The following is a 47,567-nucleotide window of genomic DNA, read 5'->3' on the forward strand; positions in this document are numbered from 1 at the left end:
GTCCAGCGGGAGCAAGCTCCCTCGCCACAGGTTTAGTGTCAGCCCCCGTTAAACCGTGTGCAGGTACCAGTTGTACTCAAGGTCTGAAATGGAGTTCTCGAACTCGGCCAGCTCGCTTTCCTTGCACGCCACGAACACGTCGATGTACAGCGGGTCGATGTAGCGCGCCATGACTTCGCTGTCGTCCAGTTCGCGCAATGCATCGCGCAGGTTGTTCGGCAGGCTTTGCTCGTTCTGCTCGTAGCTATTGCCTTCCACCGGGGCGCCCGGTTCGATTTCGTTGGTCAAGCCGTGGTGAATGCCGGCCAGTACCGAGGCCATCAGCAGGTACGGGTTGGCATCGGCACCGGCGACACGATGCTCGATGCGCACGGCATCCGCCGAACCGGTGGGTACGCGCACCGCCACGGTACGGTTGTCGATGCCCCAGCTTGGCGAGTTCGGTACGTAGAACTGTGCGCCGAAACGACGGTAGGAGTTGACGTTCGGGCAGAGGAACGCCATCTGCGCGGGCAGGGTCTCGAGCACACCGCCGATCGCATGTCGCAGCGCGGCGTTCTGCTCGGGATCCTCGCTGGCGAAGATGTTGTTGCCTTGTTTGTCGAGAATCGAAATGTGCACGTGCAAACCGTTGCCCGCCTGACCCGGATATGGCTTGGCCATAAACGTGGTGTCCATCTCGTGGTCGTAGGCGATGTTCTTCACCAGACGCTTGAGCAGCACCGCGTAGTCGCAAGCCTTTATAGGGTCGGAGACGTGATGCAGGTTGACTTCGAACTGCGCCGGGGCGCTTTCCTTGACGATCGCGTCAGCCGGGATGCCCTGCTCTTTTGCACCTTCGAGGATGTCTTGCAGGCAGTCGACGTATTCGTCCAGATCGTCGATCAGGTACACCTGCGTCGAGTGCGGACGCTTGCCCGACACCGGCGAGCGTGGCGACTGCGGACGACCGTTCACGTTGTCCTGGTCGATCAGGTAGAACTCCAGTTCGAACGCGGCGCAAATGGTCAGGCCCATGTCATCGAACTTGCTCACCACCTGACGCAGCACTTCACGCGGGTCAGCAAAGAACGGCTGGCCTTCGAGTTCGTGCATGGTCATCAGCAACTGCGCGGTCGGACGCTTCTGCCAGGGTTCGATGCTGAGGGTATCGGGGATGGGATAGCAGATGCGATCCGAGTCGCCGATGTCCAGACCCAGGCCGGTGCTTTCCACCGTCGAGCCATTGATATCCAGAGCAAATAGAGAGGCCGGCAGGTTGATGCCTTTTTCGTAGACCTTGTGGAGACTGGTGCGCTCGATGCGCTTGCCGCGCACCACGCCGTTCATATCCGCAATCAGAAGGTCGACGTACAAAACCTCAGGATGTTGCTTAAGGAATGCGTTTGCTTCGTTGAGTTGAACGGCACGCAGAGGGACCGACATGATGCACCTATTAGCTGTTAATTATTATGTTCACTTCACTTGCGAGAGCCAGTCAACCCGAACGGCAAAGTGAAGTCAATAGCGAACACCTGGCCTTTCAGCCTTTATTTTCTGGCCATTTTTGGGCACCAGAGTGCCAGATCAGGCTTGCGCACCGCGTAGATCCTCAGCACCGGACGATCGGCGTTTAGAATTTTTTACATGAGAGTTGTTAATTAAAATCAACAAGGCTAAGCTCCGGAAAAGCTCGTTCAAGTGTGAAACTTCGAGGTGATAAAAATGGCATTCAAGCCATTGATCGGCGTTACTGCGTGCGTCAAACAGATTGGCCTGCACCCCTACCACGTCAGCGGCGACAAGTACTTGCGTGCTGTCAGCGTCGCGGCTTTGGGGCTGCCCGTGGTCATTCCTTCCTTAGGCGACCTGACCGAAACCGATGCGCTGCTCGCGCAGCTCGACGGTCTGTTGCTGACCGGCTCGCCGTCGAATGTGGAGCCCTTCCACTATCAAGGCCCGGCCAGCGCTCCCGGTACGGATCACGATCCGCAACGGGACGCCACCACCCTCCCCTTATTACGTGCAGCGATTGCCGCCGGTGTTCCGGTGCTCGGCATCTGCCGGGGCTTTCAGGAAATGAACGTGGCATTCGGCGGCAGCCTGCATCAGAAGGTGCACGAACTGCCCGGCATGCTCGATCACCGGGAAGCGGACAGTCCGGATTTGGCGGTGCAATACGCACCGGCCCATGCAGTGAATGTGCAACCGGGCGGCGTGTTCGAAGCACTGGACCTGCCGCAGGTATTCCAGGTCAATTCGATTCACAGCCAGGGCATCGACCGGCTCGCACCCGGCCTGCGCGCTGAGGCGATCGCGCCGGATGGTTTGATCGAGGCGATCTCCGTCGAGCACAGCAAGACCTTCGCCGTCGGCGTGCAGTGGCACCCGGAATGGCAGGTGCTTTCGAATCCCCCTTATTTGAGTATTTTCCAGGCGTTTGGCGAGGCGTGCCGGCAACGGGCGGCGCTGCGTAATACGCGCTGACTTCAAACATTACTAATCGATTGACTGCCCCCGTGAGCCTGGCGGGCGTGCCTTTGCGCGCCGGTGGCTCACGTAATAGATGAACCGCAATAACAACAAGCACGACCAGGCAGCCAGGACGGCGGTGCCGAATAAGCCCGAGCGGTAAGCGTTGAATTCAATGGCATCGCCCGGCCCGGGTTTGCAATCCACTCTTAAGTCAGGCCGTGTTGGCCCGACGACTGAAACCTGTTGGGAGTTTCATATGGCAAACGCCTCCAGCATCTACAGGAAGGCTCTTGATGGTCACCAGGCACCGAAAAAGGTGCTGGTGAAAGTCGACCGCGTCACCAAGAAATTCGACGAAACCACCGCCGTGGACGACGTGTCCCTGGAGATCCATCAAGGCGAAATCTTCGCCTTGCTCGGTGGTTCCGGCTCGGGCAAATCGACGCTGCTGCGCATGCTCGCCGGCTTCGAGCGCCCGACCGAAGGGCGGATTCTGCTCGACGGGGTCGACATCACTGACATGCCGCCCTACGAACGGCCGATCAACATGATGTTCCAGTCCTATGCGCTGTTCCCGCACATGACGGTGGCGCAGAACATCGCCTTTGGCCTCAAGCAGGACCGTTTGCCCGCCAGCGAAATCGACGCCCGTGTCGAAGAAATGCTGCGCCTGGTGCACATGACCCAATACGCCAAGCGCAAGCCGCATCAGTTGTCTGGCGGTCAGCGTCAGCGTGTGGCACTGGCGCGTTCGTTGGCCAAGCGACCGAAGCTGTTGTTGCTCGATGAACCGATGGGCGCACTGGATAAAAAGCTGCGTTCACAGATGCAACTGGAGCTGGTGGAAATCATCGAGCGCGTCGGCGTGACCTGCGTGATGGTGACCCACGATCAGGAAGAAGCCATGACCATGGCCGAGCGCATCGCGATCATGCACCTGGGCTGGATCGCCCAGATCGGCAGCCCGGTCGACATCTATGAAGCACCGGTCAGCCGCATGGTCTGCGAGTTCATCGGCAATGTGAACGCCTTCGACGGCACCGTTGTGGAAGATCTGGAAGGTCACGCGATCATCCACAGCCCGGACCTTGCGCAGAAGATTTACGTCGGCCACGGCGTGAGTACCTCGGTGCAGGACAAGTCGATCACCTACGCCATCCGCCCGGAAAAAATGCTGGTCAGCACCCTCAAGCCCGAGACCCGCTACAACTGGTCCGAAGGCAAGGTGCATGACATCGCCTACCTCGGTGGCCACTCGGTGTTTTATGTGGAGCTGCCCGGCGGCAAGATCGTCCAGTCGTTCATGGCCAACGCCGAACGCCGTGGCGCACGCCCGACCTGGGACGATCAGGTCTACGTGTGGTGGGAAGACGACAGCGGCGTGGTACTGCGCTCATGAGAACCTTCAATCAGCAGTTCCTGCGCCTGGTGCCCAGTGGCCGCAAAATGGTCATCGGCATTCCATTCCTGTGGCTGTGCCTGTTTTTCCTGCTGCCGTTCTTCCTGGTGATGAAGATCAGCTTCTCGGAAGCAGCCCTGGCTATTCCGCCCTACTCCGAGATTTACACCTTCGCCGAACAGAAATTCCAGCTGCTGCTGAACCTCGGCAACTACTCGCTGCTGACCGCAGATGAGTTGTACATCTCGGCTTACTTCGGCTCGTTGAAGGTCGCGTTTTTAAGCACGCTGATGTGCCTGGTGATCGGTTTCCCGATGGCTTATGCGATCACCAAGGCCAGCAAGGAAGCGCAAAACGTCTTGCTGCTGTTGATCATGATGCCGACCTGGACCGCGATCCTGATCCGCGTGTATGCGTGGATGGGCATCCTCAGCAACAACGGTTTGCTCAACGCGTTCCTGATGTGGACCGGCCTCACGTCGCAACCGATCGAGATCCTCAACACCAACACCGCCGTGTACATCGGGGTGGTTTACGCGTACCTGCCGTTCATGGTGCTGCCGCTGTACGCCAACCTGGTGAAGCACGATGGCAGCCTGCTGGAAGCCGCGTCGGACCTGGGTTCGAGCAACTTCAACAACTTCTGGAAAATCACGGTTCCGCTGGCCAAGAACGGGATCATCGCAGGCTGCATGCTGGTGTTCATTCCGGTGGTGGGTGAGTTCGTGATTCCGGAACTGTTGGGTGGCCCGGAAACCCTGATGATCGGCCGCGTGCTGTGGCAGGAGTTCTTCAACAACCGCGACTGGCCTGTGGCGTCCGCCCTGGCGGTGGTGATGCTGGCGATCCTGATTGTGCCGATTCTGCTGTTCAACCGTAGCCAGGCCAAAGAGATGGAGGGACGGGGATGAACCGTTTCGGATTTTCACGATTGATGCTGGTGCTCGGCCTGTCGTTTATCTACCTGCCGATGCTGATTCTGGTGATCTACTCGTTCAACGCCTCGAAACTGGTGACGGTATGGGGCGGCTGGTCGGTGAAGTGGTACGTCGGCCTGCTCGACAACACGCAACTGATGGGCTCGGTGGTGCGCTCGCTGGAAATCGCCTGCTACACCGCGATTGCGGCGGTGGCGCTCGGCACATTGGCGGCGTTCGTGCTGACCCGCGTCACCCGCTTCAAGGGCCGTACGCTGTTCGGCGGCCTGGTGACGGCGCCGCTGGTGATGCCGGAAGTGATCACCGGTCTATCTCTGTTGCTGCTGTTCGTGGCCATGGCGCAGATGATCGGCTGGCCGCAGGAACGCGGCATCGTCACCATCTGGATCGCTCACACCACATTCTGTGCAGCCTATGTGGCGGTGGTGGTGTCGGCGCGCTTGCGTGAGCTGGATTTGTCCATTGAAGAAGCCGCCATGGACCTCGGTGCACGGCCGCTCAAGGTGTTCTTCCTGATCACCATTCCGATGATCGCGCCGTCACTGGCGGCCGGCGGCATGATGTCGTTTGCCTTGTCGCTGGATGATTTGGTGCTGGCGAGCTTTGTGTCGGGTCCGGGTTCCACCACCCTGCCGATGGAAGTGTTCTCGGCGGTGCGTCTGGGCGTGAAGCCTGAGATCAATGCCGTGGCCAGCCTGATTCTGCTGGCGGTGTCGATCGTCACGTTCATGGTCTGGTATTTCAGCCGCAAGGCCGAAGCCACCCGCAAACGAGCGATTCAGGAAGCGATGGACCAGACGGCCAGCGAATCGTGGCAGCAACCGAAAAAGCAAATGGCGCAAGCGACAGCCTAACGCCACTGTTAAGTGAGCACTGACCTGTGGCGAGCGAGCTTGCTCGCGCTTGAGTGCGCAGCACTCACAAATAGGTATGGGTTGCCAGAATTTTGGGGCCGCTACGCAGCCCAGCGGGAGCAAGCTCCCTCGCCACAGGTAAGTCCGCTAGCCACAGGCTTTGTGTTCACCGCTTTTTTGTTTTATGTGATTTGAATAAAAAGAATGGAGTTGTACCGATGAAAATGTTTGGCAGGACTCTGCTGACACTGTCCTTATTGGGCGCAATGACCGCTGGCGCCCAGGCCAATGACAAGGTACTGCGCGTCTACAACTGGTCGGATTACATCGCCCCGGACACCGTCAAAAAGTTCGAAGACGAGACCGGCATCCGCGTGACCTACGATGTGTTCGACAGTAACGAAACCCTTGAGGCACGGCTGCTGGCGGGAAAATCGGGCTATGACATCGTGGTACCGTCCAACAGTTTCCTGGCCAAGCAGATCAAGGCTGGGGTCTATCAGGAACTCGACAAGTCAAAACTGCCGAACTGGAAAAACCTCAACCCGGTGCTGCTGAAAAATGCTTCGGCCAGCGACCCGGATAACAGCCACGCCTTCCCGTACATGTGGGGTTCGATCGGCATCGGCTACAACCCGGCCAAGGTCAAGGAAGTGCTCGGCACCAATGCGCCGGTGAATTCCTGGGACTTGCTGTTCAAACCGGAAAACGCCGCCAAGCTCAAAGCCTGTGGCATCAGCTTTCTTGATTCACCGACGGAAATGCTTCCGGCTGCCCTGCACTATCTGGGATATCCGGTGAACTCCCGGGACAAGGCGCAAATCGCTGAAGCCGAAGCGCTGTTCATGAAGATCCGGCCGTCGGTGGCCTACTTTCATTCGTCGAAATACATCTCCGACCTGGCCAACGGCAACATCTGCGTCGCCGTCGGTTACTCCGGCGACGTGCTGCAAGCCAAGGCCCGCGCCCAGGAAGCCGGCGACAAGGTCAAGATCGAGTACAGCATCCCGAAAGAAGGCGCCGGCAGTTTTTACGACATGGTCGCCATTCCCCGGGATGCCGCCAACGTCGACAACGCCTACCTGTTCATGAACTTCCTGATGCGCCCGGACATCATCGCCGAAGTCACCAACAGCATCGGCTACAGCAACGCCAACGCAGCGGCCACGCCGTTGGTGGATGAAGCGATTCGTGACGACCCGGGATCGTATCCGCCGCAAGCGGTGATGGCGACTTTGTATGCCATTCCTGACATGCCGATTGCCACCCAGCGGATCATGACCCGGGGCTGGACGCGGGTGAAGTTGGGCAAATAATCCACATCCGACTGATATCGCAAACCCGCTTCCTGACCGTTCCCACGCAGTGCTGAGAATGATCAATGAAACCCGCTTTTGTAGGAGCTGCCGAAGGCTGCGATCTTTTGATCTTGATCTTTTCGAGACCGCTGAAAATCAAGAGATCGCAGCCTTCGGCAGCTCCTACGGGGGACGAGTTCATTCGCGAAAGCGATCCTTTTCCGTTCACGCAGCGCCTTACCACCGCTGCACTCCTCTCTGATGAACGGCCTCACCTGGCTTCCTCGGTTAAGGTGAGTTTCGGGCGCCCTCGGGCGCCTTTTTTTGTGTTCGTTTAGGCAGAGACCAGTGGCCACTCGGCCAGCGCTATGTATCGGCCTTTATGGGACTCGAACAGGCTGAAGCGATCGGCGCGCAGGTAAAACTCGGGCGGCGTCGCGGATTCGGGGACCGGTGCCCGGTAGTCGCGCATCAAGGTCAAATGCGGGCGGAATTCCCGATGGGTGTCTTCAAAACCGAACGGCAGCATGGCCTGCTCCAGCGCATACACCAGGCGCAGCAACTCCGGTGCCGCCTGCGCGGGCGCCAGCAGCAACACCCCGGAGCGACGCCAGACGTCCAGCCGATCCAGCACCACCGTCAACGGCACGCCGGACGTGCGGATATTGGCGGCGGCCTTGCAGACACCCGCTATTTGCGCCATGCCCACCGTGCCGAGAAACAGCAGGGTCAGATGAAAGTTTTCCGCCGGCACCGGGCGCCCGACGTTGAGCCCCAGTGCGCTGCGCCATTGGGCGATGGCCCGGCGTTGTTCGGGGGCGCAGTTCAGGGCGAAAAACAGCCGTTTGAACGGCTCGCGGGTTTCATCGCTCATGTCGGGCACCTCAATGCTCGGGGACCCTCTGATTTTACAAAGGGATACCACGTCAGCAAGTGCATTTCTGGCACCTGTCGGTATGCGCGTTATAGTTGAAGCAACCGAATCGGCGGGAGGACGCCATGCGTCAGGTCATCAGCAAAGAGCCGTGGTGGGCCGTGCCACCGAAGCCCGGCCAGGATGAGTCCGAGCTGGAATGGGGCTGGCTGGTTCATTACAACGAAGGCGAGCCGCGCTTCGAGTTCATCAAGGAGCGGCCGTCGGACAGCGAAATTCGCAATCGTAAAAGCTGCAGGATCACCCCGACGCCGGAGTGATCCTGCCGCCTCTTCAGGCTTTGACGAGCATTTCGAAACCGCCAAAAATCGCCCGCTGGCCGTCGAACGGCATCGGATTGACGTCTGGTTGCATCCGCGGATCACTCATCAGTTTCGCCATACCGGCGTCACGGGTGGCCTTGTCCGGCCAGACGATCCAGGAAAACACCACGGTCTCGTCTTCCTTGAGTTTGACCGCCATGGGAAACGACGTCACTTTGCCATCAGGCACGTCGTCGCCCCAGCATTCAGCGAGGCTGAGCGCGCCGTTTTCCTTGAAAATTGCGGCGGCGGACTCCGCGTGTTTCTTGAACTTTTCGCGGTTGGCCTTGGGCACCGCTGCGACGAAGCCATCAACGTAAGCCATGATCATTCTCCTCGGGTTATGGGTTGATCTGCTGGGTAGTCGATCCAGCGTGGCTCCAATCGACAGTTCCCGCACCCAAGCCGACCGACGGTTCGACGGGATGAGCGACAGGTTGTGCAACAGGCTGGGCCAGGGGCTGGGCCAAGCCGCCTTCGATTTGCCCGGCCATGTACAGCGTTCCGGCCATGACACCGGTGGTAGGGTTTTGCACCAGCTTCAGCCACGCCTTGTCGAATGAGTCGCCCAGGCTGCTGCGGATCAGCGCCTCGCTATCGGGTCGGTCGTTGGCTTGAATAACCGCACGCACCCCCGCCACTCCCAGGGAAATCACCGCCCCGGCCAGTTTCCCCGCCGCTGCCGCCACGGCACCGGCCGCGCCTCGTGGGGCCATTTCGGCTTCCATCCGCTTACTTGCGCGTTTGGCCACCGGCGTCATGCCGGCGTCCGTCGAGGCAATACCCTTCTCGCCGCCTGCCGCGTGGATCTTGTCGATCAACGCCGCGTAGGCCGGCAACTTAGTCAGCGGTTCACTGTGCACCACCTGATACAGCGACGCGTCACGGGCGGGCGGCGGGCCCAGCGAAATCGCCGGAATTTTCTGGATACGGTCGTTGAGCTGCGCCATCGGCACGCCATGACGCTGGGAGATGACCTGAAGTTGCTGGCCGAGAGCTTGCACGTAAAACGCCGTCGCCTGCCCGAGGATCTCGTCGGGATCGATCTCCACCGCTACCGGGTCCAGCACTTTCTGGTGATATTGTTCCAACAGATAGGCCGCCAGGCGTTTGGCCGAGGCATCTTGTTCGCCCCCGGCGTTGATGGTGTACCAGCTGACCTTTAACGACAGCCATTCCTGGGTCCAGTAACTGCTGAACCACGGGATGAAGACTTCTTCGGTCTGTTCGTAAACCCGCGTGCGCCAATGTTCCATGGACCCGCGGGCGTATACCCTGGCCTGTTCGGTGGCCTGCTGCGAAGCCGCGACAATTTCCTGGTCCACCTGCTGCCAGGTGCTCTGGGAAACCACTACCGGCGCCACGGCTACCGGGGCACGTGCAGACGTGACGCATCCCGCCAGTACCATCAAAAAAGCGACGATCAGCGAACGCAGGTTCAAGATCGCGGTGTCCTACAGTCTGCGTCGAACGGAGCGTTCGACGCGTAAAAGCATGTTGATTTGAGTATAGATCGGGGCCGGGGGCCGTCCGTCAGGAAGCGTGGTTGCGCCCTGAAAAAAGCCTTCGCGAGCAGGCTCGCGAAGAGGCCCGCAAGACCACCGAAGAACGCCACCATCATCCACGTTGATACTCACCATCGCCGCGAATACCTTCCGCAAAAAAACCGCCTGGTGCAGCATCAACTCATTACCACGTAAACCCCGCATCGGAGGGGCCCATCATGATTTATCCCGTCAGCCTTGCGTTCAGCTTTCCGGTGTTCGGCAGCAACTACTATTCGCAACAGGTCGTCTCTCGCAAAGCCGTCGCGCTGGTGTTCGACAAGCAATTCGAAACCTTGCTGATGCCAGCGGCCACCCACCACTTCAGTAACGAAGTGGTCGGGCTCAACGATCAGTTCCGCTTTTTGAATGATGTGCTGGTTGAGCATCTGCTGGAGATCGAGATGACTCAGCGTTCGTCACGCTCGGCGCAAGCGTTCACCTTCTGACAGGCTGGGTGCAGCCTGTCATTCAGGCCGGCGCACAGCCCTCACCTTCCCGCTGTTGCCGCCGCCACAGAAAAACCGGTCGTGGCCATCGAACTCAAGCCCCGACACGCCGACGCCAGCCGGCATCTGGATGCTCTCCAAAACCTCGCCCGTGGCCGGATCGAGTCGTCGCAGCTCGCTCTCGTCACCTTCCCAGGTGCCGTGCCACAGATCGCCCTCGACCCAGGTCACCCCGGTGACGAAGCGGTTGGATTCGAGGGTGCGCAGCACCGCTCCGGTCTGGGGGTCGACCTGATGGATCTTGCGCTCGCGATACTCACCGACCCAGAGCGTGCCTTCGGCCCACGCCAGCCCGGAGTCACCACCGCCACCGGGCGCGGGGATGGTGGAGAGCACGCGGCCAGTCTGCGGGTCGATTTTCTGGATGCGATCCTCGGCGATCTGAAACAGGTGCTGGCCGTCGAAAGCGGTGCCCGCGTGGGCGGCGACATCGATCGATTTCAGGGTTTTGCCGCTGGCCGGGTCCAGGGCGTTGAGTTTGTCGCCGGAGGCAAACCAAACACGTTGACCGTCATGGGTGACGCCATGCACATGGTCGATGCCCGGAAAAGGCCCGTATTCGCGGATGATTTCAGCCGTTGAATGTTTCATCTCTTGCTCCTCGTTTACTGACTGCGTTCACTGGGTTTGTGAAGAGGATGCTAATCACTGGGCAGCAACGCCGTGAGTAACAATCCCGTCGCGAATCCGGGTACCGGCGGGAACATCCAGCGACGAGCCCGGCCATGACCGAACGACTGCACCTTGCCGGTCGCCGCCAGCGTGTCGAGGGCTCGTTGCACAGTGCGCTGACTGGCGCCGAGCGCCAACGCCAGGGCCGAACTCGACCACGACTCGCCGTCAGCGAGAAAGGCGAGCAGCGTCGCATGCTGCTCTTCGACAGGCCGCGCCAGCACCGCGACGTCAGGCGCAATGCGTGGCACCAGCGCAAACCCTCGCGGGGTCGCGACCACGTCGGCGATCAGGTGCAGCGCCCCGCGCAGCCGCCCGAGTTCGACGCGCAACCGTGCGCGATGGGACTCATCCACGTGCTTCATCCGAAAGGCTCGCGCAATCAGCGCTTCCCTCGGCACGTCGGCGGGCCACGCTTCGCCCAGCGCCCGGGCGAGCGCAAACAGCACCGGACGCCGGGCGAGCGAAACCGACGAGCCTGCGTCGCGCACGACGTACCGGCAGGCGTCCACCACCAGCGTGGGGGACGCCAATAACGTTTCAATCTCATCGAGTAGCAGCGGCCGTTCCTGCCCATCGATAATCAGCCGCGCCGCTGGTGTATCGAGGATATGCGAGGCGCTTTCGACCTCGGCGGTGAGTGCTGCAATGCCCGCGTGCTGCGCGGCATGCCCGGCCCGTTCAAGTGCCGCGCGCGCCGCTTTCGTTTGCAGACGACGCATCGCGATGCCCGCCAGAACCAGTTCGTAAGCGGCCCTCGACGCGGGCAGTAATGGCGTGGGATCGAGTTCGGCGAGACGTTGCTCGGCCTCGTCGAGATGCCCGATCAGCAGCAAGCGGCGAATCTCGAGATAGCGTGCATGGGCGGCGTTAACCCAATCGCCGTGTGCCTGAAGCGTCGCCCGCGCGGCATCGAGCGCCTTCACCGGCCAGTTCAGGTCACGCGAGGCGAGCGCGATTTCGGCCTCGGCGACGACACACCGCGCGCGGGCCAAAGCCTCCTTCGCACCGAACGCCCGCGCGGCGCTTCGCACTAGCGCCTTCGCTCGCACAAGGTCGCCCAGCTGCGCCATCGCGATGCCTCGAAGGGCGAGCGCGGGCGCATCGTCACGCAAGGCGATGCGGTTCAGCGCGCCGAGCGGATCACCCGCCGCGAGCGCACGCGCTGCTGCGGTGATCAGCGAATCCATGTGAACTGCGTCACTTGTGACCCCCACCGTCCGATGTCCGCTGATCAGTCTATCTCACGACTGCTCAGCCGCACGCCGGGATTGGGGGACGCTTTGCCATCGTTCAAGCCGTGCTGCCACATCCAGTCGAGGCACTGGCGCAAACGGCGTTCAGGGCTATGGTGGATGCAGGGATAAATCCAGCGTGGGACAGCGCGGCGAAGCTCATGCTTTCGTTGCAGATTGATGTGGCTGAAAGTGTTTAGTGGTCAGCAGCAGACCCAGAACGTCCCGAGGTATTTTGTCAGGAGAAAAACAAAAAAATGAGCACGACAAAAAGCAGCATTATTTCGGCAATAAAAATTATTGTCATATTCACCACCCTGATAAGCGGATCGTATGCAGTTGTCATCCCGGCATTTGCACCCACCTATAAGACCGACTACATCCTCATCATCGGAATCGCCACCTCTGCATTGCTTGGAGGTTATATCGGCTATCAGGCCCTGACAGACGAAATACCTCTCATCAAAATCGGTTTTGGTCTTTGCTATGCCACAGTCACAGCTATTTTTGTATTAGCACTTTCACTATTTATAATTTTAAACACTCGTGGAGCATGACCTGGAGCAATGTGCCATTTGTCAGGCGACCGCGTTTATTGAGGGCGACGAGATGGAGCGTGCATCATGAGCGATCCAGATGAAATCATTCGTAAATTTGCCTTACAGAGAATTGCGAATGTCTTCAACATTTCCGTGGACCTTCTTAACGAAGCAGCCGTATTTGGGGAAGACTTGAAAGCCACCCGCTCTACCGGTCTATTCAGAAGAAATGAATATGATGCAATTGAAGGCGATATTCTTGATGTATGTGACAGAGAGACATACAAGACCATAAGCTCTGGCAACCTGACCATTTACACGATCGGCGATTATTGTAATCACATGGTTCGTTGTTATAAGCACAATCCAAAAGATGTTATTGCGACATTGAAAATAACCTCGCTCAGCTAACTACGTTGGGCGACTGCCATGCCGTGGGGGCATCCGTCTGCTTGCCTTCCGAGTTTTCGAGCTGATTCACTAACGGCCCAACGATGAGGCTGTAAACTGGCCGCGCAAAAAAGGCGCTGTGTCATTGAATACCCCGGCGCCCCTTCACCCCCACAAACAAGAGATCCCCATGGCAAACCACGACATCACGTTCCTCCCCGATCCCGACGCGGAATCCATCTCCTCCGACGTTGCCGGTTTCGGCGGCCTGCTGGTCTCCACTCAAATTCCTACCCGCGCCGACGGCAGCCTGGAGCTGGGCGACATCACCCTGCAAAGCGAGTGCACTCTGCAGGCGCTCAAGGTCGCGCTGGAGAACGCCGGCAGTTCCATGGACCGGGTGCTGCATCTGACCATCTACCTCACCGACATGGCCGACCGCGCCGCGTTCAACGAGGTCTACCAGCGCTTCTTTGCCAAGCCCTGGCCGGTTCGCGCCGCCGTTGGCGTGGCCGCGTTGGCGGTCGAAGGCATGCGCGTGGAAGTCACCGCGATGGCGGCCAAGGGCTAAATCCGCGAACGTGCCCGGTGGGAGTGGCCATCGCCGGGCACGTTGGCGAGTGGATATCTGCGCGAAGCCGATTATGCTTCAAGAAACCCTGCAGCAATGCGAGGCCGTCAGCCTGTTTCCATTATTCGTGCAATTGGTAATCCGACGACATCAGCCCTAGGGCCTGGGTGCGGCAAAATTGATGAGGTACTCCGGCCTTCAACAAGAGCAAGACGGAGAAGACTCATGGCCGCGATTGACACTACAGCCACGGGCAGCACGCCCAACCGAGGGATCACCAAGGAGGAACGCAAGGTTATTTTCGCCTCGTCCCTGGGCACCGTGTTCGAGTGGTATGACTTCTATCTTTACGGCTCCCTCGCGGCGATCATCGCCAAGCACTTCTTCGCGGGCGTCAATGAAACAACCTCCTTCATCTTTGCGCTGCTCGCGTTCGCCGCGGGTTTCGCCGTGCGGCCCTTCGGCGCCATCGTGTTCGGCCGACTGGGCGACATGATCGGGCGCAAGCACACCTTTCTCATCACCATTGTGATCATGGGTGTCTCCACCGCCGTCGTGGGTTTTCTGCCCGGCTACGAGACCATCGGCGTGGCGGCGCCGGTCATCCTGATCAGCCTGCGCCTGATGCAAGGCCTGGCCCTGGGTGGTGAGTATGGTGGCGCGGCGACTTACGTGGCCGAGCATGCGCCCAAAGGCAAGCGTGGCTACTTCACTTCGTGGATCCAGACCACCGCGACCCTCGGCCTGTTTCTGTCGTTGCTGGTGATCCTCGCCTGCCGCACCCTCCTCGGCACCGAAGCCTTCGAGGCCTGGGGCTGGCGGATTCCCTTCCTGGTGTCGATCCTGCTGCTGATCGTCTCGGTCTACATTCGCTTGCAACTCGCCGAGTCGCCGGTGTTCAAGAAGATGAAAGAAGAAGGCAAGTCTTCCAAGGCACCGCTGACCGAATCCTTCGCCCGCTGGGACAACCTCAAGATTGTGATCATGGCTTTGCTCGGCGGCACGGCTGGCCAGGCCGTCGTCTGGTACACCGGGCAGTTCTACGCGCTGTTCTTCCTGCTGCAGACGCTGAAGATTGACCCGCAAACCGCCAATTTTTTGATTGCCGGCTCGCTGCTGATCGGCACGCCGTTCTTCATCCTGTTCGGCAGCCTGTCCGACCGCATCGGCCGCAAGGGCATCGTCATGGCCGGGTGCATCCTCGCAGCCGTGACCTACTTCCCGATCTTCCATGCGTTGACCGAGTTCGGTAACCCCGACGTGTTTGCCGCGCAGGCGAAGAATCCGGTCACGGTGGTCGCCGATCCCGGCCAGTGCTCGTTCCAGTTCGACCCGGTGGGCAAGGCCAAATTCACCAGTTCCTGTGACCTCGCCAAGACTGTGCTGGCGAAGAAGGCCATCCCCTACAAAAACGAGAAAGCCGCGCCTGGCGCCGTCGCGCAGGTGCGCATCGGTGACAAGGTGATCCCGAGTTTCGAGGGCACCGGCATACCGGCCGCTGACTTCAAGACCCACAATGATGCCTTCGTCGCCACCCTCGGCACCGCCCTCAAGGACGCCGGTTACCCCGAGAAGGCCGACCCGGCCAAGACCAACTACCCGATGGTGTTGCTGCTCCTGACCATCCTGGTGATCTACGTGACCATGGTCTACGGCCCGATCGCTGCCTGGCTGGTGGAGCTCTTCCCGGCGCGCATCCGCTACACCTCGATGTCGCTGCCCTACCACATCGGCAATGGCTGGTTCGGCGGCTTCCTGCCCACGGTGGCGTTCGCCATGGTCGCGGCCACGGGTGATATCTACTACGGGCTGTGGTACCCGATCGTGATCGCGGTGATGACGGCCATTCTTGGCACGTTCTTCCTGCCGGAAACCAAGGATCGGGAGATTCATCACACGTAAGCGCTCAGGGTTGAGCCGCGATAGATTTGCACCCCCACGCAGAAAAACGCCCCGTCAGTCCGTTCCTGACGGGGCGAATCACCACCGACACCGACGATGTTTAAGCTGCGCGTTTAAAGACACCCGGTGTTACTTCATCAAGGCTACAACGCCTTGCGCCGTTGCCTACGACTGCGCCAGAATCCGCCGGCTTGTGCGCTTTGGGCTCGGGTTTTATCGTTTCCCGGTCACTGAAAAACAGTGATCGGGTTTGGTAGCCCAGTATTTCCAGGCGCATAGCGCCGCCTTTTGCAGAGGTTTTTTTTTCATCTCTGCTTTATATGGTGGCCATGCGTAGGGCTCCTTCGGGCGCGCCGGGTTCCTGGACCGGTCTACCAACCTGTGCATGGCCGCCACCCTTCGTTTGGTAGCAAAGGGTGATGGCTCCTCAAATAGTTTTCCCAGGAGTTTCATCCATGTTCAAACCTACACCCAACCCACCGGTCATAGACCCGACATCCCCCTACGAATCCCCCGATTCAAAGAAATTCCACGAAGCCGCCGAGCGCGCCCTCGACCACTACCTCAACCCGGCCGCCCAGATCATGGCCTCCACCCACGAACCCGAGCCCATGTACCTCGCCAATCCGAAGTACAACACCGAATCCCTACTGGCCAACGCCAGCGAAACACTCGGCTCGGCCACCCTCATGCTCACCAATTTCGCAGCATTGCTGGAGACCTCACATCGCAAGACCCTGCTGGGCATTGCGCAAGTGGTCATGCTCGGTGAACTGGCGGTGAACCAGGCGCTGGATCACGTCGAACCGAAGGAGTAATCGCGGCCCGGCTGGCCCCAAAAGATCGCAGCCTTCGGCAGCTCCTACAGATGTACACGTGCCCTGTAGGAGCTGCCGAAGGCTGCGATCTTTTGATCCTCAGCTCCGAAAACTCCCACAGGTTTAACGCAAAAGTACCAGATCGTGATGGCTCACTTCACCCGCGCCATCCACTTCGATTCATCAACCTCCACTCCCGAAACTTGCGCCTAGCAACAGTAGGCTAAGCTTTCAACAGCTCATTGCTCACGATGCTCGCGTCTGCAGGTTTTGGTTTTTTCTGGAGAGCGTCTGCAACAGCTATTTCAGACAGGTCCAGATCATTCATGCAGGACTGACGCGATGACCGAGCCCCTTCTCAGTTTCGAAGCACTTAAACGCGCCGCTGCCGCCGGCGAGATCGATACCGTGCTGGTGTGCATGGTCGATATGCAGGGGCGATTGGTCGGCAAGCGTTTCCAGGTCGAATTTTTCATCGACAGCGGCCACGAAGAAACCCACTGCTGCAATTACCTGCTGGCCGACGACATCGACATGGAGCCGGTGCCGGGATACGCCGCTGCCAGTTGGAGCAAAGGCTATGGCGACTTTGTGCTCAAACCCGACATGTCCACCTTGCGGCGCGTGCCATGGCTGGAATGTACGGCGCTGGTGCTCTGCGATGTGCTCGATCATCACCACAGAAAAGACCTGCCCCACAGCCCGCGAGCGATCCTGAAAAAACAGGTCGAGCGCCTGCGCGAGCGTGGCTATACCGGCATGTTCGCCTCTGAGCTGGAGTTCTATCTGTTTGATGAGAGTTATCAGGCGATCCACGAGCGCAACTATCACCAACCGAAGACCGCCGGCCATTACATTGAGGATTACAACATCCTGCAGACCACCCGCGAAGAACCGGTGCTGCGGGCGATTCGCAAACACCTGCAGGCATCCGGTATTCCCGTGGAAAACTCCAAGGGCGAATGGGGGCCGGGCCAGGAAGAGATCAACATCCGTTATGCCGACGCCATGACCATGGCCGACCACCACGTCATCATCAAGCACGCCTGCAAAGAGATCGCGCAACTGCAAGGCAAGGCGATCACGTTCATGGCCAAGTGGCGCTATGACGCCGCCGGTTCCAGCAGCCACATCCATAATTCGTTGTGGGACAAGCATGCGAAAAAGCCGCTGTTCTTCGACCCCAAGGCCGAGTTCGGCATGTCGAAGCTGATGCGCTCGTGGGTGGCCGGGCAGCTCAAATACGCTAACGACATCACCTGTTTTCTGGCGCCCTACATCAATTCGTACAAGCGCTTTCAGGCCGGCACCTTCGCGCCGACGCGGGCGGTCTGGAGTCGGGACAATCGCACCGCCGGCTTTCGTTTGTGCGCCGAAGCCAGCAAATCCATCCGCATCGAATGCCGCATCGGTGGTGCCGACCTCAACCCCTATCTGGCCTTCGCTGCGTTGATCGCCGCGGGCCTGGCCGGGATCGACGAGAAGCTCGAACTCGCGGCGCCGTTCGAGGGCGATGCCTATGTCGATGAGCATTTGCCTGAAGTGTCGAAAACCCTGCGCGAGGCCTGCGCCGCACTCAAGGCGTCGAGCATGTTGCGCGAGGCGTTCGGCGATGAAGTGATCGACCACTACGTGCACACCGCCGACTGGGAACAGAAAGAGTACGACCGACGGATAACCGACTGGGAACTGCAGCGCGGCTTCGAGCGCTATTGAGCACGCCATGACTGAGACCGTTCAACTTATCTCCCCGGTCGATGGCCGGGTCTATGCCGAACGCCGCCGTGCCGATGCGGTACAGATCGAGCAAGCCCTGACGGCGGCCGAAACCGCCCAGGCGCAATGGAAGCGCCGACCACTGAGCGAGCGTGCCGCTTTTTGCAGCGCTGCCGTGGACGCGATGCTGGCGATGAAGGATGAGATCGTGCCGGAACTGGCCTGGCAGATGGGCCGCCCGATACGCTTCGGCGCTGGCGAACTGCGCGGTTTCGAAGAACGTGCCCGGCATATGATCGCCATTGCGCCTGAAGCGTTGGCAGCGGTAGAGCCCACGCCTGCCGCGGGTTTTCGGCGCTATATCAAACGCGAGCCGCTGGGTACGGTGCTGGTCGTCGCGCCGTGGAATTACCCCTACCTGACGGCGGTGAATACGATCATCCCGGCGCTGATGGCGGGCAACAGCGTGATCCTCAAACACGCCACGCAAACGCTGCTGGTCGGGGAGCGTTTCGCCGAAGCCTTTCGTCGCGCCCAGCTGCCCGAAGGGCTGTTCCATAACCTGCTGCTCAGTCATGTCTATGCGGCGGCGATCATTACCTCTGGACGGGTGCAGCAGGTAAACTTCACCGGTTCTGTCAGCGGCGGCGAGGCCATGGAACACGCAGCCGTTGGAGGCTTCCTCGGCGTGGGGCTGGAGCTTGGCGGCAAAGACCCGGCCTATGTCCGTGCAGACGCAAACCTTGAGCATGCGGTGGAAAACCTGGTGGACGGCAGCTTCTTCAACTCTGGGCAGAGCTGCTGCGCCGTCGAACGGATTTATGTCGATGAGAAAATCTACCCGGCCTTTGTCGAGCGCTTCGCTGCCCTGACCCGCCAATACGTGCTGGGCAACCCGCTGGACGAAGCCACCACCCTCGGGCCAATGGTCACACCGGGCGCCGCTGAGTTCGTTCGCAAGCAGATCGCCGATGCACTGGCACAAGGGGCCAGGGCGTTGATCGATCCAAAGGACTTTGCCGCCGACACGCCGGGCAGCGCCTACCTCGCGCCGCAGGTGTTGGTGGACGTCACCCATCAAATGGCGGTGATGCGCGAGGAAAGCTTCGGCCCGGTGGTGGGCATCATGCCGGTGGCCAGCGACGACGAAGCCATCGCCTTGATGAACGACAGCGAGTTCGGGCTCAGCGCCTCGATCTGGACGCAAGACCTGACCGCCGCCGAACGCATCGGCAACGAGATCGCCACCGGCACCGTGTTCATGAACCGCTGCGATTACCTGGACCCGGCCCTGGCCTGGACCGGGGTGAAGAACAGCGGGCGCGGCGTAACGCTGTCGCGCCTGGGCTATGAGCACCTGACCCGAGCCAAATCCTTCCACTTGCGCCACGAGATCTGAGCCATGAGCCTGACCGCGAACTGGAACTACCCCACGAGCATCCGCTTCGGTGTCGGCCGCATCGCCGAGCTGGCCGAGGTCTGTCGCAGCCAAGGTATCCAGCGACCGTTGCTGGTCACCGACAGCGGCCTGGCGCGTGCGCCGATCACCACGGCGGCGCTGGAATCCTTGCGCGCCGCCGGCCTCGGTGTCGCGCTGTTCTGCGACCTCAAACCCAATCCGGTTGAAGCTAACCTCGCGGGTGGGCTCGACGCCTGGCGCGACGGCAACCATGACGGCATGGTGGCGTTTGGCGGTGGCAGCGGCCTGGACATGGGCAAGCTCATCGCCTTCATGAGCGGCCAGACCCGACCGGTGTGGGATTTCGAAGACATCGGCGACTACTGGACACGCGCCGACGAAAGCAGCATCGCCCCGATCATCGCGGTGCCGACCACGGCGGGCACCGGTTCCGAGGTCGGCCGTGCGGCGGTGATCATCGACGAGCGCACGCACACCAAACGCATCATTTTCCATCCGAAGATGATGCCGAAGGTGGTCATCAGCGACCCCGCCCTTACCGTCGGCATGCCCGCCAAGGTCACCGCCGGCACCGGCATGGACGCGTTTTCCCATTGCCTGGAATCGTACTGCGCGCCCGGTTTTCATCCCATGGCCGAAGGCATCGCGGTGGAGGGCATGCGCCTGGTGGCCAATGCCCTGGTGCGGGCGGTACACACCCCTTCCGACCTCGACGCGCGCGCACAAATGCTCGCGGCTGCGGCGATGGGCGCCACCGCATTCCAGAAAGGCCTGGGAGGAATGCACGCGCTCTCGCATCCGGTGGGCGCCCTGTACGACACCCACCACGGCATGACCAATGCCACCTTCATGCCCTATGTGCTGAAGTTCAATCGCCCGGCCATCGAGGAACGCATCACCCGTCTGGCGGCGTATCTGCGCCTGCCCTCCCCGGGCTTCGACAGCTTTATGGCCTTCGTCCTCAAGCTGCGCAAGGACATCGGCGTGCCGCATACGCTGGTGGAGCTGGGGGTGGATGATCAGCAGGCCGACCTGATCGCCGACATGGCGATTGTCGACCCCTGCGCCGGCGGTAATCCGCTGCCATTGACACGCAATGGCGCGGCAGAAATTTTCGAAGCGGCTTATCACGGCCGTCTTTAGAACGGCCACAGCATGGATGGGCTTTATCCATTAGACGCAGGAGCAGTAAGACAGGGGGTTGAAGACAGTCCCATTCGGCAACGCACTACGCGGATGGATGTGTATCAAACCTGACAAGGCACACATTATGAGTCCTGTAAGCCAACCCGGCGCCACCGCGCCACAAGACGACGACATCAAGGTGTTGCACAGCATGGGCTATGCCCAGCAACTCTCGCGACGCATGGGTGTTTTCTCCAACTTCGCCATTTCCTTTTCGATCATCTGCATCCTCTCGGGTGGCATCAACTCGCTGGCACAGGGCACCTCGGGTGCAGGCGGCGCGGCCATCGGCATCGGCTGGCCACTGGGCTGCCTGATCTCCGGGGTTTTCGCCTTGGCCATGGCCCAGATTTCCTCGGCCTACCCCACCGCCGGTGGCCTCTATCACTGGGGCTCGATTCTCGGTAACCGCTTCACCGGCTGGTTGACGGCCTGGTTCAACCTGCTGGGGCTGATCACGGTGCTCGGCGCGATCAACGTCGGCACTTATTACTTCTTTTTCGGAGCCTTCGGACCGGCCCTGGGCATGCAAGACACGATCCCCACACGGATCGTTTTCCTGGCGATCCTGACCGGCATCCAGGCCTTGTGTAACCACTTCGGCATCGGCCTGACCGCCAAGCTCACCGACTTCTCGGGCTATCTGATCTTCGCCACGGCAACCGCGCTGACCATCGTCTGCCTGATCGCCGCCCCCAGCTATGAATTCGTCCGGTTGGTGACTTTCAGCAACTACTCCGGCGCGGCTGGCGGCGCTGTCTGGCCACAGGTGTCGAACGGCTGGATTTTCATGCTCGGCCTGCTCTTGCCGATCTACACCATCACCGGCTATGACGCCTCCGCTCATACGTCTGAAGAGACCCACAAGGCGGCCGTGTCGGTGCCGATCGGGATGGTCTCGTCGGTGGCCTGGTCGTTACTGTTCGGCTGGGTCATGCTCTGCTCGTTTGTACTGATGTTGCCGAACATGGATGAAGCGGCGAAGCAGGGTTGGAATGTGTTCTTCTGGGCGATGGACACCCAGGTGAACCCGGCGATCAAAATGGCGCTTTACGTGGCGATTTTTATCTCGCAGTTCCTCTGCGGGCTGGCGACCGTGACCTCGGTCTCACGCATGATCTTCGCGTTCTCCCGCGACGGCGGCCTGCCCTTCTCGAAAGCACTGGCCTCGGTCTCGCCGAGCCATCGCAGCCCGGTGGCGGCGATCTGGACCGGTGCCACCCTTGCGGTGCTGTTCGTCTGGGGATCGTCGCTGGTGTCGATCGGAGAAACACCGGTGTACACGATCGTGGTTTCCTGCACGGTGATCTTCCTGTTCTTCTCGTTCATCATTCCCATCGTGCTGGGCCTGTTTACCTACGGGACCTCGAAGTGGCCGCACATGGGACCGTGGAATATGGGGCGCGCGCTGTACTCGTTGTTCGCCATCCTCTCGGTCCTCTCAATGGTGCTGATCTTCGTCATCGGCATCCAGCCGCCGAACGAGTGGGCGTTGTACATCACCATCGGTTTTCTGATTCTGACGGCAATCATCTGGTTCGCCTTCGAAGCCCGACGCTTCCAGGGCCCGCCCGTGGGCGAGATGATCATCAAGCGCCAGGCAGAAATCGCCGCGGCTGAGGAGGCGTTGAATAAACAGGCTGGGAGCTGAGCCCGACAGCCCCAAAAAAAGCGGGGTGCTGAGCACCTCGCTTTTTTTTGGTACACACCACACTTATGTGATTTTGATATCAGTCCTATACGATTAGCACCATTTATCAATCAATAGCCCAAGGGTAAGTTGCTGCTCTGCGATTTCAAATCGAGAGCCATCCATGACCCCAGACATCCTCCGCAAATGCATGCCCGCAGCAGCCCGGGCGGGCACCCTTTGTTTCGCTCTGTGCACCGGTGCGGTCGCTGGTGCGGATGATCGCAGCCCGCTGGTCATCAAGGATCAGGGAAGCCTGATTGCCGGCGGTGGGCTGATCGCTCAGCCGGGCGTTTTCGATCCCTACCACCCCATGAAACCCGACGGCCAGAGTTATCACGGCGACCATGTGTATGCGTTCTACCAGGTCCCGGTTGACGCTCGCCCGCTGCCAATTGTCATGTGGCACGGCGCCGGACAGTCCGCGAAGTCTTGGGAGACCACGGCCGATGGACGTGAAGGGTTCCAGAACATCTTTCTGCGTCGCCGCTTCGCAACGTATCTGATCGACCAGCCACGGCGTGGCGATGCGGGCCGCAGCCTGGTTGAAACGACAATCAAACCGGTTGCCGACGAGCAGATGTGGTTCAACCAGTTCCGCTTCGGTCTGTGGCCCGACACTTTCGAGGGCAGCCAGTTTCCGCGTGGGCAGGAAGCGCAGGAGCAATTCTTCCGTTCGATGACGCCCAACACCGGCCCCTACGACATTGAGGTCGTGTCCGATGGCGTATCTGCCTTGCTGGATAAAACCGGCCCCGCCATCCTGTTCACCCACTCGCAAGGTGGCGGGCCCGGTTGGCTGACGGCGATCAAGAGCCATAACGTGCGGGCCATCGTGGCGTTCGAACCGGGCAGCAGTTTCGTGTTTCCAGAAGGAGAGGTTCCCGCGCCGATTCCCAGCGCGTTCGACACACTCATCGCCCATGTCGTATCGACGGCGCAGTTCGAAGCGCTGACCCGCATTCCCATCGTCATCTTCTATGGCGACAACATCCCCGCCAAACCGGTTCGTTTGCCGGCACAAGACAGCTGGCGTGCCCGGCTCGAGATGGCACGCCTGTGGCGCGATACGGTGAATCGCCATGGCGGTGACGTAACGCTCATCCATTTGCCGGAGATCGGGATCAAGGGCAATAGCCACTTCCCGTTCTCGGACCTCAACAACGTCGAGATCGCGGATCTGGTTTCGAAATTGCTTGCAGAGAAACATCTGGATTGACTACGAGCACGGCGATGGCTGCCGTGCCCTTCAGAAACAGGAACCAGCAGGAGTATTCACACGATGCGAACAACGATAAAGGCCACCCTCCTCGCCGCCATGGTCGGGATTTCGGCAGCCGAGGTTGAGGCCGCGGACTACAAGCAGAATCCTTTCACGTTGACCTACGGCGGCGCGATTACCAAGAACGAACCGGGCAAGGTCAACATCCACCCGGTCACGTACACGCTCAACGGCCTGGACATTGCCGCCAACGTTTACACCCCCGCGAACTATGACTCGGGGAAAAAATACCACGCCGTCGTCGTGGCGCATCCCAATGGCGGAGTGAAGGAACAGGTCGCCGGTCTGTATGCCCAGCGATTGGCAGAACAGGGCTACATCACGATCGCCGCGGATGCCGCGTATCAGGGGGCCAGTGGCGGTCAGCCGCGCAACGTCGACAAACCGGCCTACCGCATCGAGGACATCCATGGCATGGCGGACTTCATCGCCCGCTATCCAGGCGTCGACAGTGCGCATCTGGGCTTGCTCGGCATCTGCGGTGGTGGCGGCTACTCGCTGGCCGCGGCGAAAACCGACAAGCGATTCAAGTCGATTGCAACGGTGAGCATGTTCAACTCCGGACGGGTTCGTCGCAATGGCTACAACGATTCGCAACTGGACACTGTCCAGCAACGTCTGGAGCAGGCTTCCGCTGCCCGAGCCCAGGAAGCGGCTGGCGGGGAAATTCTCTATGCCGGGGATGCCAACCTGACGGATGAGCAGATCGCCAAATTGCCGTTCGATCTGTATCGCCAGGGTTACGAGTATTACTGGAAGACGCATGCGCATCCCAACTCGACCTTCAAGTACACCATGAGCAGTTTGCTGGACTTGATGCGCTTCGACGCCACCGACCAGATTGAACTGATCCAGCAACCGCTGCTGATGATCGCGGGCAGCAAGGCCGACAGCCTGTACATGACCGAGGATGCATTCGCCAAGGCCACCGGCACGAAGGACAAGGAATTGTTCAAGATCGAGGGCGCAACCCACATCGAAACCTATTGGGTGCCCGCGTATGTGGACGCGGCAATGGGCAAGTTGACTGCGTTTTACGCCAGAACACTCTGACCTGAGGACCCGTCATCATGAACAAAACCCTTTTCGGGATCGCAGTGTGCGCCGCGACGCCCTTCGCCAGCGCGGCCAGCCAACCGGACACTGCCGGTGAATCCTTGTCCGCCCAGCAGATCAGCCGTGCCGGCACACAGGCTTCGGCAGCGGGACCGGCGGATTACTTCTCCGGGCGGGTGCGCGTCGATCCGTTGTTTCCCGCCAGCGGCGAAATCAGTGCATCCGGCGCCTACGTCACCTTCGAACCGGGCGCGCGCTCGGCCTGGCACACCCATCCCGCAGGACAGCGATTAGTAGTGGTTTCCGGCGTGGGGCTGACACAGGAATGGGGCAAGCCCGTACAGGAAATCCATCCGGGAGACGTGATCGTCTGCCCTCCGGGCGTCAAGCATTGGCACGGTGCCGCACCGACGAGCGCCATGACCCATTTGGCCGTGACCGGCGTGGTGGATGGTAAAAGCGTGCAATGGCTGGAGAAAGTCACCGATGACCCATCCAATGCGCAAAGTCCGGTGAAGCCGCAAGCAATGTCCGCCGAACTACCCGTTTCCGAGGTGCTGTCCGCCAGGCAGCAATCCATCCCGTTGATTGCGGCGTTCATGGCCACGAGCAACATGCCCAGGCTCAATGCCGCCTTGAACCAAGGGCTGGATGCGGGCCTGACCGTCAGCGAGGCGAAGGAAATCCTGGTGCAACTCTATGCCTATGTCGGCTTTCCGCGCAGCCTCAACGCACTCGGCGAGCTGATGAAGGTGCTGGAGGAACGCAAACAACGCGGTCTCCAGGACGCCCCGGGGCGCGAACCCGCTAGTGTGATTCCTAGCGGCGACGAACTGCTGGCGGTGGGCAAGGCTAACCAGACGCGCATTGCGGGCGCGCCCGTCCAGGGCCCGCTGTTCGACTTCGCCCCCGTTATCAACCAGTACCTGCAGGCGCATTTGTTCGGCGACATCTTCGAGCGCGATAACCTGGACTGGCAAAGTCGCGAGCTGGCCACCGTCGGAGCACTGGCCGCCACGCCCGGCGCGGAGCCGCAACTGCGCTCGCACATGGCCGCCAGCATGAGGGTCGGCCTGAGCGCTGCGCAATTGCGTCAGCTGATCCAGGTGCTGGCCGATCACGGCGATGCCGATGCCGCCCAGCGTGCCCGCGAGGCGTTGGCTAGAACCGCCGGACAGCCATGAGTCAGGAATCAACCCGCGTAGCGCAGGGCATCGCGCAACAACGTAAAGGCGGGAGAGCTCTGGCGTCGGCTTGGATAGTAGAGGTGGTACCCCGAAAACGGTTCGCACCAGTCCGCCAGCACGCGAATCAACCGCCCCTGCGCGATATGTGTCTGCACCAGGTCTTCCGGCATGTAGGCCAGCCCCAGCCCCTTGAGAGCGGCATCCAGGCGCATGGCGATGTTGTTGAACACCAGTTGGCCCTCGACGCGCACTTTCAGCACTTGCCCCTTCTTCTCGAACTCCCAGGAGAAGATGCCGCCGTAAGTCGGCATGCGCAGGTTAATGCAGTTGTGCTGCATCAGATCGCTCGGGACTTTTGGCCTCGGGTGACGGGAGAAATACTCCGGGGAGCCGACAACCGCCATCCGCATGTCGGGGCCGATGCGCACCGCGATCATGTCCTTGGCGACCTGCTCACCCAGGCGGACACCGGCATCGAAGCCTTCCGCCACGATGTCGGTCAGGCCGTAGTCCACAATGATCTCAATGTTGAGATCGGGATTGTCGGGCAGCAGCTTCGCGAGCACCGGTTGCAGGATCGTGATCGCGGAATGCTCGCCGGCCGTGATGCGCAGTTTGCCTGCCGGCTTGTCGCGGAACTCGCTGAGCAGTGCCAACTCGCTGTTGATTTCTTCGAACCTGGGAGCAATCACCCGCAGCAAATGTTCGCCCGCTTCCGTGGGGGAAACGCTTCGAGTGGTGCGCGCAAGCAACCTGACGCCCAGTCGTTCCTCCAGCTGACGCATGGCCCGGCTCAACGCGGGCTGCGACATGCCGAGCCTGGCGGCGGCACGGGTGAAACTGCGCTCCTGTGCCACGGCCGCGAATATCGCGAGTTGGTCGTAGCTTTCAGTGGTCATTTATACGCCCTGGTTATGAACCTGCGACGATTATGCCACCAACCGGTTTAGTCCATTTCAACCTGATGAGAGATAGACCCATGAAAAATCTTACGAAGGTGACTGTCGTTATTGGCGCCGGCTCAATCGGTCAGGCCATTGCCCGTAGAGTCAGTGCCGGTAAGCACGTTGTGCTGGCGGATCTGCGGCAGGAGAACGCCGATGCGGCGGCAAAGGTCTTGTTTGAGGCAGGGTTCGAAGTCACCACAGCCATCGTAGACGTCTCTTCTCGTGAATCGGTGCAGGCGCTGGTGCAGACCGCGACGGCCATTGGCGATATCACCGGTGTCATCCACGCCGCGGGGGTTTCACCCTCTCAAGCGCCGGCTGCCACCATTTTGCGAGTTGATTTATATGGCACGGCAGTTGTGCTTGAGGAGTTCGGCAACGTCATCGCCGAAGGCGGCTCCGCGATCGTGATCGCCTCACAATCCGGCCACCGCTTGCCCGCGTTGAGCGCCGAACAAAACAAAGCGCTGGCAACCACCCCGGCGGACGACTTGCTCGCGCTTCCAATGCTGCAAGCCGATCAAGTCACCGATCCGTTGAACGCCTACCAGATCTCCAAGCGTGGCAACTCGTTGCGAGTCATGGCTGAAGCGGTGCGCTGGGGTAAACGCGGCGCGCGGGTCAATACGATCAGCCCCGGCATCATCTTTACACCGCTGGCGCGGGACGAATTGAGCGGCCCACGCGGTGAGGGTTACCGGCGCATGATCGAACTGAGCGCGGCAGGACGCGGCGGCACGCCGGATGAGGTGGGCGCCGTGGGCGCGCTGCTGATGGGGCCTGAGGGCACGTTCATTACCGGCAGCGATTTTCTGATGGATGGCGGCGTCACGGCGGCTTACTGGTACGGCGATTTGGCTCCCGAGTGACCTCCGTCCCGCTGCGCCGGACAGCATCAAGGCTCCATGAAAGAAGCGGACTTCAGTTATCCTTCTCACCGGTGAGCAATTTTCGAGGCGCTGATAATGACCTGCGTACACGTTGTAAAAGTTGGGGTGGCGAGTTCCGGTGAACGCCATTCGAGCCCCCGTTTTGAGAGAAGTGATGTCCTTACCGCAAACATTCACAGCGTCCCCCATCAACAGCCGGTGGTAACAGCATGATCGAGGTCACCGAGGTTTCCATTGCCGAGCTGCGTGCTGCGCTCGAATCCGGCCAGACCACGGCGGTTGAGCTTGTGCAGGCTTATCTCGCCCGGATCGACGCCTACGACGGCGCCGACACGCCCACCGCCCTCAACGCGGTGGTGGTGCGCAACCCCGATGCACTCAAGGAAGCGCAGGCGTCCGATGCTCGTCGGGCCAGGGGCGAGACGCTGGGGCCGCTCGATGGCATCCCCTACACGGCCAAGGACAGTTATCTGGTGAAGGGGCTGACTGCCGCCTCTGGAAGTCCCGCCTTCGCCAACCTGATCGCTCATCGCGATGCGTTCACCATCGAACGGCTTCGCGCCGCCGGGGCGATCTGCCTGGGCAAGACCAACATGCCGCCGATGGCCAACGGCGGCATGCAGCGCGGTGTGTATGGCCGTGCGGAGAGTCCGTACAACGCCGACTACCTCACCGCCCCTTTCGCTTCGGGTTCATCGAACGGCGCTGGTACCGCAACCGCCGCCAGCTTCTCGGCATTTGGTCTTGCGGAAGAAACCTGGTCGAGCGGACGTGGCCCTGCTTCGAACAACGGTTTGTGTGCTTATACGCCTTCGCGTGGGGTGATCTCGGTGCGCGGCAACTGGCCGTTGACGCCGACGATGGACGTGGTCGTGCCGTATGCCCGGACGATGGCGGACCTGCTCGAGGTGCTCGATGTGGTGGTGGCCGATGATCCCGACACACGCGGTGATCTATGGCGGATGCAACCTTGGGTGCCGATTCCAAGTGTCGCTTCGGTGCGCCCCGCTTCCTACGGATCGCTGGCCGCGAAAAGCGATGCGCTGAAAGGAAAGCGCTTCGGCGTGCCTCGCATGTACATCAACGCCGATCCCGACGCAGGCACCAGCGATACGCCTGGCATCGGTGGGCCGACGGGCCAGCGCATCAACACTCGCCCCTCCGTGATCGGGCTCTGGGAGCAGGCGCGCAAGGCACTCGAAGCGGCCGGTGCTGAAGTGCTCGAGGTCGATTTCCCGCTGGTTTCCAATTGCGAGGGCGATCGTCCTGGCGCACCGACGGTGTTTAACCGGGGCCTGGTATCCAAAGAGTTCCTGCACCATGAGTTGTGGGATCTGACGGCTTGGGCGTTCGATGATTTTCTGCGAGCCAACGGCGATCCAAAACTCAATCGCCTGATCGACGTGAACGGGCCGCTGATTTTCCCCCACGATCCGGGGACGCTGCCCAACCGCGAGGGCGATCTTGCCGCGGGCATGGACGAGTACGTGCGGATGGCCGAACGCGGTATTACGCCGTGGGATCAGATCGACACGCTGCCGGATGGATTGCGCGGGCTGGAACAGACCCGTCGAATCGATCTGGAGGAATGGATGGATCGGTTGGGGCTCGACGCGGTGATCTTTCCGACGGTAGCCGACGTTGGGCCGGCGAATGCCGATGTCGATCCGAAGTCTGCGGACATCGCGTGGAGTAACGGGGTATGGGTTGCCAACGGCAATCTCGCCATCCGCCACCTGGGCGTTCCCACGGTTACGGTGCCGATGGGTGTCATGCCGGATATCGGCATGCCCGTCGGGCTGACATTTGCCGGTCGCGCCTACGACGATTCGACGCTGCTTCGCCTGGCTTCGGCGTTCGAGTCGACGGGGACGAAACGCTTGATCCCACCGCGCACCCCGCCCTTGTCGGGTAGCCAATAATAGAAAGATCGCAGGTTCCTGCAGAGGTTGAGTACACCCGTACCCATGCCCTGTAGGAGCCTGCGATCTTTGGGCCATTCATGCGGATTCCGGCAACAGTGTTTGTCCAGTCGGCCGCTATTTGAAAGAAGTTCAAACACCTAACATCGTCTCTACCCAGTGAGCAAATGGAGTAAGTATCCACTCGCTCACGAGGTAGCAACTCGCAAATCCGATATGACGTTTACGATCATCTCGGACGCAGAGTCAACCTAGGACGATACGGTGAATAAAATGAAAATTTTAAAAATTGCGGTGCTTCTGGCACTTGCCGGTATAGGCGCACACGCCTTTGCAGACGATGGCCATTCAACTAACGCGACCAGTAAAGCACCTGTTGAGATCTACACGTACGAAACGAAGCTCGACATTAAGAAAGTCATTTACCTCTCAGAGATTCCGGACGAGTGCAAACCGGTCCCGGTGCAAATGACCTATGAAGACTCCCACGATCAACGGCATGTCATGCAATATCAAGTGATGGGCACTGGATGTTCAAACGGTTGAGTGCCGTGCGGACGATGGAGGGTCGACACTCCTTGCCTGCGGTGCAACTCACTCAAAAACTGATGTTTTTCCTGAGCCTACGATTTTTTCATCGGATGCCAACATGCCCGGGATGTGATGTTTAAGAAACTCCACCCAAGTCTTTGTCTTCGCATCCACGAATTTTCGTGATGGGTAGATTGCAAATAGATTCAACTCTTCAAGCCGATACTCCGGCAGCACGCGCACTAACGTGCCGGCCCTGAGGCCATTGACCGCAGAAGCAATCGGCTGAATACCGATGCCCATCCCGTTTGTTATCGCGACAGTCATTCCATCAGCCGTATTGATATGAAAAGGAGACAATGGGACGTTGATTGACTCCGCACCTTCAGGCCCCTCAAATGCCCAGTGTTCAACCGGCATTACCGTATTAACAATCCTCAAGCAATCATGTGTACCAAGAGAACCCGGAGAGTCCGGGATTCCGCGTTTCTTCAGATAAGCTGGCGAGGCGCAGAGAATGCTGTAAGTGATGCCAAGCCGCTGAGCGACAAACCCCGAATCGGGCAGATCCCGCGCTAAAACAATCGACATGTCATACCCTTCCTCGAGCAAGTCAGGTAGCCGATTGGTCAGCGTCAAATCAAACATGACCGAGGGATGAGTCTCTCTGTATTTGGCAATGGCATCGATCACGTAATGATTACCGATGGCTGACATGGCGTGAATTTTCAGCCTGCCCATGGGCCGGGTGTGAGCGGTCCCGGCTTCCTCATCGGCTTCACGTACCTCGTCAAGAATCCTCTCGCATCGTTGCAAATAGCGCGCACCGGCTTCGGTCAGCGCCAGGCGTCGGGTGGTGCGGTTAATCAGACGGGTTTGAAGCCTGGTCTCGAGGCTGGAAACGGCTTTGGAGACGTTGGTTGTCGTGGTGTCCAATAGCTCGGCTGCCGCGGTAAAACTGCCGCTCTGGGCAACAGCCATGAAAAACCGCATGGTTTGGAAAACGTCCATCGTTTTCACCTCAAGGGCATGGATAACAGAGGGCGGCCTTACAGAAGACCGCCCTCCTCGTCATGTGTCACTTCTTCCGTGGAATAAATCCAGGCACACCGGTTTCCACGACCGAGTTGAATCGTACCCTGGTCGTAATATCTTCCTTGATCTCAAGCATCGCCCTATGCGGCAGGGTGGAAATATCCAGGTTTTCCTTGATATGACTTGGTGTAGCGGACGTGGTCAAAAAAGCAACGCCCCGTTGTACAGACCAGGCCAATGCCACTTGAGCCGGAGTCTTCTGCAAGCGCTTGGCGATCCCTGTAATCACCGAATCCTCCAACACTTTCGGCTCCATGCCATGGCCCAGTGGCGCGAACGCCAGGAGGACGATTCCATGCTGTTTGCAGAACTCAAGCAGTTCCCATTCCGGCAGATATGGGTGGGACTCGACCTGCACCACGGCAGGTTTGATCCGGGCCACCGCCACAATCTCTTTTAACGTTTCCAGCGTGATATCAGACAAGCCGATCGACTTGCAGCGGCCTTCATCCACCAGGCGTTCGAGTGCTCTCCAGGTCTCGATCAGTGTCACGCCGGAGTCGTAGATGACGCGACCCTGTTCGTCTCTCGGGTCCTGATTCTCACCGGGTTGAAAGGCAAACGGCGTATGGATCAGGTAGCAGTCGATAGAGTCCACTTGGAGGCGGCGGCAGCTGGCCTCGAAGGCAGGTTTGACTCGCTCGGGACGATGGTTGGTGTTCCACAGTTTAGTGGTAATGAACACGTCCTCCCGGCGGATCTTGCCCGCCTCCAGCATCTCTTTTATCGCAGCGCCGACACTCTCCTCATTGCGATAGCGCTCTGCACAGTCGAAATGGCGAAAGCCCGCTTCCAAGGCGTCCTTGACCGCTTGTGTGGTGACGCTGAGATCACTGAACAGCGTGCCGAACCCAACGGCCGGCATCTCACCTGAACCGTGGTTCAGCGCAAACCGGGTATCGCGAAGTGCATCGTGAAAAGCTTCGTAAGACATCTCTTGACTCCAATGTTCGGGGCCGTAGCCGTTATTGATACGAAGGGTTCTTCGCTTCGCGACTGGCAATCCGTTGCTCAAACGCGCCGACGGAATTACCACCGAGGGCTACATACAGTTGCACCGTGTCGAGATACTGCGCGGTCTTCACCCGGATTTGCCCCAGCAACGCTTGCTCGTAGGCACGTTCCGCTTCCAGCACCTGGAGAATGCTGTTCTCGCCTTGCGCGTAGGCTTGCTGGTTCAACCGAAAACTGGTTTCTGCAGCGCGTAACGCGTCTTCCTGCGCCTGGTTTTGCTCGGCGTCATGGTTGATCGCCTGCAACGAGTCCGCGACCTGGCCGAACGACTGAATGACCGTCTGCTGATAACCGGCGAGCGTCGCCTTGTAGCCATCGACGGCAGCTTGACGTTCAGCCTTGAGCGTTCCGCCATCGAAGATCGGCCCCGCCAACCCTGCAGCCAAGCCCCAGAGCGCTGCGCCGCCATTGCCGGAAGCGGCCTGTACCAGCGAGGCGGACAGCGTTACATGGGGATAGAGGTTCGCAGTCGCGACACCGACTGCCGCGCTGGCCATGTGCAGTTCCGCCTCTGCTTGCAGGACGTCCGGTCGGTCGTGTGCCATTTCCGAAGGCACACTCACCGGCACGTTGGCCGGCAATACGAATTCGGCAAAATCGAAGTCCGGCGCGATCCAGTCGCCAGGGCCTTTACCGGTGAGAATCGACAGCGCATGGCGCGCGGCATCACGCTGCTGGGCGAGGGGCGGCAACAGTGTGCGGTCCTGGGCGAGCCGGGTCTCGGCCAACGAAACGTCGATCTGCGTGGTGACGCCGCTGGCATGTGCCCTGCGCACCAGGTCGAGGTTCTTGGCGTCATTGGCGAGCAGCTTCTCGACGGCTGCCATCTGCGCGTTCGCAGACGCCACCAACAATGCCTGGCTGGCGACATTCCCCGTCAGGGTCAGGTACGCCGCTTCGTATCGATGCTTCTGAAGATCGGTAAACGCTTGCTGCTGCTCGACCCGCCGCTTGTTGCCGCCAAACGCATCAAGGTCGAAACCGACCCGCGGCCCGATCGCGTAGAAATTGGAGATCGAAGGCTCTTTTGCGTTGTGTACCCGCTGACGCCCCGCCTGGGCGCCAAAATCGACCTGCGGATAAAGCGCACCCTCTGCCGCCGCGACGGACGACGCCGCTTGCCGGATCGTTGCATCCGCCGCCACGAGCTCAAGATTGCCCTCGATGGCGCGACGCACAACCTGGTCGAGCTTCTGCGAATGGAAGGCCGTCCACCAGTCGCCGCTGACCTTTTGGCCAAGGTTGATGTGTTGCCCGCCAGGCTGGTTGCCGCCCTGGCCGAGACGCTGCTCGGCCTGTTGGTCGTAGTGCTGCGACAGGCTCGGTGGCTGCATTTGATAGTCGGGGCCGACGGTGCAGGCCGTCAGGAACGCAAGAACCGACACCGCACCGAACGTGGTGTTGAACGTCTGTCTGTTGATGAAGCGCGCATTGGATTTCATTGGGCAAACTCCACGAAAACTAGTTGGTCGGAACGGGCTTGCGAAGAAAGACAACCAGTGGACTGACCACCAGCATCGCCACCATCAACAACTTGAACTGGTCGATCACCGCGATAAAAGCCGCTTGGCCGGTGATCATTTCGTTAAGCCCCGCCAGCGCTTGCAGGGACATTGGCGCGGCATGCGCAGCGGCGCGATAAGGCGTCAGATGGCTGACCAGTGCCAGGTGCATCGCTTGCGTATTGTTGAAGAAGAAAATCTGCACGATCGCAACGCCGAGGGTGCTTCCGTAAACACGCGACAGATTGAAAAATCCGGTGCCTTCCGGACGTAACTTGGGGTCGAGCGTGCTGAACGCGACCTTGGTGAGCGACGGCATCAAGATGCCGATGCCAATCCCCTGGATCGCCCCGGCAATCGCCACCGGCGACCAGTCCATCAACGGCGAATAACCGAGCATCAGCCAGTTGGCGTAAATCACCACGGCCACGCCAATCGCCACGAACAACCGACGGTCGAAACGCTCGGGAACACGACCCATCAGCAGGAATGCCCCTACCAGCCCCACACCGCGCGGTATCGTCAGCGAACCTGTCGCATCGGGTGGGTAGCCGAGGATCTCGTCCAGCATCGGCGACGTCAGTGCCATGGTCGACAACAGCACGAAACCCACGGCGAAAAAGATAATCGTCGACAGTACGAAGTTGCGGTCCTTGAACAGACGCTTGTTGAGGAAATGCACCTTCTTGCTCAACAGATGCACGGCGAACAGGTACACCCCCAACGCGCAGCCCGCCGCCTCCAGCCAGATTTCGGTCGAGGTAAACCAGTCCAGGCGTTCGCCGCGGTCGAGCAACATTTGCAGGCTGATCAACGCCAGCGTGAAGCTACCGAAGCCGAAGAAATCGAACGACGGACGTTGCTCGGCCTTCTTCTCGGCAAGCAAAAGTGCCATCACCAGGAAGATGAATGCCGACAACGGAAGGCTGATGTAGAAGATCGGCCGCCAGCCAAAATGCTCGCTGACCCAACCACCGATGCTCGGGCCGCTGACGATTCCGAAGAGCACGATTGCCGTCCATGTCGCGCCAAATTTCGCACGCTTCTCCAGTGGCAACGTCTCCATTGAAATCGCCATCGACAGCGGCGCCAGCACGCCACTCGCCAGGCCTTGGATAATTCGCGCACCGACGAACTCCAGCGGAGTCGTCGCAACCGTTGCGAGCAGCAAGCCAAGAACGAAGAAGGCCAGTGCGGCCTGATAAACCCGCTTCAAGCCATAACGCCCGGCCAGCCACTGCGCAACCGGCATAGTGATTGCGCTCGCCGCCAGGTACGAGGTGAATACCCAGCCTGCCTGGTCGTCGGTCATCGACAGGCTGCCTTGGATAAACCTGAGTACCGCATTCGGCAACGGCAGGTTCGCCGACTGCATATAGGTCGCGAGCAGCGCGGCGAACCTCAATGTTCCCGCACCTTGAGGCCCGATAGAATTGGCATTCATCAGAAGTTACCTGCGGTTAACAGCGCCTTGAGCGGATGCCACCACGACGTGTGATACCCGGTATCGACCTTGACCGTGGCGCTGGTGCCGGAAAACAGTGGCAGAGCAGGATCCACCTCATCGAGTTCGAGTCGCACGGGTACCCGCTGGACAACCTTGACCCAGTTGCCGGTCGCATTTTCAGGCGGCAGCAAGGCGAAGTCCGATCCGGCACCGGGGCTCATGCTGGTCACGTGGGCTTTGAAAACGTGATCGGGATAGGTGTCGATGCTGATGGTTGCTTCCTGGCCTGGACGCATGTGGGTCACCTGCGTTTCGCGGAAGTTGGCCTCGACCCAAATCTGCCGATCGGACAGCAGCGCAAAAGCCGGTGCACCGTTGCTGACATAGTTGCCAACCTGCAAATCGTCGACCTTGGCCACGATGCCATCGTTTGGCGCATACACCGTCGTGTACGAGAGGTAGAGTTGCGCTTCGTCCAGTTGCGCCCTCGCCTCACGAACCGTCGGGTGGTTATCGGCTTCGATGTCTGGATTGCCGTTCAACGCGACAACCGTGCTGGCGATCTGTTGTTCGATCGACGCGATGCGTTGCCGGGCAACTTTAAGGTCGGTGTCGGCGCGCTCGTAAATCGCCCGCGAGACGAACTCGGTAGCGACCAGCGCTTTCTTGCGGGCGAACTCGCGCTGATCGAAATCGGCCGACTCTTTGGCCGATTGCAGTTCAGCCTGCTGCTGGCGATAACCGGCCTTGAGCCCATCGATGCGCAGCCGAGCCACGCTCAGCTGTGCTTGCGCACGGTCAACTGCGATCTGAAACGGTTTGGGGTCGATCCGAAACAGCATCTGGCCTTTGTGAACCGGTTGGTTGTCCTCGACAGCGATTTCGACGACTTGTCCGGAAATACGCGCGTTGATCGACGCCTTCGCCACTCGGGCGTAGGCGTTATCGGTCGAAATGAACGCCTCGCCCGCTTGATAGCGGGCATAGCCCAGCGCTGCGAAGAGCACCGGCAAACCGACAATCAACAAGGGCCGAAATTTCTGCTTGAACGGTTTTTTGATGGGCGCGTCAGGCCTTGCGTGCTCGAAGGTCTGCGTAGCCGGGATGTCGAACTGTTTAGTCATGATCGAATACACCTTTAACCGGGAAATCGGGCCAGCACCTGCGAGAATCGCCTGCGGCCCTGATGGCAAAAATTGCTGTGAGAAAGCAAACCCGTGCACGGTCAGGGAGGATCGCTCCGCCGCACCGGTTTCGTCGCCGCAACACCCAGTTCGAGCTCAGCTACAACAAACCTGACGTTCAGGAACTTCTGGTTCCTTAATTTTGTGCGATGGTGTAAGAATATAGAGCAGCCCATCCCCACACAAGGATTTTGTACGACATGGCACAAAAAAAGATTACAGAGGGCAAAGGCCGAGGCCGCCCCCGCGCATATGACCCGCAGACAGCGCTGCAACAGGCACTTGGGGTTTTTTGGAGCACCGGATATTCCGGCGCTTCCCTGGACAGCATCGCCACTGCGGCCGGCATGAATCGCCCAAGCCTCTATGCGGCATTCGGTGACAAGCACGCGCTCTACATCAAGGCGCTCGAACAGTATTGGGAGTCTGCCTCCGCTGCCATGCAGGAAGCGCTTACGGACAAAGACCTGACTTTGGAGCAGGCGCTAATGGGCTTCTATGAGGGGCAGTTGTCGATCTACTTCTCGGGCGAGGGGCAACCGCGTGGCTGCTTTGCGATCGGCACAGCGACGACCGAAGCCGTCGAGGATTCTGCAATACGAGAGGTTCTTGCGGACCGGCTCAGCCGGCTCGATGCCGATCTCGAAACGCGTCTGCGCGCGGCAGTCAGCGCCGGTGAGTTGAAAGACGATGTCGACCCAGCCGCCCTCGCCGTACTCGCGTCATCCCTGTTGCATAGCATTTCGATACGGGCGCGGGCGGGCAAATCCCGCACGGAATTGACGGAGCTTGCCCGCAATGCGGTCAACGTGATTTGTGGTGTGTGAGGTGTAGGGTGGGTGAAGGACTCGAAGACATTCTCACCGAACGGCTTACGGTGATTTTTTGTGGCATTAATCCGGGCGTGACTGCCGCCGCCCAGGGCCATCATTTTGCGGGTCGAGGCAATCGCTTCTGGCGCACACTCCATCTCGCCGGTTTTACGCCTACAGAGGTGCGCCCGGAAAACGACCGGACGATCTTGCAGTATCAATGTGGGTTAACCGCAGTGGTTGATCGGCCTACGGCACGAGCGGATCAGCTGTCCGTGCATGAGTTCACCGCTGCAGCCGCGGATTTTGAACAAAAGATCGCACGCTATGCGCCACGCTTTGTGGCGTTTCTCGGCAAAGCTGCGTACAGCGCGTTGTCCGGTCAACGGGAAATTGCGTGGGGGCTTCAGTCAAAAACTTTTGGTGATGCCTCGGTCTGGGTCCTGCCCAATCCCAGCGGGCGAAATCGCGCATTCACGCAAGATCAATTGGTGGATGCGTATCGCCAACTCCATTTAGCGGCCCAGCAACCGGGCCAGGTCGAACAAAACACTGTTCGATAACCGTTGCGCCCCACTGCTGGCCCTCCTGCTCCTGTTCCAACTTGAAGCCAAAGTCTTCATACAGTTTGCGAGCCACATCCAGGCCTTTGAATGTCCACAACCGCGTCGCGCAAAAGCCCTGTTCGTCACAGAATTTCATGGCTTCAGCCAGCAAGCGTTTGCCTGCGCCCTTACCTCGCGCCGAGTCATCCAGAATGAAACAGCGCAGAATCGCTTCGCCGCCCTCGCCTTCACCGTCGATCGCGATGGAACCGACAATTCGCTCGCCATCCAGAGCCACCCAGACTTCGTTGCGTGGATTGTGCAAACGCCCCATCAACTCCGCCATGTCCGATGCAACCAGGCTTTCGAACGGCTGGCCGAAATTCGAATGCCGTGCGTAGTAGTCGGCATGCATTTGCACCATGCGGCCGATGATTCCGGGCCGGTAGCCCCGAGCGATATCCAGCTGCGCGGGGGGCTGCGGCGCTGTACCGAGTCGATGGGCTTGCAGGGCACCGGCATAGTTGGCGATGCCCTCACTCACCGCCTGCTGTTGCTCATTCGTCAGATAAACCATGGCGGCGTCCACCTGTTGCCTGGCGAACGAATCGATGGCTCGCAGGGTTTTCTTGCCCTGCGCCGTGAGTCGCAGCTTCTTGGAGCGCGCATCCTCCTCGTGTGGAATTTCTTCGATCTCGCCGGCCTCAATGAGCTTGCGCACCATCCGGCTCACGGTGGATTTTTCCAGGCCGAGAAGCTCCACAAGCTCCCCTGCCGTCAGCGAACCCCGATCCCCAATCTCCACGATCGTGTGAACAAACGAAGGCGAATAGTCCGTCGCCGCCAGCGTGGTTTGCATGAACCCCAACTCGCGCACCATGAGACGCGACGCCGAGCGGACTTGGTTAATCAGGTCTGATTGGGAATGGGTCACAGGGAGCACCTCGAACAGAACGCTTATTTAGTTGTATAGCACAACCAAATACCCGTCAAATCAAGGGCGCTCCGTCAAGGCATGAAACCAGGCAACTGCCCTACCCGTTCGGCCAGATACTGCATCAATAAACGCGTGCGCAGAGGGCGATAGCGGCGTTCGGGATAGATCAGAAAAGCGTCGTTCGGTGGGCCACTCCAGTCGGTCAGCACACGTACCAGCTGCCCGTTTTCAAGCAGGTCGCTGACCAGCCAGGCCGGCGTGATACACAGCCCCGCGCCCTGCAGAAGACCGTCGCGAATGGCCAATGAACTGTTGGTTCGATAGCGCCCCTGAGTCGTGACACTGACCTGCTCACCATGGGGGCCGTTGAGCTCCAGACGGTCGCCCGCGGTCAACCACGCAAAACGCAGGAAGTTGTGTTCGCTCAGGTCTGCCGGGCTTTTCAATGGGGAATGGTTGCGCAGGTACTCCGGTGCAGCCACCAGGTAGCGCGGTGAAGTTGCTATGCGTCGGGCGACGGCGTTCGGCGGCAGGCTGCCCCCCAGGCGCAGGGCCAGGTCGACGTTTTCCTCAGTGAGATCGACGAAACGATCATTGAGGACCAGCTCCACTTCAATGGCCGGGTACTGCGCCATGAACGACAACAGCAACGCATTCAACCGCAACACACCGAGGCTGACCGGAACGTTGACGCGCAGAAAACCTTCAGGGCGTTCGGTCAGACCACGCACATCCGCAACGGCCTCGCCGTACTCTTCCAGCACGCCTTTGGCACGCTCGTAGAAACGCTTTCCCTGTTCGGTAGGCGTCAACCCGGTGGTGCCACGAATCAGCAGACGGGCTCCCAATTGCTTTTCCAGGGCAGCAACCAGTTTGCTGACGGTGGGCTGAGTGCTGCCCAATTCACGCGCGACAGATGACAGGCTTCCGAGTTCAATGGCGCGGACAAAACAGTGCATCGCTTTAAGACTGTCCATGGGCATTCGATTCTGGAATGGGTTGCATGCAGTTTCCCCTTCTACCACACGTACTTTGAATAGACCAATCTGGCCTTCTTGATCCATTACCCCCAAGGAGACACCTGGATGAATGCCTTTCACTCGAGAATACCGTTGCCTCTTGCCTTGACTGCCCTGCTTGCCGCAAGCCCTGTCATGGCGGCGGAAAACTGGGTCACCACCTGGATGGCCAGCCCTCAACCCACCTGGGGCAACGAACTGCCACTGCCCACGCGAATTCCGGAAGCGCTGACCGATAGCACCCTTCACCAGAGGGTGCGCATCAGCAGCGGCGGAAGCCGGGTGCGGGTGGTGGTTTCCAACGAATATGGCAAGCAACCGCTGGTCATCGGTGCCGCGCGTATCGCCTTCGTTGAGGGCGTCGATCAGATTCGCGCAGGCTCCGGGCACAGCCTGAAGTTCAACGATCAGGAACAGGTCGCCCTCGCCGCGGGTGAAACGCGGATCAGTGATCCGATAGATCTGGCAGTGCCGGCGCTCAGTGAGCTTGCGATCTCTCTTTATCTGCCGCAGCACATGCCGTTGACGACCTTCCACTGGGATGGCAAACAAACCGCATTTATCACCCCTGGCAAACATGTCGACGCTCAGCGACTGGAAGGTAGCGAGCAGGTGGAGGCGCGGCTGTTTCTCAGCGACATCCTGGTGGATGCACCGCTCGACACCCATGCCCTGGTGGTGCTCGGCGACTCGATTACCGATGGCAATGGCTCGACCCTGGACAGCAATCGACGCTGGCCGGACTTCCTCGCTCAACGCTTGGCCACGCAGAAGCTCGCGGTGCTCAACGCTGGGATATCCGGGGCTCGTCTGCTCGAAGATGGCATGGGTGTCAGTGCACTGGCGCGTTTCAAGCGCGATGTGCTGGGCAAGCCCGGAGTAAAAACGGTGATTGTGATGCTCGGCATCAATGACATCAGTTGGCCGGGCTCCTCCTTCGCTCCGAACGAACGCCTGCCAGCCAAGGAACAGTTGATTGCGGGCTATCGGCAACTGATCGATCAAGCGCGCCTGAACAACATTCGCATCATTGGAACAACCCTGATGCCGGTCGAAGGCGCCCTGGATGGAACGATCGTGAAGAACTATCACAGCGCCGAGAAAGAACAACTGCGCCAGGCCATTAATGACTGGATACGTAGCAGCCACGCATTCGATGCCGTGATCGACTTCGATCTAATGACCCGCGACCCTGAACACCCAAGTCGCTTACTGCCGACTATCGACTCCGGCGACCACTTGCATCCCGGCGATACCGGCAACAAGGCGATGGCCGATAATATCGACCTGAAAACGCTGATCTAGTCGTTTGAAACAAAACGCGAAAACCCATATGGATCTTGAATTGCCCCAAGTTCGAGAATGACATGAACTGTTGGCACTGATGGAGATCAGCAGATAATGTAGTCGAAATTCATCCCAGGGGGTTTTGTGGAAAACCGCTCCGAAGACAATACCCGCCACTCCCCTTTGCAGCCGAGAAGACTGCCGGCAACAGCGATCTCCGTCGTGTTCATGGCTTTAGTCACCCTCTCGATACTGAGTATTTACTGGCTTCAAGCCGCCCAAAGTAAAGCCTATGAACTCTCGCAAGCAAAACTGGTGTCAGGCAATTTGACGTGGTCGATGGCCCAACAAGCGACTGACACGTTTGATGAAGCCAACCTGATCCTGGATGAACTGATCGACAGAATAAAAGACAACCCAAGTGCCCAACAGCTCGATAAAACGCAAAAACTGCTTAAGCGCAGAGTCTTTACCACCGAGCAGTTGCACGGCCTTTTTTACTATGATGAAAACGGCAACTGGGTCCTGACTTCGTTCGATTCGAAACCTGAAGCCCCCAATAATGCCGATCGTGACTACTTCATCTTTCACAAAAACAACGTAACCCTGTCGCCTAGAATCGGCCGGGCCATACGCAGCCGCACGACCGGCGAATGGATCATTCCGTTCTCCCGACGAGTCAACGATAGCGAAGGCCATTTTAAGGGGGTCGCGCTGGCCACGATCAAAATGGCCTACTTTGATAAGTTCTTCTCAACGTTCTCCATTGACCGCAAAGGCGCCATTTTCCTGGCCCTTCCCGACGGAACGATAATCGCCAGGCGACCTTTTGCTGAAGAATTTATCGGTGCATCGATAGCCAAAGGGGAAATATTTTCCATCTATCTACCCAAGTCTCCAGCTGATACCGTCATGATCAAATCGATTATCGACGGCGTTGATCGACTCTTCGGCTACAGGCTGCTTCAAAAATATCCGCTGGTCGTCGCTGCCGCCAATTCACGGGAAGCCATTTTTGCCGAGTGGAAAACCGGAACAATCAAGATGGCATTGATGATCGGTGCAGTGCTGCTGGTAAACCTTCTTGTCGGCCTCTTGCTCATCAAGAAAATACGTTACGGCGTCTCGGTAGAAAATCATTTGAAGCAGACCCGGGCAGCCCTTGAAAAACTGGTATTGCAAGATGCCCTCACCGGACTTGCAAACCGACGCCACCTCGAAAACAGCTTGCAACAGGAATGGCTTCGCGCGGCAAGACATCAATCTCCGATCAGTTTGATAATGCTCGACATTGATTATTTCAAAAGCTTCAACGATCAATACGGGCATATTGCCGGCGACCATTGCATCGCTTCCGTTGCGCAGGCAATCGCGCAATGCATTCACAGGCCATCCGATTTAGCCGCGCGGTACGGTGGCGAAGAGTTTGCAGTATTGCTACCTGATACAGATGCCGAAGGTGCCTACTCCATTGCCGAAGACATCAGGATCGCGGTGATGAACCTTGCCATCGCACACGACGGCAACCTGGCCAAGCGGGTGACCGTCAGCTTGGGGGTTTATGCCTGCGTACCGGAGACTGCCGAATATATGCACCTGCTGACACAGGCGGACTCGGCACTGTACCTGGCGAAACGCTCAGGCCGGAATCAGACTGCCTGCTTGTCTTTGATCGAGGCCGGATAAGGCTGTAAGTCAAGATGCGCAAGACCGTTCCTGGCAGTCATTCCAGACCTCGCGTATCAATTCCTTAAGCATCAACGCCTCGGCCCAGCGGTCGGTGATGTCGCGTCCGTCGGCCCCCGTGATGGCATAGGGTGGCGGGCCGAGTTCACAGGTGAAGGACAGGCTGGTGGGCGTGTCCGGTCGGGCTAGCCAGTTCTCGATCCCATAGCGCCACCAGCCCAGGAAGCGCTCCAGCCAGGGTCGATGCTGGGCGAAACTCAAAGGCACCTGGACCTGTTCGCTGTTGGCGACACGGCCGTGAACCCCCCAACTATTGCGCAGAATGGTCTGGATCTGTTCGTCGTCTTCAGCCGCGGCCGGCTCCGGCAGTTCGCGACCCACGACATAGTGGGACAAGTCGGCCAACAGTTTGAGATCGGGCATTTGCGCGAGAATGTCGAGGGTGAACAGCAGATCACTGGTGAGGCGATAACGGTGGGTTTCCAGCAGGATCGGAAAGTCCACCTGCTCTGCCAGTCGCTGCCACCCCTCGATCAACTGGATGGCTTGCGCCAGCGTGCGTGGCCGGACGTCGGCTTGCAGCGTGAGATGGTGGCAGCCGTAGCGGGACGCGACGTCGATCGCTGCCGCCAGATCATCCACGGTGCGGGGGAACACCTGTCCTTCGATTTGCAGGCCCTGCGCCTTGGCGGCTGCATGCAGGCGTGCGGCATGGTTCGCCACCCAGAAATGGTCGGTGATTCCGTCGAAACCGGCGGCGGCGATTTTCTCCAGTTGCGCTTCCAACGCAAGTTCGCATTGGCCATGGTGATCTTGCATGGCCCAAAGGGACTGGAAGACCAGGAATTCACGCATGTCAGTTCCTCAGCAGTTGTTTGAGCGATACTTCGGCGTCGGCCAGAGCCTCTACCGAGAGGGGGTTATGCGAAGCGATCAGTCGTTCGCACAGCTTGATGTCCTTGGCGACGCTATTGCCCTGGCCCCAGCCGCAAGCACCTTGCAAACGCTGCTCGGCATCGAGGTAGAACAGCAGGAAACCGTCGCCCGGGGTTGTCCGGCTTACCGTGGGTTCCGTGTTTGCAATCACGCCTACGGTCTGCAATCCCCAGTCGTATTGATCGGACCAGAAACCGGGAACGACCTCGAAAGGCAACTCGCCGCCCAACAGATTCAGGGCGGCGTGACGGCCCTGGGTTTCGGCGTTGCGCCAGGTTTCCTGACGCTGGAAACCGCCTTGCGGGTGCAGCCGAAATTCACAGACATCCCCTGCCGCAAAGATGTCCGGCGCGCTGGTGCGCAATTGGGCATCGACGCGAATGCCTTGGCCGACCTCAAGCCCGGCAGCCATGGCCAACTCGGTGTTGGGCTGCATGCCGATGCCCACCACCACCAGGTCACAGGGCAGCAGTTGGCCATCGACCAGTTGCACCGATTCAACATGAGTAGTGCCCTGCACCGCCTCGATCGCCACGTTGAGTCGGACATCCACACCCTGGCTGCGATGCAGTTCCAACAGAACGCTGGACAACCGTTCCGGCAACACCCGCCCCGCCAGACGCGGCCCGGCTTCGAGCAAGGTCACCGTACAACCCAAGGCTCGGGCGGTGGCTGCGACTTCGAGGCCGATGAAGCCGCCGCCGATGATCACCAGTCGGGTGTCGGGCCGCAACGAATTGCGCAGTGTCAGCGCCTCGTCATGGCTACGCAGATAAAGCACATTGCGCAGATGCTCGGGCACACAAGCAAGCCTGCGCGAGCACCCTCCCGTCGCCAGCAACAATCGGGCGTAATGCAACCAGCTGCCGTCGGCCAATTGCAGACGATGCTGGTGCGGGTCCAGGCCTTTTACCGGGTTGCCGGCCAGGTGTTCGATGTCCAGTTCAGCGAGCCGAGCGCTATCGCACAGGCTGTAGCCCGCCAGATCGACCGTGCCCTGCAGCAACCCTTTGGACAGCGGCGGACGTTCATAGGGCGGGTGAAACTCGTCACCTATCAGGATCAGGCGACCGCTATAACCTTCGTCGCGCAGGGTCAGGGCCGCGCGGCCACCGGCATGCCCGGCGCCAACAATGACCAGTGGAGCATTGGCAGGACTCATGGCACAGACTCCGTGCAGTTAAACCGTGATGGCGAGCAACACACGCCCCGCCTCGACCCGGACTTCATAGGTCTTGAGGTTGACGCACACCGGTGCGCCGAGGGCTTTGCCGGAGCGGTAGTCGAAACGCCCGTTGTGCTTGGGGCACTCGATGACGTGCTCCATCACCAGGCCATCGGCGAGGTGAATGGACTCGTGGGTGCACAGGCCCGCCGTGGCGAAAAACTCGCTGTCGGCGGAGCGGTAGACGGCATAGGTGTGCGGGCCATGATCGAAACGAATGACGTCTTCTTCGTTGATATCGCCCACGGCACATACATCGATCCATTGATCGGTCATGGCATTTTCTCTGGTAGTGGTACAGGCAGGAAGGTGTCAGGCCGGCGTTACTTCAGGTTCTGCCTGGACGGCGGCGGCCGATGCTGCGCGTTGTGGCAAAGGACGACAGACGAAATGGCTCGGGTCTTTGCGCTGCCTCCAGATAGTCGGGATGATTTCCTTGAAGGCCTCGGACAGGCTGCCGTAAGGCGGCGGGCAGTCGCGGCGGATCTCTTCGTGAAGCTGCGCCAGCGCATGAAAAGGCACCATCGGATACATGTGATGTTCCAGGTGATAGTTCATGTCGAGGTACAGGAAACGCAGCAGTCGGTTCATGTAGATCGTGCGGCAGTTGCTGCGGTGATCGAGTACGTCTTCCGCCAGGCCGACATGCTGCGAAAGGCCGAACAGGTAGGACAACCAACCGCCATAGAGGGTCGGCAGACCGATAAACATCAGCGGCAACCAGCTCTGCAGAAAAAGCGCCGTGCCCACGGTAAGCCCATAGATGACCAGCCAGACGCGTGCGTCTCGCGCCACTTTGGGCCATTCGGATTCGGGGATGAAGGTCTGCTCTTCTTCACCCATGCGCCCTACCGCATGCCGGCAAACTGACCCCATCGTCTTCAACGCGTAAGGCATTCTGAACAGACTCAGCACCATCATGATCAGACTCGGTGGACGCGGCTCGACGATTTCCGGATCGCGACCAACGATGATGGTGTCGGTGTGATGCCGCGCATGACTCCAGCGCCAGACCTGGGGTTCGAACATGAACATGAAGCTCGACAACTGATAGACCGCATCATTCATCCAGCGGGTCTTGAACGCCGTACCGTGACCCGTTTCGTGCCAACGGGCATTGGACGCCGTGCCGTAGAGCAGCCCATAGACGAAGAAGAACGGAACGCAGGCCCAGGAGCCCCAGAACCAGTAGCCACCGAAGCCGGTGATGACCATCGCGGACAGCCAGATGGCGGTATCACGCAGGGCCGGGCCATCGCGACGCTGCATCAATTCTTTCATGCGTTTGCGGGAGATGGGCGATTGGTACCACGTTGCCGATACCAAACCTTTTTGCGCCGCTCGGGCGGCTTCGGGACCGGTCAATCGATAATCCCTTGGCACGGGATTATCGGTTTTTTCAAAGGCTGCGTTGTGTTCGGGCATTTTATTGTTCTCCGCAAGCTTGATGGTTTTAAGCACTTGCTTTCGATGCGGGATGGCATCGCTGGAGAAAATATAGAGAGCGCACAAACCACCCTCAATCCCTTGAATACATTCCCTATCAAGCTATCATCCAGGCCCATTGCAGCTTGATAGTTTTCTATCAAAGCGACTCAAGGGCCCACCATGAACAACAAAAAACGCCCCACCATCGCCACCGTTGCCGAGCACGCTCGCTTGAGTGTCGCCACCGTGGACCGGGTGCTCAATGCCCGGGCTCCGGTCAACCCGGCCACCGCCGAGCAGGTGTTCCAGGCCGCCGAAGCCGTCGGTTATTTCGCCGCCCGGCTGATCGGCCAGCGCATTCGCGAACGTCGTCCCAGCTATCGATTCGGCATCCTGTTGCTCGGTACCGCCCAGGCGTTCTATGCCAACGTTGCCACCGCCATCACCGAGGCAGCGCAGCGTCAGGCCGGCGCCAATCTGAGCTGCCAGTTCGAATACGTCTTCGATCGCACACCCAGCGCGATCATTGCCCAGATCGAACAACTGGCCGTGCAGTGTGATGGCCTGGCGGTGGTCAGCTTCGCTCACCCGCAGATCAATGCCGCCATCGCGCAGATCAGAGCGGCGGGCGTGCCGGTGATCGCCCTGCTGTCCGACATCCACGAGGCGGCAGAAGAACCTTACATCGGTCAGGATAATCATGAGGTCGGGCGCACCATGGGTTGGCTGCTGGCTCACACCTGCGGTGCACGCAAAGGCAGCGTCGGCGTATTGCTCGGCGGCCATCGTTTTCTTGGTCATCAGGCTCGGGTCGAGGGGCTGCGCAGTTACCTGGCGGAGCGCGCACCGGGGTTGCGGCTACTCGAAGCGGTGATCAACCTGGACAACTGCGACGTCACCGAAGAGGCGACGCTGGAACTCCTCGCGCGCCATGCTGACTTGCGAGGGCTGTGCGTGGTCGGCGGTGGCGGCGACGGCATTATCAGCGCCCTGTCGCAGCTGCCGAAGCGGCCGTCGCTGTGCTGCATTTTGCAGGAGTCGACCGAGCTGTCGCGACAAGCCCTGGATCAAGGGTTGATCGACCTGGTCATCGACTCACAGCCGCGATTGCTGGCGGCCGCGCTGGTCGACTTGCTGGTCGAGTTGCAGACCACGCCGGACTTCGATCCGCTCCGGCATCGGGTGCATATTCCGTTGCAGATCATTACCTCAGAGAACGCTAGAAGCTGACAGTGAAACACTGAACCTGTGGCGAGGGAGCAAGC

Annotated in this window: 45 protein-coding genes; 27 read left to right on the forward strand and 18 right to left on the reverse strand. The window is 59.7% G+C overall.

Annotated features, from left to right (window positions below; genetic code table 11):
- Positions 1-48: 48 nt before the first annotated feature.
- Positions 49-1,425, reverse strand: coding sequence for a glutamine synthetase family protein (locus ACCC96_RS24735; protein ID WP_018930106.1), 1,377 nt, complete (start codon positions 1,423-1,425; stop codon positions 49-51).
- Positions 1,426-1,704: 279 nt separating this feature from the next.
- Between ACCC96_RS24735 and ACCC96_RS24740 the strand changes: the two genes are divergently transcribed.
- From ACCC96_RS24740 to ACCC96_RS24760, 5 genes are all read left to right on the forward strand, one after another.
- Positions 1,705-2,466 (forward strand): gamma-glutamyl-gamma-aminobutyrate hydrolase family protein, encoded by a 762-nt coding sequence (locus ACCC96_RS24740; protein WP_019580263.1) that lies wholly within the window; start codon positions 1,705-1,707, stop codon positions 2,464-2,466.
- A gap of 244 nt (positions 2,467-2,710) precedes the next feature.
- The gene (potA, locus tag ACCC96_RS24745; RefSeq protein WP_018930104.1) at positions 2,711-3,853 is read left to right on the forward strand and encodes a polyamine ABC transporter ATP-binding protein; all 1,143 of its coding nucleotides are present in this window, start codon (positions 2,711-2,713) and stop codon (positions 3,851-3,853) included.
- A 29-nt stretch (positions 3,854-3,882) separates the two neighbouring features.
- Positions 3,883-4,764, forward strand: a complete 882-nt coding sequence (locus ACCC96_RS24750) for an ABC transporter permease subunit (protein WP_258674192.1) — start codon at positions 3,883-3,885, stop codon at positions 4,762-4,764.
- Positions 4,761-5,645 (forward strand): ABC transporter permease subunit, encoded by an 885-nt coding sequence (locus tag ACCC96_RS24755; RefSeq protein WP_413697170.1) that lies wholly within the window; start codon positions 4,761-4,763, stop codon positions 5,643-5,645. The genes ACCC96_RS24750 and ACCC96_RS24755 overlap by 4 nt, the downstream gene beginning before the upstream one ends.
- Before the next feature lie 218 nt (positions 5,646-5,863).
- Positions 5,864-6,961 carry a polyamine ABC transporter substrate-binding protein gene (locus tag ACCC96_RS24760; RefSeq protein WP_258668905.1) on the forward strand — a complete coding sequence of 366 codons (1,098 nt, stop codon included), beginning with the start codon at positions 5,864-5,866 and terminating at the stop codon, positions 6,959-6,961.
- A gap of 316 nt (positions 6,962-7,277) precedes the next feature.
- Here the strand turns inward: ACCC96_RS24760 and thpR are convergent, their stop codons facing one another.
- On the reverse strand, positions 7,278-7,817 hold the full coding sequence (gene thpR, locus ACCC96_RS24765) for an RNA 2',3'-cyclic phosphodiesterase (protein WP_413697171.1): 540 nt from the start codon (positions 7,815-7,817) through the stop codon (positions 7,278-7,280).
- Between the two features lie 125 nt (positions 7,818-7,942).
- Between thpR and ACCC96_RS24770 the strand changes: the two genes are divergently transcribed.
- On the forward strand, positions 7,943-8,137 hold the full coding sequence (locus ACCC96_RS24770; protein ID WP_018930099.1) for a hypothetical protein: 195 nt from the start codon (positions 7,943-7,945) through the stop codon (positions 8,135-8,137).
- Positions 8,138-8,150: 13 nt separating this feature from the next.
- Here the strand turns inward: ACCC96_RS24770 and ACCC96_RS24775 are convergent, their stop codons facing one another.
- Entirely contained in the window at positions 8,151-8,504 is a 354-nt protein-coding gene (locus tag ACCC96_RS24775) for a DUF1428 domain-containing protein (protein ID WP_018930098.1), read from the reverse strand.
- Positions 8,505-8,520: 16 nt separating this feature from the next.
- Positions 8,521-9,621, reverse strand: a complete 1,101-nt coding sequence (locus ACCC96_RS24780; RefSeq protein ID WP_413697172.1) for a hypothetical protein — start codon at positions 9,619-9,621, stop codon at positions 8,521-8,523.
- Positions 9,622-9,902: 281 nt separating this feature from the next.
- Between ACCC96_RS24780 and ACCC96_RS24785 the strand changes: the two genes are divergently transcribed.
- Entirely contained in the window at positions 9,903-10,172 is a 270-nt protein-coding gene (locus ACCC96_RS24785; RefSeq protein WP_413697173.1) for a hypothetical protein, read from the forward strand.
- Between the two features lie 18 nt (positions 10,173-10,190).
- Here the strand turns inward: ACCC96_RS24785 and ACCC96_RS24790 are convergent, their stop codons facing one another.
- Both ACCC96_RS24790 and ACCC96_RS24795 read right to left on the reverse strand, forming a co-directional pair.
- Positions 10,191-10,823 carry a PQQ-binding-like beta-propeller repeat protein gene (locus ACCC96_RS24790; protein ID WP_413697174.1) on the reverse strand — a complete coding sequence of 211 codons (633 nt, stop codon included), beginning with the start codon at positions 10,821-10,823 and terminating at the stop codon, positions 10,191-10,193.
- Positions 10,824-10,873: 50 nt separating this feature from the next.
- Positions 10,874-12,094 carry a helix-turn-helix domain-containing protein gene (locus tag ACCC96_RS24795; protein ID WP_413697175.1) on the reverse strand — a complete coding sequence of 407 codons (1,221 nt, stop codon included), beginning with the start codon at positions 12,092-12,094 and terminating at the stop codon, positions 10,874-10,876.
- Between the two features lie 302 nt (positions 12,095-12,396).
- Between ACCC96_RS24795 and ACCC96_RS24800 the strand changes: the two genes are divergently transcribed.
- From ACCC96_RS24800 to ACCC96_RS24855, 12 genes are all read left to right on the forward strand, one after another.
- Positions 12,397-12,696, forward strand: a complete 300-nt coding sequence (locus tag ACCC96_RS24800) for a hypothetical protein (RefSeq protein WP_253422080.1) — start codon at positions 12,397-12,399, stop codon at positions 12,694-12,696.
- 66 nt (positions 12,697-12,762) lie between these two features.
- A complete protein-coding gene (locus tag ACCC96_RS24805; RefSeq protein WP_413697176.1) occupies positions 12,763-13,089 on the forward strand; it encodes a hypothetical protein in 327 nt (108 codons plus the stop codon).
- 169 nt (positions 13,090-13,258) lie between these two features.
- The gene (locus ACCC96_RS24810) at positions 13,259-13,639 is read left to right on the forward strand and encodes a RidA family protein (protein ID WP_019580252.1); all 381 of its coding nucleotides are present in this window, start codon (positions 13,259-13,261) and stop codon (positions 13,637-13,639) included.
- Positions 13,640-13,864: 225 nt separating this feature from the next.
- Positions 13,865-15,541 (forward strand): MFS transporter, encoded by a 1,677-nt coding sequence (locus ACCC96_RS24815; protein ID WP_413697177.1) that lies wholly within the window; start codon positions 13,865-13,867, stop codon positions 15,539-15,541.
- Between the two features lie 455 nt (positions 15,542-15,996).
- The gene (locus ACCC96_RS24820; RefSeq protein WP_413697178.1) at positions 15,997-16,359 is read left to right on the forward strand and encodes a DUF6124 family protein; all 363 of its coding nucleotides are present in this window, start codon (positions 15,997-15,999) and stop codon (positions 16,357-16,359) included.
- A 342-nt stretch (positions 16,360-16,701) separates the two neighbouring features.
- Positions 16,702-18,075: a glutamine synthetase family protein gene (locus ACCC96_RS24825; RefSeq protein ID WP_413697179.1), complete on the forward strand. Its 1,374-nt coding sequence runs from the start codon at positions 16,702-16,704 to the stop codon at positions 18,073-18,075.
- Positions 18,076-18,082: 7 nt separating this feature from the next.
- Positions 18,083-19,474 carry an aldehyde dehydrogenase family protein gene (locus tag ACCC96_RS24830; protein WP_413697180.1) on the forward strand — a complete coding sequence of 464 codons (1,392 nt, stop codon included), beginning with the start codon at positions 18,083-18,085 and terminating at the stop codon, positions 19,472-19,474.
- A gap of 3 nt (positions 19,475-19,477) precedes the next feature.
- On the forward strand, positions 19,478-20,638 hold the full coding sequence (locus ACCC96_RS24835; protein ID WP_413697181.1) for an iron-containing alcohol dehydrogenase: 1,161 nt from the start codon (positions 19,478-19,480) through the stop codon (positions 20,636-20,638).
- A gap of 127 nt (positions 20,639-20,765) precedes the next feature.
- A complete protein-coding gene (locus ACCC96_RS24840; RefSeq protein ID WP_413697182.1) occupies positions 20,766-22,331 on the forward strand; it encodes an amino acid permease in 1,566 nt (521 codons plus the stop codon).
- Positions 22,332-22,494: 163 nt separating this feature from the next.
- Positions 22,495-23,589: an alpha/beta hydrolase gene (locus tag ACCC96_RS24845; protein ID WP_413697183.1), complete on the forward strand. Its 1,095-nt coding sequence runs from the start codon at positions 22,495-22,497 to the stop codon at positions 23,587-23,589.
- 63 nt (positions 23,590-23,652) lie between these two features.
- Positions 23,653-24,705, forward strand: coding sequence for an alpha/beta hydrolase (locus tag ACCC96_RS24850; protein ID WP_413697184.1), 1,053 nt, complete (start codon positions 23,653-23,655; stop codon positions 24,703-24,705).
- Between the two features lie 17 nt (positions 24,706-24,722).
- Entirely contained in the window at positions 24,723-25,892 is a 1,170-nt protein-coding gene (locus ACCC96_RS24855) for a cupin domain-containing carboxymuconolactone decarboxylase family protein (protein ID WP_413697185.1), read from the forward strand.
- Positions 25,893-25,900: 8 nt separating this feature from the next.
- On the opposite strand, the gene ACCC96_RS24860 is transcribed toward ACCC96_RS24855, so the two are convergent.
- Entirely contained in the window at positions 25,901-26,794 is an 894-nt protein-coding gene (locus ACCC96_RS24860; RefSeq protein ID WP_413697186.1) for a LysR family transcriptional regulator, read from the reverse strand.
- A gap of 80 nt (positions 26,795-26,874) precedes the next feature.
- Between ACCC96_RS24860 and ACCC96_RS24865 the strand changes: the two genes are divergently transcribed.
- The 3 genes from ACCC96_RS24865 (at position 26,875) to ACCC96_RS24875 (ending at position 30,200) form a co-directional block, all read left to right on the forward strand.
- Positions 26,875-27,711 carry an SDR family oxidoreductase gene (locus ACCC96_RS24865; protein WP_258668935.1) on the forward strand — a complete coding sequence of 279 codons (837 nt, stop codon included), beginning with the start codon at positions 26,875-26,877 and terminating at the stop codon, positions 27,709-27,711.
- A gap of 230 nt (positions 27,712-27,941) precedes the next feature.
- Complete coding sequence (locus ACCC96_RS24870) at positions 27,942-29,654, forward strand: amidase (protein ID WP_413697187.1); 1,713 nt, start codon at positions 27,942-27,944, stop codon at positions 29,652-29,654.
- Positions 29,655-29,927: 273 nt separating this feature from the next.
- Positions 29,928-30,200 (forward strand): DUF2790 domain-containing protein, encoded by a 273-nt coding sequence (locus tag ACCC96_RS24875; protein WP_413697188.1) that lies wholly within the window; start codon positions 29,928-29,930, stop codon positions 30,198-30,200.
- A 48-nt stretch (positions 30,201-30,248) separates the two neighbouring features.
- Here ACCC96_RS24875 and ACCC96_RS24880 read toward each other — a convergent pair whose 3' ends face one another.
- The 5 genes from ACCC96_RS24880 to ACCC96_RS24900 all read right to left on the reverse strand — a co-directional run bounded on the left by ACCC96_RS24880 (position 30,249) and on the right by ACCC96_RS24900 (position 36,367).
- Positions 30,249-31,196, reverse strand: a complete 948-nt coding sequence (locus ACCC96_RS24880) for a LysR family transcriptional regulator (protein ID WP_413697189.1) — start codon at positions 31,194-31,196, stop codon at positions 30,249-30,251.
- Positions 31,197-31,263: 67 nt separating this feature from the next.
- A complete protein-coding gene (locus ACCC96_RS24885) occupies positions 31,264-32,214 on the reverse strand; it encodes an aldo/keto reductase (RefSeq protein WP_018930076.1) in 951 nt (316 codons plus the stop codon).
- Positions 32,215-32,245: 31 nt separating this feature from the next.
- Positions 32,246-33,736, reverse strand: coding sequence for an efflux transporter outer membrane subunit (locus tag ACCC96_RS24890; protein ID WP_413697190.1), 1,491 nt, complete (start codon positions 33,734-33,736; stop codon positions 32,246-32,248).
- A gap of 19 nt (positions 33,737-33,755) precedes the next feature.
- The gene (locus ACCC96_RS24895; RefSeq protein ID WP_413697191.1) at positions 33,756-35,240 is read right to left on the reverse strand and encodes a DHA2 family efflux MFS transporter permease subunit; all 1,485 of its coding nucleotides are present in this window, start codon (positions 35,238-35,240) and stop codon (positions 33,756-33,758) included.
- Complete coding sequence (locus ACCC96_RS24900; RefSeq protein ID WP_413697192.1) at positions 35,240-36,367, reverse strand: HlyD family secretion protein; 1,128 nt, start codon at positions 36,365-36,367, stop codon at positions 35,240-35,242. The genes ACCC96_RS24895 and ACCC96_RS24900 overlap by 1 nt, the downstream gene beginning before the upstream one ends.
- 260 nt (positions 36,368-36,627) lie before the next feature.
- Here ACCC96_RS24900 and ACCC96_RS24905 point away from each other — a divergent pair, with 260 nt between their 5' ends.
- Both ACCC96_RS24905 and mug read left to right on the forward strand, forming a co-directional pair.
- Positions 36,628-37,254, forward strand: coding sequence for a TetR/AcrR family transcriptional regulator (locus ACCC96_RS24905; protein WP_413697193.1), 627 nt, complete (start codon positions 36,628-36,630; stop codon positions 37,252-37,254).
- A gap of 8 nt (positions 37,255-37,262) precedes the next feature.
- A complete protein-coding gene (gene mug / locus ACCC96_RS24910) occupies positions 37,263-37,802 on the forward strand; it encodes a G/U mismatch-specific DNA glycosylase (RefSeq protein WP_413697194.1) in 540 nt (179 codons plus the stop codon).
- Here mug and ACCC96_RS24915 read toward each other — a convergent pair.
- Both ACCC96_RS24915 and ACCC96_RS24920 read right to left on the reverse strand, forming a co-directional pair.
- Positions 37,714-38,664 carry a GNAT family N-acetyltransferase gene (locus tag ACCC96_RS24915; RefSeq protein WP_413697202.1) on the reverse strand — a complete coding sequence of 317 codons (951 nt, stop codon included), beginning with the start codon at positions 38,662-38,664 and terminating at the stop codon, positions 37,714-37,716. The genes mug and ACCC96_RS24915 overlap by 89 nt on opposite strands.
- A gap of 128 nt (positions 38,665-38,792) precedes the next feature.
- On the reverse strand, positions 38,793-39,698 hold the full coding sequence (locus tag ACCC96_RS24920) for a LysR family transcriptional regulator (protein WP_413697195.1): 906 nt from the start codon (positions 39,696-39,698) through the stop codon (positions 38,793-38,795).
- 108 nt (positions 39,699-39,806) lie between these two features.
- Between ACCC96_RS24920 and ACCC96_RS24925 the strand changes: the two genes are divergently transcribed.
- Positions 39,807-41,045, forward strand: a complete 1,239-nt coding sequence (locus ACCC96_RS24925) for an SGNH/GDSL hydrolase family protein (RefSeq protein ID WP_413697196.1) — start codon at positions 39,807-39,809, stop codon at positions 41,043-41,045.
- Between the two features lie 126 nt (positions 41,046-41,171).
- Positions 41,172-42,713, forward strand: a complete 1,542-nt coding sequence (locus ACCC96_RS24930; protein WP_413697197.1) for a diguanylate cyclase — start codon at positions 41,172-41,174, stop codon at positions 42,711-42,713.
- Positions 42,714-42,722: 9 nt separating this feature from the next.
- On the opposite strand, the gene ACCC96_RS24935 is transcribed toward ACCC96_RS24930, so the two are convergent.
- From ACCC96_RS24935 to ACCC96_RS24950, 4 genes are read right to left on the reverse strand one after another with little or no spacing between them, the layout of a single operon-like run.
- Positions 42,723-43,568, reverse strand: a complete 846-nt coding sequence (locus tag ACCC96_RS24935) for a sugar phosphate isomerase/epimerase family protein (protein ID WP_413697198.1) — start codon at positions 43,566-43,568, stop codon at positions 42,723-42,725.
- A 1-nt stretch (position 43,569) separates the two neighbouring features.
- Positions 43,570-44,811 (reverse strand): NAD(P)/FAD-dependent oxidoreductase, encoded by a 1,242-nt coding sequence (locus ACCC96_RS24940; RefSeq protein ID WP_413697199.1) that lies wholly within the window; start codon positions 44,809-44,811, stop codon positions 43,570-43,572.
- An 18-nt stretch (positions 44,812-44,829) separates the two neighbouring features.
- On the reverse strand, positions 44,830-45,150 hold the full coding sequence (locus ACCC96_RS24945) for a MocE family 2Fe-2S type ferredoxin (RefSeq protein WP_019648621.1): 321 nt from the start codon (positions 45,148-45,150) through the stop codon (positions 44,830-44,832).
- 36 nt (positions 45,151-45,186) lie between these two features.
- Complete coding sequence (locus ACCC96_RS24950) at positions 45,187-46,299, reverse strand: fatty acid desaturase family protein (RefSeq protein WP_413697200.1); 1,113 nt, start codon at positions 46,297-46,299, stop codon at positions 45,187-45,189.
- A 183-nt stretch (positions 46,300-46,482) separates the two neighbouring features.
- Here ACCC96_RS24950 and ACCC96_RS24955 point away from each other — a divergent pair, with 183 nt between their 5' ends.
- Positions 46,483-47,532 carry a LacI family DNA-binding transcriptional regulator gene (locus tag ACCC96_RS24955; RefSeq protein WP_413697201.1) on the forward strand — a complete coding sequence of 350 codons (1,050 nt, stop codon included), beginning with the start codon at positions 46,483-46,485 and terminating at the stop codon, positions 47,530-47,532.
- Positions 47,533-47,567: the final 35 nt, after the last annotated feature.

Origin of the sequence: Pseudomonas sp. Pseusp11 (genome assembly GCF_047304405.1) — a bacterium.
Lineage (GTDB): Bacteria > Pseudomonadota > Gammaproteobacteria > Pseudomonadales > Pseudomonadaceae > Aquipseudomonas.

Excerpts from the sequence above, each read along its gene's own strand:
- ACCC96_RS24955 (WP_413697201.1), top strand. The coding sequence starts at position 46,483 with ATGAACAACAAAAAACGCCCCACCATCGCCACCGTTGCCGAGCACGCT.
- ACCC96_RS24860 (WP_413697186.1), bottom strand. The coding sequence starts at position 26,794 with ATGACCACTGAAAGCTACGACCAACTCGCGATATTCGCGGCCGTGGCA.
- ACCC96_RS24900 (WP_413697192.1), bottom strand. The coding sequence starts at position 36,367 with ATGACTAAACAGTTCGACATCCCGGCTACGCAGACCTTCGAGCACGCA.
- ACCC96_RS24870 (WP_413697187.1), top strand. The coding sequence starts at position 27,942 with ATGATCGAGGTCACCGAGGTTTCCATTGCCGAGCTGCGTGCTGCGCTC.
- ACCC96_RS24925 (WP_413697196.1), top strand. The coding sequence starts at position 39,807 with ATGAATGCCTTTCACTCGAGAATACCGTTGCCTCTTGCCTTGACTGCC.
- ACCC96_RS24825 (WP_413697179.1), top strand. The coding sequence starts at position 16,702 with ATGACCGAGCCCCTTCTCAGTTTCGAAGCACTTAAACGCGCCGCTGCC.
- ACCC96_RS24845 (WP_413697183.1), top strand. The coding sequence starts at position 22,495 with ATGACCCCAGACATCCTCCGCAAATGCATGCCCGCAGCAGCCCGGGCG.
- ACCC96_RS24840 (WP_413697182.1), top strand. The coding sequence starts at position 20,766 with ATGAGTCCTGTAAGCCAACCCGGCGCCACCGCGCCACAAGACGACGAC.
- ACCC96_RS24865 (WP_258668935.1), top strand. The coding sequence starts at position 26,875 with ATGAAAAATCTTACGAAGGTGACTGTCGTTATTGGCGCCGGCTCAATC.
- ACCC96_RS24790 (WP_413697174.1), bottom strand. The coding sequence starts at position 10,823 with ATGAAACATTCAACGGCTGAAATCATCCGCGAATACGGGCCTTTTCCG.
- ACCC96_RS24805 (WP_413697176.1), top strand. The coding sequence starts at position 12,763 with ATGAGCGATCCAGATGAAATCATTCGTAAATTTGCCTTACAGAGAATT.
- ACCC96_RS24740 (WP_019580263.1), top strand. The coding sequence starts at position 1,705 with ATGGCATTCAAGCCATTGATCGGCGTTACTGCGTGCGTCAAACAGATT.
- ACCC96_RS24880 (WP_413697189.1), bottom strand. The coding sequence starts at position 31,196 with ATGGACGTTTTCCAAACCATGCGGTTTTTCATGGCTGTTGCCCAGAGC.
- ACCC96_RS24735 (WP_018930106.1), bottom strand. The coding sequence starts at position 1,425 with ATGTCGGTCCCTCTGCGTGCCGTTCAACTCAACGAAGCAAACGCATTC.
- ACCC96_RS24755 (WP_413697170.1), top strand. The coding sequence starts at position 4,761 with ATGAACCGTTTCGGATTTTCACGATTGATGCTGGTGCTCGGCCTGTCG.
- ACCC96_RS24885 (WP_018930076.1), bottom strand. The coding sequence starts at position 32,214 with ATGTCTTACGAAGCTTTTCACGATGCACTTCGCGATACCCGGTTTGCG.
- ACCC96_RS24945 (WP_019648621.1), bottom strand. The coding sequence starts at position 45,150 with ATGACCGATCAATGGATCGATGTATGTGCCGTGGGCGATATCAACGAA.
- ACCC96_RS24810 (WP_019580252.1), top strand. The coding sequence starts at position 13,259 with ATGGCAAACCACGACATCACGTTCCTCCCCGATCCCGACGCGGAATCC.
- ACCC96_RS24760 (WP_258668905.1), top strand. The coding sequence starts at position 5,864 with ATGAAAATGTTTGGCAGGACTCTGCTGACACTGTCCTTATTGGGCGCA.
- ACCC96_RS24770 (WP_018930099.1), top strand. The coding sequence starts at position 7,943 with ATGCGTCAGGTCATCAGCAAAGAGCCGTGGTGGGCCGTGCCACCGAAG.
- ACCC96_RS24875 (WP_413697188.1), top strand. The coding sequence starts at position 29,928 with ATGAAAATTTTAAAAATTGCGGTGCTTCTGGCACTTGCCGGTATAGGC.
- ACCC96_RS24820 (WP_413697178.1), top strand. The coding sequence starts at position 15,997 with ATGTTCAAACCTACACCCAACCCACCGGTCATAGACCCGACATCCCCC.
- ACCC96_RS24895 (WP_413697191.1), bottom strand. The coding sequence starts at position 35,240 with ATGAATGCCAATTCTATCGGGCCTCAAGGTGCGGGAACATTGAGGTTC.
- ACCC96_RS24890 (WP_413697190.1), bottom strand. The coding sequence starts at position 33,736 with ATGAAATCCAATGCGCGCTTCATCAACAGACAGACGTTCAACACCACG.
- ACCC96_RS24855 (WP_413697185.1), top strand. The coding sequence starts at position 24,723 with ATGAACAAAACCCTTTTCGGGATCGCAGTGTGCGCCGCGACGCCCTTC.
- ACCC96_RS24800 (WP_253422080.1), top strand. The coding sequence starts at position 12,397 with ATGAGCACGACAAAAAGCAGCATTATTTCGGCAATAAAAATTATTGTC.
- ACCC96_RS24795 (WP_413697175.1), bottom strand. The coding sequence starts at position 12,094 with ATGGATTCGCTGATCACCGCAGCAGCGCGTGCGCTCGCGGCGGGTGAT.
- thpR (WP_413697171.1), bottom strand. The coding sequence starts at position 7,817 with ATGAGCGATGAAACCCGCGAGCCGTTCAAACGGCTGTTTTTCGCCCTG.
- potA (WP_018930104.1), top strand. The coding sequence starts at position 2,711 with ATGGCAAACGCCTCCAGCATCTACAGGAAGGCTCTTGATGGTCACCAG.
- ACCC96_RS24905 (WP_413697193.1), top strand. The coding sequence starts at position 36,628 with ATGGCACAAAAAAAGATTACAGAGGGCAAAGGCCGAGGCCGCCCCCGC.
- ACCC96_RS24935 (WP_413697198.1), bottom strand. The coding sequence starts at position 43,568 with ATGCGTGAATTCCTGGTCTTCCAGTCCCTTTGGGCCATGCAAGATCAC.
- ACCC96_RS24940 (WP_413697199.1), bottom strand. The coding sequence starts at position 44,811 with ATGAGTCCTGCCAATGCTCCACTGGTCATTGTTGGCGCCGGGCATGCC.
- ACCC96_RS24830 (WP_413697180.1), top strand. The coding sequence starts at position 18,083 with ATGACTGAGACCGTTCAACTTATCTCCCCGGTCGATGGCCGGGTCTAT.
- ACCC96_RS24850 (WP_413697184.1), top strand. The coding sequence starts at position 23,653 with ATGCGAACAACGATAAAGGCCACCCTCCTCGCCGCCATGGTCGGGATT.
- ACCC96_RS24915 (WP_413697202.1), bottom strand. The coding sequence starts at position 38,664 with ATGGTGCGCGAGTTGGGGTTCATGCAAACCACGCTGGCGGCGACGGAC.
- ACCC96_RS24835 (WP_413697181.1), top strand. The coding sequence starts at position 19,478 with ATGAGCCTGACCGCGAACTGGAACTACCCCACGAGCATCCGCTTCGGT.
- ACCC96_RS24775 (WP_018930098.1), bottom strand. The coding sequence starts at position 8,504 with ATGGCTTACGTTGATGGCTTCGTCGCAGCGGTGCCCAAGGCCAACCGC.
- ACCC96_RS24785 (WP_413697173.1), top strand. The coding sequence starts at position 9,903 with ATGATTTATCCCGTCAGCCTTGCGTTCAGCTTTCCGGTGTTCGGCAGC.
- ACCC96_RS24950 (WP_413697200.1), bottom strand. The coding sequence starts at position 46,299 with ATGCCCGAACACAACGCAGCCTTTGAAAAAACCGATAATCCCGTGCCA.
- ACCC96_RS24920 (WP_413697195.1), bottom strand. The coding sequence starts at position 39,698 with ATGGACAGTCTTAAAGCGATGCACTGTTTTGTCCGCGCCATTGAACTC.
- ACCC96_RS24815 (WP_413697177.1), top strand. The coding sequence starts at position 13,865 with ATGGCCGCGATTGACACTACAGCCACGGGCAGCACGCCCAACCGAGGG.